We start from the raw sequence: 57,671 nt of genomic DNA on the forward strand, positions 1-57,671 counted from the left end.
AGTCACATAAGCTCAAACGCATGGACAATCAACTCACACGATTGCGATCAGTTAGAGTTTCAGGACTTGTCTATAGATGCCAAAGGCTTAGGCTATAGTGTATTTTGGCGAGGCACAGGTAGCAGCGTCTTCACCAATGTTGATCTCAATTCAGAATATGGGGCTTGGTACGATACTACATGCAGTGGGGCTCCCACCGACGGCCCCACTGGAGAGCATTATTTTTACAGTTCCAAGTTAAGCGGCGAGCTTATAGGCGTTTACGCCCAATGTGCAAGGATTTGGCTATATGGAAGCGAAATCCACGTTAAAAATGATGATACACCTAACGCAGGAGGACGCCTAAGGGGGGTACAAGTAGGCTTTCGTGGAGATGTGCGCCTATTTGGCTCCGCCATACGAGTAGATCACAGCACACCTGATTTTCCGGGTTACCCAGTATTTTACCCATCGTATGGTGTACAGGTAGGGATATCTGATAGCTCCAGCATTCCTGATGGTGGTGGTGCATTCCATATGCATGGTGGCATTATCAATGTGTCGGGAGGGAATCTGGATCGTACTATTTATGGAGTATCATCCGAATCAACCATATCCTTAGCCCACGTCATTGATACGGCTTTTGTAATGCATACTGGCCCCAATGGTACTGCAAACAGACTTGTCGGGAATGGCATGAAAATGTCTCCGTTTCTATGGCAACAAGGAATCACCCCGCCAGTCACAGGCAGCAATCAAGCTTTAATTTCCACACAAGGCGCCGACATGTTCATTGAAACTGACTGTGATGGCACTGGAGATTGTAGTAGTGGCATAGAAAATGAACCTCACTTGATGATTTACAGCACTCAATGCGCAAGTACCAATCCATGGTTCGATGTGGTCACTGGAGCCTGCCGAAAATAAATTATGTGGGGCAGGAAAAAATTTTAACCCTCACTCATAACCAAAACCAAAACCAAAACCAAAACCAAAACCAAAAAGAAAATATCAGGCACTACTATTTCCGTTAATAGTAGTGCCACAACCTCTTTACCAATACTTTATTTACAGCATACCTCTTAATAGTACTGCAATCGAGTTGACTTGCTTAGATTTATTACAGTACAACTTAATCAAACACCTAGTGCCTTATCTGCAGCCTTAGAGAATATTGGCAATTTTACGGGAACACTCATCAAGCAGCTTGGTGAGCTAAATGGGTTTGATGAAGAAGCAATCAACGATGTAAAGTTTGTCTTAGATGAACCTAAAGCCCTTTTGGGACAACAAACAGTTGAAGGGGCATTAAATTGGCCTCTACTTGTAGTAGCTCAAATCAAAACTGACAGACACCGGATAAAAACGGGTAACTGTCAGATTAAGTCTGAGCTACTACAAATTATGGTGTTAACACCAAGCGACTTTGTCGTATCTTAATTACCAAGCGATTCTGTCGTAATCGCTAATTACCAAGGGAAACTGTCGGTCTCTTTTTTACATGTTTGTTAGTGTTCTTTTTTTGAATACTAGAGGCATGTTGAGGATGATTGTGATGGATTCTAAAGCTCAACTCACCGTTGATATAATTGCTAAAGTCGTTGAAGGCAGAATAACAATTGCCAATGCAGCTAAATTACTCAGTAAGTCTCGACGCACCATTGAACGCTATGTAAAGCGATATCAACAAGTCGGCATTCAATTCGCGGTGCATGGTAACAGCGGCAAGTCACCGCCTAATAAAACACCCGCCTCGATTAAAAAAACGGTGCTAGCCTTAATCAAAGACAAATACTTTGATTTGAATTTGCTGCACCTTGCTGAACAGCTAGAGGTTAACGAACACATTGTAGTGAAGCGCGAGACGCTACGCGGTTGGGCACATAGTATCCATCATGTTAAACGAGCCAAACGCAGGCGCGGTAAGGCTCGTAAACGCAGAGAGCGTATGGAAGCGCCAGGTTTAATGATGCAAATGGACGGTAGCCCGCATCGTTGGTTTGGTGATAAAAAACACTGCTTAATTGCCATGATTGATGATGCCACCAGCGAAGTACATGCAGAGTTCTTCCCCTCTGAAACCACTGTTGGTTGCTTGAAGGTCATGCGAGATTGCATTGAAACGAAGGGCTTATTTAAAACACTTTACGTTGATAGAGCAGGTATCTTCGGCGGCCCTAAGCGTTGTAACTTCTCACAAATGCAGCGGGCCTGTGAGGAATTAGGTATTGAAATTATCTTCGCTAATTCACCGCAAGGAAAAGGGCGTATTGAACGTGCCTTCGATACCTTCCAAGACCGCCTTGTGCCTGAACTGAGGCTCAATAATATCAAGGACATGGCAAGTGCCAACGCGTACCTAAAACACGTGTTTATTCCGCAGTTCTGGCAATTAAAGATCCAAGTCAATACCAAACATACACAGTCGGAATTAACGCCACTGTCACCTCACGTTAACCTTGATGATATCTGCGTCATCAAAGATCATCGGAAAATACGCAATGATCACACCTTTAGCTATGGTAATAAATTTTATCTTATTGATTCACCGCTCAAACATTCAATCGCAAACCAAAAAATTGAAATCAGAAATACCAGCAAGAAAGGCTTTACTGCCCACTTCGCGGGCCGACAACTCAAGGTCTCAGAAGTCACTGAACCAAGCAAATTAGCTACCGAAGACTTAGCCATACAGAAAAAGTTAGAGGTATTAGCTTTAGTTGAAAAACTGGGTAACGTATCCGAAGCATCTCGTTTAAGTGGCGTCTCGCGGGATACTATTTACCGCCATTTAAAACTCGTTAAGCAAGGCGGTGCAGAAGCCTTAAAACGACAAGAAACGCCCAACCTGCGGCATAAAAACTGTGTGGATAAGGTAATCGAGGATGCCGTTGTGCAATTCTCAGTTGAGCATCCACACCTTGGTCAACAGAAAGTGGCACTTAAGCTCACAATTGCTCTGGGTGTTGATATCAGCCCCAATGGCGTTAGAGGTATATGGCTAAGGCAAAATATGAACACCACTGCGTTACGAGTAGAGAAAGCGCAAGCTTTGCAGAAAAGTGCATGAATCATAGCCAGTTTAGCAACTGGATGATATGCTCATTACGACAAAGTCGCTCGGTAATTAGACCGACAGTATCCCTTGGTAATCACACTACTACAAATTATGGACGCAATAGAAACACCACAAATACCGACTCATCAACTCTCTGTTTCCTAATCTTCAACGCCGCCCGCCTACCAGACTGACCTACATCAGCCATCATCGCGTAATGCTGAGACCGATAATACGTACCATCATCAATAGCAGTTTCTGATATCTTATAGACACTTCCTACCTTTGAACTGAACTGTTGGGCAATCACTTCGGCCTTCTTCCTAGCATCATCGATAGCTAACTTCATGGCCTCACGCTCTATCGCATTGCGATCATTAAACCTCAGCTGTACACCATCAAGCTCAGTAATCCCTGCATCGATCACCGCCTGTACCAACACCGAATATTGAGTTAGATCCCTTAGCACAAGAGTCACCGATCGACTAACCCTCTCTCCAAGGTACTTTCGCTCATCTTTCACCCACTTGTAAGATGGCTGAGCGTGGATCTTAGACGCGCCAATATCCTCAGGGGCCACTCCCGTGGCAACCGCAGCATCCAATACTTGTTGTGTAATTATATCGACATAGTCTTTTGATGACTTTAAGGTCTCCGACGTTTTATTTACGGATAGATTAATTTCAGCAAAATCGGGCATTCGCTCAACATAACCACTCCCTGAAATAATGATGTGCTCCTGCCCTGGTAAGCCTTGAGCCATTATTTTACTGGTTAATAATACCCCTACGATAACAGTGATTAACATTTTCATAATGATCTCCTACTCGGCATTAGCGAGTGTTATTTGATAGATACCTGCCTGGCGAGCCGCGTCTGATATTTGGGCGACGGCATAAGTCTTGGCCGCATTATTGGCATTGATGATTAAGGTTGCTTCCGGGTTTGCGGCTCGATGCCTTTCGAAGTAGGCACGCAGAGATCGATGGTCGATACGCCGATTATCCAGAAAAATCTGATTATCGGCTTTCAAGTTCACCACGATATTTTTTGGCTCCGTACTGGGTGGTAATGGGTTGAGGGACGGTCGTTCCAGACTGATACTCGCCTCGCGAATAAATGAGGCAGTCACGATGAAAAATATCAGCATAATGAACACCACATCGAGCATAGGTGTTAGATCAATCTCAGCAGATTTTTCAGCGACTGATCTTCGGGTTAATGCGCTCATAGTCATTCTCCAGATTTATTTTTCTAACTCATAGGTGATACGGGTGGTTTGATTTTTTTGCGCCATTGCGACACCGTCTTCCATGGCTGGTTTGTATTTCCATTTGGCTAGAGCTTTTACTGAAGATTTATCGAAAGCACCCTCTGGCTCTGAATAAAGCACTCGAATATTTTCTGTTTTTCCGGTAGGCGTAATATCAAACATCAGATCAACAAAACCCTCGACACCTTTCGTTTGCTGCCGACGAGGGTAAGTAGGGGCCACCTTGAAAATGGCCATTGCCGATCCTGATGAAAATCCACTACCAATTTCTTTTACTCCCGGGTCAAGGGTAGGCGCAATTGATATTTTTAAACCTTCTCCAGGGTCAAAGCTCTGTGTAAACTCAGGTATTTGTGGCTGCGGCTGAGGGTCTACCGGTTTTTCTACAATTGGATCAATTTGCTCGATAATGTCTCGTTCATCCGACATGACTACGTCAATAATTTTTATGTTCTCTTCAATAAGATCTGGCGGATCCATCGCTATCAACGAGCACATTAAAAAAAGCAACATCCCTGTCACTAACACCCCGAGACTGGCACTTGTACTTAAGCGTAAAACCTTGCTGTATATTTCGTTTAAAGTGGTTTCATTATTTAGCGTATAAGTTGCGTTCATAGTATTTCTCCTAACCGTTTTTTAAGTTGGACGACTTTTTTCAAGACAAGCGAAGCCGCTAGTAAAAAACCAGTTGTTAAAAAAATGAAAGTTTGTGTTTCTGTAACTAGGCCAGCGCTAGCTGGAGTTGAGAGGTGGCCCTTGCCCGGCTCGACTATCACCGGTTGAAGCACGCTTGGTGGGTTTATCTTGAATTAATTGGAAGCGGAACTCTTCCTTTAAGCCTTGCAAGCCCATCGCCTCACCACCCAACCGATAGGGCTCGTACTTATATCCATTTATCGCTTTAAGCACAGATCGATGAAACACCGTGGAGGATTCTGAATCCGCTATCCTTGAGTTGATAACATTCCCGTTCGCATCGATATCAAACTCAACGACGACTCTCCCTTCTATACCTCGACGCTGTGCGACTGAAGGATATTCAGGCTGCTGCTTTATCCTTACTCGAACCTTAGTGGCAGAGAATCCTGAAAATTCTAAATCACTGCTTGAAGACGCTGCCACTTGAGGAACAAAAATACTTGTGGGCACTAGGCCAATTTCAGCAGTGTCTTTAAATAACGGGCCGTTGGGTGGAGCTGCTGCTACCTGAGGACGCAATGGCTTATCAATATCCTCAGCAGGTCTCTTAGGGATAACTGGAAGCTTCTTCTCAGGAGCCATCACCACTGGGATTAACACCATTCCTGACAGCGGCCCACCTTGTGGCAAACTACCTATGGCTTGCACTGAGGCAAAGGGGAGAACAAAAAGACTGGCTCCCACCGCCAACCAGAATCTGGTCTTACGCTCTCCAGCTCTATCAACATAGGAATTAACAATATGACGCACACGCTGAGCTAACTCTGAGGGCTTACCTAAGGCTACCGTCGCTTGAAGTTTATTCACTCTGGCCTGACGAAGTAACAGAGCGGCATAATCTGCCGGAGTCACACCATCAGCTAAAACAAGATCATCACAAGCGCGCTCCGCCTCCAAAGACAGAGACCGCAGCGCCCTGGAAATGCCGGGTACAGGCCAGTACAACACTGCCACTAATTGCGCTAATAGTTGCGTCAACCAGTCAATCCGCTGAATATGGCCCAGCTCATGTCGAAGCACCATTTCCTTCTCAAGCTGTGACCAGTGCTCACAACCTTCAGGCAAAAGAATGACGGGGTATAAAGTCCCCCACGTAACAGGGCCATCGATGCCGGCGCTAATTTTTATTTTTAGTCGGCCGTCAGAATACCGTCCAGCTTGCTCATACCAAGCACTCCCTGCATTTTTGGCTTTTGCAGTAACCCAGCCTACCTTAATAACTTCAAGCGTTAGATAAACCATACGACAAACGGCCACTACTAAATACGCAATGACCAACCAATCCACAGTTGATACCGCGGGCGGAACTGCTGTGACGATCGCCGAACCTTGAGCTGCACTTTCGCCCGCACCCAAAACCTGAGGCCCCACATCAATACTTAGCAAACGCCAAGCTGGAAGAAAAATAGTTAATACGGGAAGAGCGGCAAGACTAGCTAAAGCAATCAACCAGACAGTATGCCTAATAGAGGCCGGACTGAATTCAAATGAATCTGAGAACACTTGGGCCAGCAACAAAATCAACAACGCCTTGATAAACAACAGCGCCAGGCCGTAAACAGTAATCCCTGTTACGGTCACTTCAGTGAATATCGACTCATGTATCATGACTCACCTCCGGGCAGTTTATGCTGCCTCTGTTATTTTCTTTTTCTGGCCTCTTCGATAAGCTTTTCCAACTTGGCGATCTCCGCCTCATCCAGCTTATCCGACTGCATCCCTATCAACGCGGTCACAGCGCTGATTGCAGAACCACCGAAAAATGTTTTCACCAAGCGCTGTAGTGCACTATTACGAACAGAGCCCAACTCTTGTGTAGGGAAATATATGTAGCGAGCACCGTCCTGTTTGTTGCCCACATGACCTTTCTCAAGCATCTTGGCTAATAGAGCTCGTACCGTTGAGTAACTCGGTGCATCGGGCATCTTGTCACGGATATCGTGCGCCGAACATTCCTTCGCTTCATAGAGAATGTCCATGATTTGGCGCTCGCGACGGCTTAGTTGTTTGTCTTGCTTGGAACCCATAATTGTTAACCTTTTAAGTCTGCCTGCTACTTTTTTAGCACTATGCTATAAATTTAGCACTCTGCGGGTTGAAGTCAATGGGCAGGTGCTACTTTTTTAGCACTTTGTGAATTTTTGGCAGGAATTAGCGAGGAATGAGGCCAAGACTAGCTTAATGAGAATTGTACCAGCTGGCTTTCTTAGTTAATTCTGAGAAGGAAGCTAATCACAAATCATGGAATTTAAGACCAAAAATCGACTGAAAGCCCGGAATCCGTCCGAAATTACAACTCGATCGACACAAGGTGGCCTTTTTAATTGGTGGGTTCGGCGGTGAGAACCTGTTGTTCGACAAATTATGCTAACAATTTGAACAAGGAGCAGAGCGACGCTGCCCCGAAGGGGTTAAAACAGCCTTTAGGCTGTTTTAATTAATCCTGTCGGGCACTTCATGCCCTAACGTAAAGCCCCAATCACCGCATTTACAAAACTTTCCGTATCCCAGCTTTTATCCAGAGTACGCCCCAACCTAACCACCACCATATTTTCAGAAGGTAAAATCAATACCTGCTGCGCATCATGGCCCGAAGCAAAGTACATATCTGTTGGTAATTTGGGAAATTGGCGCTGACTCGGGTCATCAGGTTTACCGGCATTGAGCCAGAACTGTGCTTTGTAATTCCCCATTGGACTATCAGCTAATGGCTCGCGGGTATAAGCCACCCACTGCGCGGGGATAATTTGCTCGCCTTCCCAATTGCCATTATTGAGATAGAGTAAGCCCCAACGCGCCCAATCTCGTGCGGTGGCATACATAAAACTGGAACCAATAATATCGCCAGAGGCATCGGGCTGGATTATTACTGAGTTCATTCCCAGCGGGATAAATAATTGCTGGTACATAAACTGATGAAACTGCGCGGGTGTGCCTACTTTACGGCGTAATAAATGCGCCAGAATATTGGAAGTACCGCTGGAATAACTCCATACCGTAGCCGGTGAATGGGCCAACGGCATCGCTGCAGCAAACGCCGAATTATCACCGGAGTTAAACAACATGGTGGTGGCATCTTTAGCAAAGTCATAGACTTCATTAAACGCCAAACCGCTGTGCATATTGAGTAGATTTTCAATACTGATCTCACTGCGCTGGTCTTGCCAATAAGGAAAGAGTTGCTGCTCCTTGATATTTAAAAGGTTCTGTTTTTGTAAAATACCGGCAAAAGTATTCAAAAGGCTTTTGGTCATCGACCAACCGAGAAGCAAAGAGCTCTCATCGAAACCATCGGCATAGCGCTCCGCTACTATTTCACCATTTTTTATCACTACGATAGCGCGAGTATTGCGCTGGCTAGTCGCTGACGGTTCGGTAAACGCTAGATCAAGGACTTGTTCCAACTCAGGTTTTTTTTCCGCCACAGCGAATGGTGTTGCAGATAAATCTACGGTCGGCAGCTGATAGTTCTTGTGCTCGGCATGCAACTGTTGTTCAGTCGTATCAATCACTAACGTGCAGCCTAAACCCGCACGAAAAATGGCTGTCTGACGGGCAATACCCAGCGGCAAACTTACCTCAACGCGCTGTTTATCGTCATTGATAACAATGTCCGTGTAAGCAAAGAATGGACTGGCGGCAACGGCATCAGCAATCACCTGCTGCTTATTCTGCCGCAGACTGACAAACCTATCGCCACAAGCATAGAGAGCAACGAAGCCGGATACCGCCGGCAAATGTTTATTGGCCAGCACTGTAATTGCCAATACCGCAGCAAGTACTACTGCTATAAATAGGCGTTTGGATAAGATCAATTTTCACTCACTTATAAATAAAAAAGCTACGGGAGTTAATACCCGCAGCCACACTAGCACAGCACTTCAAGCGTTAAAAATTAACCGTCAAGTCAACACCGTAGGTGCGTGGCATATTCGGTATTTCTGAAATAGTACCCAAGAACTCACTGGCTGAGCCATAAAGATACTCTTCATCCATTAAGTTGTTCCCCCATAACGACACACGCCACTGAGCACTCGCAGCCTCTAATGTAAGCCGCGCATTAAGCAATGCATGTGACTCTAAATAACCAAAAGGAATGGTACTGCTATCAACCAGTGTGTGGGTCTTTACATTATCTTCTGTCACATACACTTCGTCAGTATAGGCGTAATCAATATGACCCATAAAATTAAAACCCGCTATTTCAGTCATATAATCCAGCGCAATTGAACCTGAAAATTCCGGGGCACGAACCAACTGATTTCCCGCCAGATCTTCACCATTGGGACCACCACCTGGAAAGGAGTCGAACTCTGCATTCAAATAAGCCGCTGCCGCAGACAATGTCCAGTTATCACTAAGTAAAATAGTTGATTCCAGTTCAGCACCACTGGTCTCAACCTTTGCTGCGTTCTGTATAGAATAACTGGTTCCACTGGGCAAACCATCCGTACCCGTTAATTCCAGTAGCTGATTAACCTGGTAGTCATCATATTCATTGTAAAAAATGGCGGCGCTGAATTGAACACGATCCATTACTTCACCCTTAACACCTACCTCATAACTCGTGACTGTTTCCTAATCAAATTCAATGCTGTCATCAATAGTATCTTGTGAATTAAAATCAAGGTTGTAACCACCACTTTTATAACCCTGTGCTATCCGAGCATACAAAGTGATATCTTCATCGACAAAATAGTTTAGCGCCATACTTGGAGAGAAATCCGTATCACGACGATTATCTATTACTGCACCGGTACCTACAAAAAAGCTGGCGGCCCGCCCATCCAATGCCCAGTCCACAGTTTTCTCTTCAGTAGACCAACGAAATCCCAGTGTTAGCTGAGTTTGATCACTCAGCTTGTAACTGCCATTGGCAAACATCGCAAAGCTTTCTGTTTCGACGGTACCAGCACTGGTTACCCGCTCACCCGGCACCAGAATCGGAATAAACTGATCGGCTTCAGAGGCCAGCACGACATCCCGACTGGTTGCTGAATCTTGCTGAAAATAATACAAGCCTACGACGTAATTAAATCCATCAAACTCCGGAGAAATAAGTTGGAACTCCTGGGTAGTTTGCTCATAGTTATCGCCGTAATCGACATAACTATAATCATAAGGACCAAAGTCCAAATCGAAAGAGGTAAAAAAATCGGTTTCACGGTAAGACGAAATTGACTTCAAGCTGTAGTCATTAACCAAATCGAAATCCAATGTTAGAGCGCCGCCGGTCACTTCACGCTGCTCCTCTTGCCCACGGTTCATATTAATGGTGTGACGCCCCGGCGCCGTAATATCCTTATTTAAACCCAATACATCACTCGCTGGTTCACGACCCAACGAGGTCTGATCACTGTCCAAACCATCAACAGCTAAACGTGCAGTTATTGCGTCCGTAGCTTGCCATAGAATTTGAGCGCGGTAATTAGTCACGTTACGGTCACCAACATAAACACCGTTGTAAATATTTTTGGTCGGACCATCGCGCTCCATATCATTGGCGCTCAGACTAACAGCCAGATTATCATTGACTGGCACATTGATATTAGCCTTGAGCTGCTGCAGCTCATAATTGCCAGCACTGGCTGTGGCGCTGCCAAAAAATTCCTCAGTTGAGGGTGCTGCAGTAATCAGGTTAATAGCGCCAGCTACGGTATTTTTACCAAATAGCGTGCCTTGTGGGCCGCGCAATATTTCTATCTGCTGTAAATCACCCAGTTCCTGATTCAATGCTGGCGACTGCCCCAGGTAAACGCCATCCAGATAGACACCAACCCTGGTATCAAAACCAATATTGCGCGACTGCGCTCCGACCCCACGGATAGTTACCCGCGCATTCAGATCAGTGGTTTGCGAGATATTGACGTTGGGTACCAAATTAGTTAGATCACTGAGTCGTTTAGCGCCAGAATTCTCTATCGACTCGGCACTTAGCGCAGAAATCGAAATGGGCACATCAGTCAAATTCTGACTGCGCTTTTGCGCCGTCACTAGTATCTCTTCCAATTGCGCTGGTTTACTCGTAATTTGGGCCTGTGCACTAACAGCTAGACCAACACTGCACAGCAGCAGAAGTTGATAGTTTGATGATTTCACATTGCCTCCGGGATTAGTTACTTAAAGTGCGGCCATCATACGGAATTAAAAATCCGGCACTATAACCATATCAGCCATGTCAGATAACTTATTGACCCACCACATTTGCACTGGGAATATTAACCTCTGATTGGCATTAACATATTTCCTAAGCGGTAAACTAATAGCTAATCCAATCTCCTTTTCAACCTACAACAGCTTCGAAAACTCCATTATATAGGGATAAGTACCTACCCCCCTCCCCTTGCAGGCACCACTTATTTCCATCGTGATAAGTGCTATAGTTATGCCTATCAACACCGCAGCTCAACACTTCGACCCAGTAGCGATATTCCCCCTCAGGAATCCAATATGTTAAAAACGCTTTATCTCACTCTAAGCACCGCTTTATTGGTCATCGCCTGTAGCGATCAAGCGCCTCTGGATAGCGAAGCCATAGACCGGCGCATTAGTGTCGCACCGATCACTATCACGCCACGAGCCGTAGTTGGCCAAATTCACTCGTTAGGCGTGCTGGAATCGGCAGGATCAGTCACCGTCAATGTGGAGTTCTCCGCTCCGGTTACCAAAATATTAGTGGATGAAGGCCAACGGGTTAAAAAAGGACAAGCACTTTTAAGTTTCGACACCAGCAAGCTAGCCTTGCAACGTGAGCAAACGTTGCAAAACCTGGCTCAAGCCCAATCCCAACTGACCAATGAAACGTCAAATTTCGAACGACTTACGGTACTGGCCAAACAGCAATCAGTTTCGCAACAGCAACTGGACAACGCCGCCTACACGTTTCAATCGGCACAGGCCAATGTGAGCCAGTTGCAAGCCACTCTCAAACTGATCGAAAAAGATCTAACTAGCAGCAACGTTATCAGCCCCATTAATGCTGTGGTTAGTGAAAAGCTGGTTGAGGTCGGTGTGGTCACCTCACCGATGGAACCGTTATTAAAACTGGAAGCCGATAACAGCATGCGCTTTGTGTGTTTTGTGAGTGAGTCGGTAATGCCGTATTTACAGGTGGGATTGCGCGCCAAAGTTAGCACTGTCGCCGGCACCTTTGAATCTTCAATTTATTCCATTTCCGCCAAGGCAGATTCACAGACAGGTAATTTCGAAATCAAAGTACTACTCGAAAATGATACTGGCCGTCTGCGCCCGGGAATGACTGGCGATATCGTATTGACTACGTTACCAGTTGAAGAACAAATTGTAATCCCGGAGCAAGCGCTGGCCGCCTACAACGACCACCATGTGGTTTATCGCATTGAAGATGGCAAAGCGATTCGACAGCGCGTTGACGTGCGGCTCGGTTTCAACGACCAACTGTTTGTAAACAAGGGGCTAAAGTTTGGCCAGATGATTGCCACCGAACATGTCAATTTATTAACCGACGGTTCAGAGGTGGAGTGACATTATGGAATCTATGATTCGCTTTTGTATTGATCACTCCAAACTCGTCAACCTGGTAATGGTGGTTGTCAGTATCCTCGGCATTATCAGTTTCGAATCCGCCCGATTCGAACTTGTTCCCGTGGTGGAAATGGGCGTAGTAAAAATCACCACCAATAAACCGGGCGCAGGGCCAGAAGAAATTGAACTAGCGGTTACCATTGTGCTTGAGGAAGAACTGTTAAAAGTTAAAGGCGTTAAAAAAGTATACTCCCGCAGCATCGAGAATATGTCGCTCATCACCTTGCACATGGATCAAAACCTTAAAGATAAAAATAAAGCGCTGAATGAAATTCAACAAGCGGTCGACCGCGCACAAACACGACTACCACAGGATTTACTGGAAAAACCGGTCATTGAAGAATTGACTAATAGCAATAACGCTATTGTCGACGTCAATGTCAGCGGCAAAGTTTCGGAAGACATGCTGCGTAATATGGCGCGTATTCTAGAGAAAAAGCTGCGTACCTTACCGGGTATTGCTGGTGTCGACATCGTCGGCTACCGAAAACCCGAAGTCCATTTGCAAATCAACCCGAACAAGCAATTACAACTTGGTCTGTCCCTCGATGAAGTGCGACAAGCACTCGCTAACCGCAATGTGCGCGACAGCGGCGGCGCGGTAATGTCAGTCAGTGCAGAGAAAAAAGTATTGGCCGTGGGTCTATTGGAAGACCCTTTAGATGTTGGTGAAGTTGTTATTCGCAGCCGCGGGCCTGGAAATGAAGTACTGGTGCGAGATGTCGCCAAAGTATTACCGAGCTATGAAGCCTGGCGTACCCAAGTAGTCAGTAATGAGATGCTGGTCATAACCCTAAAGGTCAAGAAAAAACCTGACGCTGATTTGATTAAAACTACCAATTTAGTTCGCGCCTTTATTGAAAAGGAGCAACACGTCGCGCCGGCCAGTGTCACTATCGATATTTCACGGGAAAGCAGCCGCGTCACACTGGATATGTTAGATACTTTAACCTCCAATGCCATGCTTGGCCTGATTTCTGTTTTTGTTATTCTGACCTTGTTCTTTGGCCGCAATCTGGCGATGTGGGTAAGCCTCGGCCTGCCCTTTTCAGTACTCGCTTGCTTTTATTTTTTAACTTTTACGCCTACCACGATTAATACGCTCACCCTTTTAGCGATGGTATTAATGCTGGGCATGCTGGTGGATGACGCCATCGTAACGGCGGAATGTATTCAGCGCTTCCGGGAGCTGGGTGAAACACCCCGCGAAGCCGCTATCAAAGGTACGGTCGCAGTTGGCGCCCCGGTCATTGTATCGGCGTTCACCACGGTGTTGGCTTTTATTCCATTATTTTTTATTGGCGGAGCCGAGGGACAGTACGTGGCCGTATTCCCCTTGGTCGTGGTGTTAATGCTGGGCGCGTCGCTGTTTCAAAGTAAATTTATTTTGCCCAATCACCTTGCCCGATCCAAAATGAAAATCAAAAACACCCAGTGGATCATACGAAGCAGCCAATATTACGAACGTTTGTTACGCGCCATGCTTGAACACCGGGTGCGTTCGCTTAGCATACTGTCGCTGTGTTTTTGTTTCTGATGGTGATTAGTCTCGCCTTCCTGCGCATCGAGCTCCATCCTGAAACCGCAATGGATACTGTGCTGATTCAAACCGAACTACCCACCGGCACCCCGTTTGACGCTAATGTTGCACAGGTAAAACTCTTACAGCAGGCCATCCGTGATGACCTGGACCCTGGCGATATCAAAAATATCAGTACCGTTGTTGGCCACCATGACACCGATATGTTTGGGTCTTCTGACGGCTTAAATCAGGCTTGGGCAATGACTACCGTGCAGTTCAGTCATCGTGACGACATGACTACCTCACATAAAAAGGCCCTGCAAAAAGTTAAAGATATCGCGGCCAAACAAACCCAGTTTTCGTTAATTTATGCAGCAGCAGCCTCCGGTGCACCGGTATTGGGAGAAGCGGCAGAATTAGAAATCATGTCTGAAGACAGCCAGCGCTTTAAGGTGGCTGAAGACATGAAAGATTTCTGAAAAATCAACCAGGCGTACTGAGAGCATGGGATAGCCGCACCATGGGCAAGAGTGCGCTCGATCTGCAATTTGATTACGGCAAACTGGCGGCCTATGGGCTAAACGTCAAACAGGTGTCAGACGCCATTAAAGTCGCCATGGATGGTTTAATCATTGGCGAGCAACAAACCGCCGTTGAACGGATGTACTACCGGCTCAATATGCAGCATGAAGACGAACCTAGCATGAGTGAATTGATGGATCTCTTTATCATCAATCAACGGGGTGAACCTGTAGCTCTGCGTAGTGTTGCAGAGTTTGTTATGCGACCAGGTGATGCTGATATTAAACACTATGCTGGTCGCCGCACCGTTACTGTCTACGCAGAAATCGATCGCCAGCTTACTGATGTTTCCACCATCAATAACCGACTCAGTGAGTATGTGCGCGACTATCAACGCACACATACCATTCCTAGCGTGAGTTTTTTTCAGGGCGGTGAAATCGAGCAACAACAGCAATCCATGGGTGATATCACCATTGCCTTTGTTACCTGCTTATTGCTCAGCTTTATGGTATTGGTCGCGTTATTTAATTCTTACAGCCAGCCATTAATCGTGCTTGCTGTTCTGCCTTTTGGCATGGTCGGCGTATTTATGGCGTTTGCTATACAGGGTTTGCCGTTAAGCTTTCTCGCCATAGTTGGGGTGTTAGGTCTGGTTGGCGTGTTGCTGAATAACTCTGTGGTGATGGTACACACGCTCAACACGGGCAAACGAAAAATTGATGATGAGGCTATTGTGCGTCGAGCCGTTACTCGCTTCAGGCCTATCGTTATCACTTCATTAACTACCCTGGTTGGACTGGTGCCTGCTGCTTATGGTTTGGGGGGTGAAGACCCATTGGTAACACCAATGGTCATGGCGATGGTGTGGGGTGTAATGTTTGGCACCGTGGTATCACTGCTGATGCTACCGTGTATTTTTGCCATCAATCAGGATATCCGAGCAAAACTATTTAACACAGTGGATGACAATACAACCCAGTTACCGCAAGAAAATAGTTAGCCGCAGTTTATGTAAGCCAATTATAAATTATTCAGCCCATGACAGCGTAATAGGTATGCGATAGAGCTATGCTTAGCCCTCCTCCATTACAATTACAATCACTCATCGATTTTGTTGATCAACGACAAAATCTTTTAGTGATCACTGGCGCGGGCATCAGTGCCCAGTCTGGTATTCCTACCTATCGAGATGATAATGGCAGCTGGCAACATAGCCAACCTATCCAGCATCAAGACTTTATCGACAAGTTGGCACAGCGCCAACGTTATTGGTCGCGCAGCGCTATTGGCTGGCCAACCATTAGTAGTGCCAGACCTAATCCCGCCCATCATGCGCTGGTGGAGCTTGAACGTCGCGGTAAAATAAAACTGTTAGTCACTCAAAATGTAGACCGCTTACATCAGTACGCCGGCCACCAAAACGTTGTGGATTTGCATGGCCGCCTGGACCAAGCAATCTGTTTAGGCTGTGGTAGCACCGAATCAAGAGAACAGATACAGCAGCGCTTACTTGCTAACAACCCTTTTCTCAGTAAGCTAAAAGCCGAAATAAAACCGGATGGCGATGCCGAAGTCGCCGATACGGCAATAGAAAAAATTCAGTGCCCACTGTGCTTACACTGTAATGATACGCTGATGCCTGACGTGATTTTTTTTGGTGGTAGTGTGCCAAAACAGCGGGTAGAAAAAATCCTGAGTGCCTTAGCCTCAGCAGATGGTGTTTTAATCGTGGGATCTTCGCTGATGGTTCGATCAAGTTACCGGTTTTGCGTTACAGCCGCAGAGCTTAATATTCCTATTACTGCTATCAATAAAGGGAAAACCAGAGCTGATGATATTTTAAGTTTAAAAGTAGAAGCGGATTGTAGCGAAACGCTGCAACAATTAATTAGCTGACGGATTTACGATTTTTTTTGTCTTCATACATAGCTTTATCCGCCTTTTCTATCAAACCTTCAATATTCCAATAATCCATACTTTCACTGACGACCAGACCGCAAGAAAATTCAAGGGTATAGTCTTGCATACTGGCAGTGGTAATAGAGCTTAATCGCTCGGTAAACCGGTTAATAATTTGCTTTGATTTAACCAGGTCGGAATTAACAATCAGCACCACAAATTCATCACCACCGAGTCGGGCATATATATCGGCATCTCTAAAACTTTCTGACATTTGATTGGCGAACATTTGCAATAAGCGATCGCCCTCTGCATGCCCATACTTATCATTAATAGCTTTAAAATTATCTAAATCAAAATATCCAAGCGTTGCAGCCAAGCCCTGGCGATTACACAATTCTAATCCATGAATAGCCAAATTCAGAAAACCGCGCCGATTAGCAATACCGGTAAGTTCATCTTTAGTCGCCAGCAAGATGGCAGCAAGCTCACTCTCAACCATACACGCCAAATCTTTTAGACTTAATAAATCCTCGTCTGACATTTGCTTAGGCTGGGTATCAATAATACAAAGAGTTCCCAGCTTTTCGCCATTAGGAGCTGTAAGTGGTGAACCGGCATAAAATCGAATATCAGGAGGTCCGGTCACCAGAGGGTTATCTGCGAAGCGCTCATCTTCCAGTGTATTAGGGATATAAAAAATGTCATCGCCTAAAATGGCGTGACCACAGAAAGATATGTCTCGCGGTGTTTCTGAAGCATCCAGGCCTACACAGGATTTAAACCATTGCCGATTCTCATCAACCAAGCTGACCAGCGCTATAGGTACGTCAAATAGCCTTTTAGCCATCCGGGTAATTCGATCAAAACGCTCTTCATGATCAGTATCAAGGATATTCAGCGAACGCAAAGTCGCTAAGCGCTGATATTCTGTCGTTGGAATTTTCGGTGCTTGCATAAGCCAATTTCACCCCTATCTGCTACCGGCCATGAGTATATCAACCGGCATCAACCTAATAAGCGATCCAGGCTATCTTACCTAAGTGCAATTAAGAGTACGTCCATTGCTTGGCGGGAGCAGTGCCTTGCTGGTATTCAATGCACTGTACATCAAACCAAATAGGTAATAAACATTTAACGTAAAACGCCCGCACCGTGGTTGGCTCCACTACCAGATCATCATATTCTTTAATTTGAATATCCGGGTTCTCAGCCTGCAACGCTTTAGCCTTGGCAAGTAAAGCATCTACTTCGGCGCGAGTTTCAAACAACAAACCTAAATGATCGTAACCGGGTGAATGTAGTGGGTCGGGGCTTTCCGCACAAAGAATAAATTGGCTCACTTCAGCATCCAGCATTAACAATAATGCTTTCTGCCCTACTATTTCTACTTCTATTGTATCCCAACCAAATAACTCTTTATAAAAATCGCCAATTGCCTTTTTGTTTTCTGCTGTCAAAAAACCTTCCGGAAAAGTTAACTCCATATGATTGATACGCATATTCGCCATAGTCTTAATACCTACAAGATAATTAATGTCATCGGGAGAATATTAACCTGTTAATAAGCAGCAATGAATTACTGTCAGGTAATGTATAAGCGGTAATAAAAATAAATCTTCAATCCTGAAGCGAGAGCGGCTTGCCGTCTGCGCCCACATTGACAAAGCTGATATTAGTCGCAAATAGCGGCTGATCGTGTCCGGCCAGCTTTTCGCCTATGACCTCAACGTGGTATTGCAGTGACGTGTTGCCCCGACGTAGACAGCTGATATCAAAACGAAGAATCTCACCCGGTAATACCGGATGCTGAAAGTTCACCTGATCCAATGACACGGTGACCAAGCGATTGCCAGGAAATTCAAGACTGGCAGTAATATAGGCATATTCATCGACCCACTTGAGCAAGTTTCCGCCAAAAAGAAACCCTTGGTCATTAAGGTATTCGGGAAGAACTATGGTGCGATGCTGCATGCGCTATCCTATTATTAGAGGGTCACTGACGAAAGCTGACCAATAGAGTAATGGATTAGCCATTGATTTAACAATCCCGCTCAAACAATCCGCACATTTTATTACATCACTGCGATCAATAACCGTTATCTACCCACAGACTTTCAGTTACTTTCATTCCGCTATAAACTGCGCCCATTGCAGACCACTCGATGCAGGTAATATGCCCATGCCGTCACCACGACAGTATCGGCATATTTCTTTAAGCGAGTAAGTATCATGAAAATAGTCATTGTAGGAGGCGGTGCTGGAGGCCTTGAATTAGCCAGCAAACTCGGAAAAAAACTCGGTAAAAAGGCTAAAGCAGAGGTTGTGCTAATTGACCGCAAGCCTACCCATATCTGGAAGCCACTGTTACATGAAGTGGCTGCCGGTTCTCTGGATGCGGCGGTAGATGCTGTCAGTTATCGGGCTCATGCTTATCAACACGGTTTCAGTTTTAAATTAGGCACGCTGCAAGGCGTAGACCGTCAACGGCAATGCATCCAGCTCGCCGCCGTCACCGATAACAGCGACCTCACCAGCGAAGAAGTATTACCTGCCCGGGAAGAGTCTTATGATTATCTGGTGTTGGCGATTGGCAGTATCAGTAATGATTTTGCTACGCCTGGTGTTGCCGAACACTGTCGATTTCTTGATGCACCTGAACAGGCTATTCGCTTTCACGACAAATTGGTTAGCCGTTTTATTCGACTCAACCGCAAACTTGCCGAGGGCGAAGATCAACGCCTGCATATCGCTATTGTCGGTGGCGGAGCGACCGGTGTAGAGCTTTCTGCCGAATTGTTAAAAGCCCGTGAATGGTTTGCCACTTATGGTTTAAACAAATTACAGAGCCACCATCTCACCATTTCATTAATTGAAGCCGGGCCACGATTACTGCCCGCCTTGCGACCGGAAATTTCCGAATCAGTACTCACCGAACTCAATAAACGCGGCGTTGATATAAAACTCAATACCCAAGTCGCGCGCGCTGAAACAGGAGCGCTGATCACCAATGATGAGCAGCGTATTGATGCCGACCTAATGGTGTGGGCAGCAGGTGTAAAAGCACCTGAATTTTTACAGCAAATTGATGGCCTGAGCTGTAACCGTGCCGGACAATTATTAGTCGAACCCACTTTGCAAGTACAAGGCGACAAAAATATCTTTGCCATAGGCGACTGCGCTGGTTTCTTACTTGCCACCGACACCCTTGACGATGGTAGCGAGCGCCAGCGCTGGGTACCGCCACGTGCGCAATCAGCACATCAAATGGCCAGCACCGCCGCCACCAACCTGCTAGCACTCTACGCAGACAAACCACTGATCAGCTATCGCTATCGCGACTATGGATCACTGGTTTCACTGAGCGGGTACACCGCCTTCGGTACACTGATGGGCGGACTTACCGGCGGTAGTTTGAAAGTAAAAGGACGTATTGCCAGGCTCACCTATGTATCGCTATACCGTATGCACCAGTTCGCTATCCATGGCTGGCTACGGGTCATACTACTAACCCTAACGGATAACATTAACCGCTTTTTACGGCCGAGATTAAAAGTACATTAATAATTTTTTGCCACATAAAAAAGGGGCGGTAAACACCGCCCCCTTTTCCGCTCAATAAATATATTGGTGTAAACTCGCAATGAATTTAATGGGTGACACTTTTTACGTCCACCACAATACCGTTCAATTGTGACATCCCTGAAATAGGCTCCATACTGACTAAACCATCACGCGCCAGCACATTCACATTAACGCCTTGTGTTTTACTTGCCACCTTTAGCGCATCCACCTGCTGATGCCCCCAGCCGTGACACAGCGATAGCGAACCCGGCATCATATCGTCGGTTACCTCCAGAGCCACTTGAATAGTACCCTGTTCATTAAACACTTCGACTAACTGACCATCCTGCAAGCCACGTAAATTAGCATCGTGCACACTCATATTCAGATGATTTCTATTATTTTTACCTTTAACAAAAGTTGGATGATTGTGCGTCCAACTGTTGTGACTATAACGCTCTCGCTTACTAATTAATTTTAATTTACCAGCAATACTTATTTCTTTGTCAAAATCCATTTCCAAATCACCCAACTGTTGGCAAAAATCCGTAGGCGCCAGCTGTATTTTTCCATCTGGAGTGGCAACACGATGGCCAATAAAACTCCCCGCCTCGATAGCAGGTCGTGCCACACCATTAACGCCACGTCGCAGCTTAGCTAAGCTACCAAAACCCGAGAAACGATTAATCAACCCTAGTATAAACACCGTGTGACCAGGTAATTTATCACCCACTAGCGGTAATTTTTTAAATGCGCGCCCCAATGCAAACAAGCCCTGCAATATCCGCGATCCGCCCATTGCCACACCCGCATAACGGCACAGTTCAAGATAAATCCATGTTTCTTCTTTGGCATTTCCTTTTAACGGTAATATTGGGTCGGTATATTGATGATAAGGTATCGGAGTTGTACCCATTAAGCTATTAAATGTAAATGGAATATCTGCTCGTTCTAACCAGTGGCTCCCGGGTAACAGATAATCTGCATATAAAGCGGTTTCACTTTCTTGCACATCAATCGCGACCAATAATTCCAATTGCTTGAACGCCTTAGTTAACCTTGCGGTATTGGCACAGGTGAGCAATGGATTACCCGCCGTTACCAATAGGGCTTTTAATTGCCCTTCACCAGCGGTCAGAATATCATCCGCTAACACCCCGCCGGCACAGTATCCATTACCAAAGGGATATCACCGAGCCTAAATTTTTGTAACGGCTTCGCTGGGTCAAAGCGGTTAAATTTACTGACATCAAAAATACCCGTTCCCACTAAAGTACCACCGCGCTTATCCAGATTACCACTGACCGCATTGATCACTTCTTGTAACCAAAATGCCAAGCTGCCATGACTGCCCTGATTAACACCGGTAGAACTATAAATTGAGGCCCCATCAGCAGCAATATATTGTGTAACCCACTCTCGCAAGGTGTTGGCCGCTATATGGGTCACTTGTTCAACCCGCTCGGGAGACCAATCTTTTACTGCTTGTTTAATGGTTATCCAGCCAAGCATTTGGCTTTCAACTCTACCTTCATCAACACCCTGCTGCACAATCAATTCGTGCAAAAACCCCAGCATGAAAAACACATCTGTATCCGGGCGAATAAAAAAGTGCTCCCCTACTTGTTTCGCCGTTTCTGTCTTGCGCGGATTTAACCAGACAACTCTGCCACCACGCGCTACCAAAGCCTTAAATCGTTTGCTCGAATGCGGCAAACTAATAAAAGACATTTTTGAAATAACGGGGTTGGAGCCAATAGCGATAATAAACTGGCTGTTATCCACATCAGGAAAAGGCTGAATTTGCGCAGAACCATACATGCGTTCAGCTACTACAAATTTATTATTACAATCCTGCGAACCGGTATGATAGAGCTTGTGAGAATCGAAGGACTTTATAAAAGCATGGGACAATACCGGCGGTAAAAAACTCATACTGATCGGGTTACCCATATACATCCCGATCGCATCGCCGCCTTCGCTGGCCTTGAGTTGTTTTAATTGAGTGCCAATTTCGCTTAGGGCTTGCTCCCAGCTGATCGCCACTAATTTCCCATCCACTCGTTTCATCGGTTCGGTGATGCGGTCAGGTGAATCTCTGAAATCCTGAGCCTTCAATCCTTTTAAACACGCATAGCCCTTACTAGCCACATGTGATTCATTCGGGCTAACGGTAACCAAGCTGCCCTCATTATCAAATTCCACCGCCAATCCACAGGCGGCCTCACAGATCCGACAAAAGGTATGCTGAACAGGCATGAACACCTCCAATAAATAGACGGCAGATATTATTATGAATGGACATACTAACAAGGAAAATGTGCGAATAACGAAGTGTGAAGCTTTATTAATAATGACTTACTTTAAAGTACCGCTAGAAAGGTGAACGCCCGGGACGGGCAACGGTTTATTTAGCCATTGTGAATGGCAACCATTTATTGCCCCATATACTGATTGATAAGCTCAGCTAACTTTTCACCTAAATGGGTTTCGAATTCATCCAGGTTTTTCCCTACCAGCGACAAATACTTATCAGCCTGGGCATGATTCATTCGCTTACCTACAACATCAAATTGCATTTCCGGTAAGGATTTATCGTCTCTTGGCACAATATTCCAAACGATATAATCAGCGTCCAGCGACTGAAACTGCTGTTGCGCAAAGCTACAAAAATCTACAATTTTGTTTTTACCATCCGGGCCAAGACAGCCAGGTTCAACCCGGTAGGTAACGACTAATTTTTTGTCAGCGGGTAGCGACAGCGGTTGAGTCATATCAATAACTCCCTATTATTCTGGTTTCGTTACCGGGTTCATTTTCACCGCTTGCTGGCCAAACAGGCCAATCGGGCGACAATTTTTTATTGTTACCTTGCCCTGCAATAGATTGCCCTTGGAGTATTCATTGAAATGACAAACATTGGTCTTTGGGTCATAGTTTTCCACCCATAAATTATCTTCTTTCCAAGTGGCAGTAATATGATATTGACCTTCAGGCACAGTAATCGACATTAAGCCGCCGTAGTGCTTCACAAACACCTGCTCAAAATGAAAGTAGTAAGCCACCAAACCAACCAGTAACGCGCCTGTGGCCCCAACCATTCCAAACTTCCACTTATCATTACGGCCAAACACAACCAATAAGCCCATCGCGATGGCAATGACCAAAAACCAATATAAATAGGTAATCACAACTTCTCTCCTTTTGAATTTTTTTCAACTGTTGTATATGTCGCCACTGTAGAGTATAGCCTTGTCGCCAATGAATAAAGCTTTCATAAAAAATCAATAAACTACTTCATTCAACTAACAGCATGTCCGCTTTATTTACTCAAGCTCAAACTTAAACGATTAAAGACAATTATTGAATTATTATTTACATGATGCTGGCTGGAGGGGGCTTTTTCCGGACTTAATGCCCTGACATACCTGAAACAGAAGGGCCTCTGGAAAAACCCATGAGAAATATCCATTAAGACTTGCCCCCCACAGACGCAGAAGGCGACAAGACTGATAACTATGGCAAACGGCTTACTTGGCTTCTGCCCGCCCCATAAACTTACGCTCTTCGACATTCACTTTGATTCTGTCACCGGTAGATATATGTTCAGGAACCTGGACCGTCAAACCCGTCGACAATTTAGCAGGCTTGGTTCTGGAGGTTGCCGAGCCGCCTTTGATCGATGGATCCGTTTCAGTGATTTCCAGCTCAACACTGGTCGGTAGATCAAGCGCCACCGGCACCTCATCAAGCAACACCACTAACACCCCTTCCGTTGTCTCATTAATAAACAGGATTTCGTCAGCAATTGACTCCTGGTTTAAGTTATAGGGCGTGTAATCCTCGGTATCCATAAACACGTATTGATCGCCATCGATGTAGGAAAACATGACTGGCTTGCGGACTAAATCTGCCATGTTCAACATGTCCGAGTCTTTAAACGTCTCATCAATTTTATGGCCGCTAACCACATCATACATACGCATACGGTAGAGACTACCACCGGCGCGCCCCTGCGGAACTGAGCGCTCGATATCTTTTACGATATAAGCCTTACCGTTATAGTCGATAGCAGCATTTTTTTTGATTTCACTGGCTTTGGGCATTTTCTAGTCCTAACAGAAAGTTAAAGAGATTTATAAAACGTTCGGATTCTAATCGATTGGTCATTGTGCCGCTACGGGCAAGTGCCGAGTTGTGGATTATTTTTGGCGGCGCTTAATGCCCCGATTCTTGCGCTGCTGGCGTTCAATGTTTTCACGCTCTTTCGGTTGCACCTTTGCTGGTTTTTCAGCAGTCATCCCGACCATTGCGTAGAGTTCCTGGACTTCTTTAAAGGGCATTTCATCCCACTGACCTTGTCGAAGCCTGGCCGGTAGAAAAATTTTGCCAAACCGCACCCGCTTCAAGCGACTAACCTGGATCTCTTGTGACTCCCATAAACGCCGTACTTCCCGGTTGCGACCTTCCATTAGCGCCACATAGTACCAGTGGTTAGCACCTTCACCGCCACCATCAACGACATCAGTAAATTTTGCCACGCCATCTTCAAGCAGTACCCCATCAGTCAAACGCTTGATAAGAGCGTCATCCACTTGGCCCAACACCCGACATAAATACTCACGGTCAATGGCTGATGACGGGTGCATTAAAGCGTTAGCCAAAGCGCCATCGGTGGTAAACAGCATCAGCCCTGTAGTATTAAAATCCAATCGGCCTACGGCAATCCAACGACCAGTTTTTACTTTTGGCAAGCTCTCAAACACAGTGCGACGACCTTCAGGATCACTACGCGAACAAATTTCGGCTTCTGGCTTGTTATAAATTAATACTCGACCGGCAACATCCTGTTCAGCAATGGTGACAAACTTTCCGTCCATCGAAATTTTGTCGCGATCAGTGGCGCGATCACCCAGCCTGGCTACCACACCATTAACTTTAACGCGGCCTTCAGCGATCACTTTTTCCATTTCACGGCGCGAGCCCATGCCAGCTTGAGCCAACAATTTTTGCAGTTTATCGCCAGCGGGAGATTGTTCAGTCATAGGAATTATCTTTCAGTGAAATGGAAATAGTGAGTGGATCATACACCGGATCAACAGCGACAGCGCAAGCGCTATAACCGCGGGTGTTTATTTAGTCTAAAGCATAAAAACTAGCGCAAGCTGTCTTCTGCTTCTGCTTCTGCTTCTGCTTCTGCTTCTGCTTCTGCTTCTGCTTCTGCTTCTGCTTCTGCTTCTGCTTCTGCTTCTGCTTCTGCTTCTGCTTCTGCTTCTGCTTCTAGTGAGCTTACTGGCTCGGCTTCAGTATCGCCGCTCAGATCATCCGTTAATTCTTCAGCAGGGTCGGCGTCTTCAGCAACGATATCATCGTCATGCGGCACCTTAACAACGCCCGCCTCAGCCATGTCAGCTTCAAGCTCCAGTAATTTGGGATCCGGAGTATCTGCGCCTTCCAGCGCCAGCTCTTCATTCATGCTATCCAGGTCACGAATTTCTGCCAGAGTCGGTAAATCTTCAAGGTTTTTAAGATTGAAATAATCAAGGAAACGCCGGGTAGTTGCATACATTGCAGGACGGCCGGGTACATCTTTATGCCCGACCACTCGCACCCACTCGCGTTCCAGCAGCGTTTTAATAATGTTGGAGCTCACAGCAACGCCACGAATATCTTCGATATCACCACGGGTAATAGGTTGCCGATAAGCGATCAACGCCAGCGTTTCCAATAGCGCGCGCGAATATTTTTGCGGCTTTTCTTCCCACAAACGACCGACCCAATGCGATACGGTTTGGATCACTTGAAAACGATAGCCACTCGAGACTTGCTTCAATTCAAAGCCGCGTGCCTCACAAGCCTGCGCTATATCTTCCAGCGCGGCGACGATGACATCGTTTTTGGGCCGCTCTTCTTCCTCAAACAAGTCACCCAGTTGCGCAACAGTCAGCGGTTTAGCCGAGGCCATTAACGCGCCTTCAAGGATTTGTGCTAATAATTCGTTATCGATACTCATGATGATCTGGCTTTTACGTGGATGGGGCCGAAAGGTTCGCTCTGAACAATTTCTACCAGTGATTCTTTAATTAATTCCATAACCGCTAAGAAGGTAACCACCACGCCCAAACGGCCTTCTTCAACCGTAAATAATGAGACAAAGGGAGTGAACTGATTACTGGACAGCATCGTCAATACTTGCGACATGCGCTCACGGGTGGAGAGTTTTTCCTTATGGACATGATGGCTTTCAAACATATCCGCGCGGCGTAACACATCGCTCAACGCCAATAACAACTCTTTCATCTCTACTACTGGATCAGGACGGTCTTTTTTAATATCCGGCGGCGCGGCGCTGGCTTCAAACACTTCCCGACCCAATCGTGGTAATTCGTCAATATCCTCTGCCGCTTTTTTGAAGCGCTCGTATTCCTGTAAGCGACGAATCAATTGTGCCCGCGGATCTTCCTCGTCATCTTCAGCATCTGACGAGCGCGGTAGTAACATCCGTGATTTTATTTCTGCCAGCATCGCCGCCATCAGCAAGTACTCTGCAGCCAATTCAAACTGCACGGCATCCATCATGCTCACGTACTGCATATATTGATGCGTAATATTGGCGACGTTGATTTCTAAAATATCGATATTCTGACGCTTGATCAGATACAGCAACAAATCCAGCGGGCCTTCAAAAGCCTCGAGGAAAACCTCAAGCGCATCGGGAGGGATATATAAATCTTGTGGAATCTGGGTCAGGGCCTGACCCTGAACGACGGCGAAAGGCATTTCGCCCTGCCCCGAGCTGCTGTTGCGCAACTCTCTCAAACCGGGAGATTTAACTATGGCCGCTGTCTGCTCTGCGCTAGCCGGCACAGCATCTGAGGTGGCATCGGAGCCAGTAACGGCTGCAGCAGCCACCATTGGCTCTGACTCAACCTCCGGCTGTGCCTGCAACTCTGTGACTTGATCTGATGCCAAAACTAACTCGTCTTCCACGGAATTATTATTATCTCACTGGGTAGAAATTGGTGTTTGTTACACGGATTGTCCGGCTGGGATTGCTCAGCTGAACTTTCGGCGCATTATACCGATAACATTCCAGTGAGCACAGAGGCAGAGCACGATTAGTTTGCTATTGCGGCGACAAAACCGGCTTCATTCCACCTCGAATAGACTGACATCCCCCAAGCCGCGACGGATGATCACCGGCGTGTCTTCAGAGAGGTCAATAATCGAGGTGGGATCCATACCGCAATAGCCGCCATCTATCACTAAATCGAGGTCCCGCTCCAGTGTTTGACGGATATCGTAGGGGTCGATCAGCACGTAATCATCACCGGGCAGGATCATAGTCGCGCTCATAATGGGTTCATTAAGCCCCGCCAATAGCGCCAGCGCAATATTGTTATCAGGCACTCGCAAGCCAATGGTACGGCGCTTGGGATGCATCAATCGCTTGGGCACCTCACTGGTAGCCTTGAGAATGAAAGTATAGGCTCCCGGCGTATGATTTTTAATCAATCGATAGGCAGTATTATCCACTCGGGCATAGGTCCCCAGCTCGGATAAATCCCGGCACATCAGGGTGAAATTGTGTTTATCATCCAATTTGCGTATGCGGCGGATCGTCTCCACGCCTTTCTTGTTACCGACCTGACAGCCCAGCGCATACCCTGAATCTGTGGGGTACACCACCACCCCTCCCCGCTGAATGATATCCACCGCTTGGGCGATTAAACGCTGCTGGGGATTATCAGGGTGAATTTGAAAAAATTGGCTCATAAGACGACCTTGGGACTAGCAAAAATGGTGGATGGCAGGGCTGGGTTAAATAATGCCCAGACCGGCTGGCAGTGCGCTGGCAAACGTCCCATTTGACCCAGTTCGCCCCAGCCAGCGCCCGGTCGATGAAAGTCGCTGCCAATGGATCCCGCTAATTGAAACTGCTCACACAGCTTAGCTAAATACTGGGTTCTATCCGCAGCCTGCTTGCCACTAATCACCTCAAGAGCCTGTCCGCCAGCAGCCTTGAAATCTGTTACCAGCGCTCGCAACTTGGTGGCGGTCATCTTGTAATGCAGTGGATGCGCTAATACAGCAATACCGCCAGCAGCTATTATCCAACCGATGACCTCCGCCATAAGCGGCCAGGTTTGTTTAACGTCGCCGGTTTTGCCAGCACCAAGATAGCGCTTAAAGGCCTCTGATTCTGAACTTACATGGCCTTTTTCCAACAAGAATCTGGCAAAATGCGGCCGTCCAATCTGGCTATCGCCGGCTAACGCAGCAGCATACTCATAGCCTCCGCCAAACCCCAGCTTAGCCAAGCGCTCACTAATAATATGGGCACGCTCCAATCTAGCCTGCTGCAGTTGCTTTACGCCAGCCAATAATACAGGGTTGTCGAGGTCGATATTCAAACCCACAACATGAATGGTGCGCCGACTCCAGGTACACGACAGCTCAGTACCCGTGACTATATGCATGCCTTCCTCTGCATGGAGGGCAGACTGGCCGGCTAAATCCCTATAGGCTGCGAGGGTGTCATGATCAGTAATCGACAGTAGCTCAACCCCTTGTTGCCGGGCACGTTGCACTAACTCCAGCGCGGTTAAGCTGCCATCTGAGGCGGTGCTATGACTATGAAAATCTACAATCAAAAGAGAATTTACCAGCTATAAAAAGCACTATTAGACACTAAACAGCCCTATTCGCTAAGCTGTTATTTACGGTCGACGATTATACACCGCAATGCCAAAAGCTTTTGCTTATTTATTCACTTGTTCTTATTAATCCAGTGCCGCAAAATAGCGCCACAATGTATCGTCTTTAAGCGTCAGCGAATATCGCGCTAAAGTGGAAAACCGGAGTAGTAACCGCAGTGAGTGAGCCCCAAAACAAAGTGACACCAGTAACAGAAGCCAGCCCCACCCCACCAACAAAAGCGAATAACCAAACGCAAAAACCCGGCAGCATGCTCGCCAATCTCGCGTTCAATATCATTATTCCTACCCTGATTCTCACTAAGCTCAGCTCTGAGGACTATTTAGGGCCGGTTTACAGCATTGTGGTAGCACTCAGTTTCCCGATCATTTATGGCTTAAAAGATTATTTGCAAACCAGAAAACTCAATTTCTTCTCAGCGCTGGGTATCCTTAGCGTCGTGCTAACAGGCGGTATTAGCCTACTGCAACTCGACCCACAATATATCGCCATCAAGGAAGCGGCTATTCCAGCCTGCTTTGGCATCGCCACACTGATCTCCATCCGCACGCGCTACCCGCTAGTGAAAACGTTCTTATACAACGATCAGATTCTTCAAATCCAGAAAGTAAAAGCCGCACTACAACATTATAATAATGAAGAGCAGTTCGAACACAAACTGGCCAATGCCTCAATGATGGTCGCCGGTTCATTTTTTCTGTCATCGGTATTGAACTATATCCTGGCAAAAGTGATCTTAGTCAGCGAGCCCGGTACCGTAGCCTTTAGTGAAGAGCTGGGAAAAATGACAGCATTGAGCTTTCCAGTGATTGCCTTACCCAGCACAATTGTATTAATGGGCGCACTCTATTATTTACTGCATCACATTCAAAAATTAACCCATCTCAAAGCCGAAGACATATTTAATGAAGTGTGATGGAAAAACACAGCAACACAATCACCAACAAAATCTGAAACTACGACTATAATTGACGCTAACTATTTGCCCACTTTAATAGACAGGACTTGCTCGTGAAAAAAATCATGCTATTGCTGGTGACATTACTAGCCAGCGGTGAACTATTTAGCCAAACAGATAACTCCAATAAGCAGCAGGACATTCGCTATATACGCGATCAATTATTAGTGCCGCTGCGCAGTGGCCAAAGCAATCAACACCGTATAGTCCATAAAGGCTTGCTCAGCGGCACCCCGGTCACCGTACTAGAAATCAGCGAAGATCAAACGTACAGCCTGGTTCGCACTCGCAAAGGAACGGAAGGCTGGATCCAAACCCAATACCTCAATAAGGATCCTGCTGCTCGCGACTTATTGGAAGTAGCCAATAAAAAACTGGAAAAATTACAACAACAAAACACAGCACTTGATCAAAAACTCAAAGACCTTAGGAGCGAACACAAGCAAGCTGAACAGCAACTATCTTCAGTCAACGAAGATTACAGCCAGACAGAACAGGAGCTGGAAGAGATCAAAGCAATTTCAGCAAAAGCTATTCAGCTAAATAGTGATAACCAACGCTTGTTAAACGACAATCAATTATTAAAAAATGAAATCGAAGTGCTGCGTACCGACAACCAAAGACTTAGTGATAATCAAGATAGTGACGCGTTTTTAAATGGTGCCTTCGCAGTACTTATCGGTGTCATGATCGCCTTGCTTGTACCGAGACTTTCTCCCAAAAAACGTACTGACTGGGCATAACACGCAACTAACACCATAGAGATTATTATGATTAGAACATTCTCATCATTTTTACTGCTGTCGATTTTTTTATTTTCTTCGTCAGTTTTTGCTGAATCCAGCAGCAATAACCCTATTGTTATTATGAAAACTAGCAAAGGTGATATCACACTGGAACTGTATCCTCAACAAGCGCCTATCACCGTAGCTAACTTTCTGGATTACGCGCAATCAGGTTTTTATAACGACACCATTTTTCACCGTGTCATCAAACGCTTTATGATTCAGGGCGGTGGTTTTACCAGAGACTTGAACAGGAAAGAAACCAAAGCGGAAATCATTAATGAATCCGGTAACGGCTTGCACAATGATCGCTGGACTATCGCCATGGCAAGAACCAATGATCCCGACAGCGCTAGCTCGCAGTTTTTTATTAATACAAAAATGAACTCATCACTGGATGCTCGTGGACAAAATGCTGGCTATGCCGTCTTTGGTATGGTTATTGATGGCCAGCATGTGGTCAAAGCGATAGAAAAAACGCCTACCGCAAAAATAGGCATGTATTCGGATGTGCCGGTAGAGCCGGTAATTATTCAAAGTGTCACTGTTAAAAAATAATTGTTGCGAGCACTAATTAGATGAGCACTTCCGGAACAACCGACCTCAGTGTCAATCTGAATAAAATCGCCTTGATTCGCAACTCCCGGGATACCGACTACCCCAGTATCACCGAACATGCACAAATCTGTATTGATGCTGGCGCCGATGGCATTACTGTTCACCCACGCCCCGACCAGCGCCATATTCGCGCTGATGACTGTTTTGATTTGGCGAAAATGCTCAACGTAGAATTTAATATTGAGGGCAACCCTTTCGCGCCTGCCATGGCTAGTAACCGCCGTGGTGTTAGCGACTACCCTGGTTTTATTGAATTAGTAAAAGAGATAAAACCGGCGCAATGCACGCTAGTGCCGGACAATAATGAGCAGCTTACCTCTGATCACGGCTTCGATCTCACTCAAAGCGGCGAGCAGTTAGCTCCCCTTATTGAACAATTACATGCCCTGGGTATTCGGGTCAGTTTATTTATGGACCCTGATCCACAACAAATCAAGCTGGCCAAAGCGGTGGGCGCTGATCGCATTGAGCTCTACACCGGCCCCTATGCCGATGCCTTTGCCACTGGCACCGACCTTGATACCGTGTTTCAACAGTTTTATCACGCTGCTGAGGTCGCGGCCGATTGCGGTTTAGGATTAAATGCGGGCCATGATTTGAATCTGCACAACCTGCCCAGATTCGCCACTGTCCCCCAATTACTGGAAGTCTCCATTGGTCATGCGATGATTGTTGACGCTATTGAAATAGGTTTAGCCAACGCCGTACAAGCTTATCAGCGCTGCCTGGGCAAGTAAGCTCCCGCTGTCATCGCCACCACATCTATTCAGGCACCACTACATCTAGTGGAATAACCGGCAATTTAGCGCTAAAACCACTACTGCCTTTCGCTTTCATCGCACCAACTCCGCTCGCATTATTCAAAGCAATCCACAATCAATTCATGTGGTATGGCTTTTGCTATCACTTTATTTCTGACAAAAAATCGTCATCCCTCGACGACTTTGCTCAGGCAATGTGTGCCAAATAATTAACAATAAAAGAACCGAGGAAACAGCAATGAAGGAATCTTCTACTCTATACAGCACCATTCGTGGTTTGTGTAAAACTACCGCCGGGCTTGCGCTTGGTACTTTGGTCAGTAGCGCCAACGCCGTCGAAATTTACCAGTCATTTTATTTCGATCGCGCAGTCTCTGCCGACAGTGACAACAGCAGTTACTCTACCTCATTTGATATCAACCACAGCCTTAGCACCATGCTTGGTGAGGTAAGCGCTTATAGTAGCGGCCAATACCTCGTCAGCTCTGGCTCGTTCTCGGTATCTTATTCGAGAGAATTGATAGACGTTGATCATGACGACTACACACTGAGTTATAGCGACAGTGAAAGAGTAGTAAATGCCGGTCCGCGAACCGGGAATTATGAAGGCACCGATTATGCCTATGTGGTGGAATATGCGCGTTCTGAGAATTATTCCGATCAAACCGGGACTAATAATCAAGCTGCCGATATTAACTTTGCCGGGGAGTCCGCAGTCACTCAATTTTGGGGGTATTATGGCGAACCTGAAACAGTGACCACACTGGAGTCCAGTACATTCCCTATAGGCACGAGCGGCCTGCTTGAAGAACACTATCTGGATCGTCATTACATGAGCGCGGGTGCGCAAGGCTCGCAATACTTCGATATCAGCCATGCGTTATTGCTAGCCAATGATGGCATTTTAGATTTTGATTTCACTGCGACAGTCGGGAATTTATCTATTACTCAGCTATCGCTAAATATCGCTTTCAGTGAAAACCCAAACTGGGTGATGACACCACCAACGACAGAAGTCCCTTTACCCGCCGCTGCATATTTATTTAGCACAGCATTATTAAGTCTGTCATTACTCAGAAAAAAATAACCACTACGCTGAGCAGCTTGTTGATTAATGACTAATTAACAAGCTGCTAGTTAAACCCAAGCGACAATATTGGCTCTCTTTGAAAATAAATATTCTCGTTCGAATTGAATGGCGTTGCAATCACTGATTAAACTCACAACCCATGGGAGCCCTTATTAACCATCTTAAATCGATATCTATTTGCGTTTAACACCAACCAAGCCAACTAACGCTGAGACAAACATCCAGGCAGCCGCTGGAACAGGTACGGTAGTAACCTCTGTAAAACTCACTGAATATGTATCAATAATCTCACCGGGACCTGGTATTCCGAGACCATAATCATAACTAACCGTAAGATATTGGCTTGAAATATTAGGATTAAAAATATTGCTAACCTCTTCATCTCCTGAAGTGCAGTAACCGTTGTTGCATTCAGTGGTAATGGATGATGACTCGATAATAATATCATAATCAAAATTAATACTAGTGGTAGTGTTTAGCTCCCAGTAACCTGTAGGTACGTAGAATTGAGTAAAAGACTCTGCAAAGAGGTTTGTTAAAATTACCCCCTTGGTGGTTACCGACTCTTCAAGATAAAAATTATTGCCTTCATAGTCCTCATCATATAAGACATTCACATAGGATTCAGATGTACCGAAATTACCGGAATAGGTAAAATTAAACGAGTTGTATTCCTGACTATCGAAGCCAGGCTCCAAAGATGGATTATAAAACTTTCTGTTTTCAACGTTTAAATTTAGACTATATGTGTTTTCGTTGATAATTAGCTGGCCTGATATTGGCCCATCGCTTGCCAGTGATGTTACACCTGCCGATGCAGCATAATCATAAGTATCGGTGCTAATTAAATTGGTAGACAAATTGTAGACTGTCGCTGCGTGACTGGCATATGAAAATAGTAAACCGGATAAAACTAAAATATTTTTTAACATGATGCATATCCCTATTTCTGGGAGAATCTTATTATTAATGTAATGTTTAATTTTTGTACTAACTATTATCCCGCCCTAAAGCAATAAATCAATAACGATTCCGCAAAAAAGTGTTTATAAAAACTACACAAAATAAATTTCCCTATGGATCTATCAACCAAAGGAAGCTAACCCCAATAATCCAGTAAAAATTTTCACTAGGGGTAACTTCTGCCGAAACATCTATTTCACCTACATGTAAACTAAATGACCACTCTCAATTCAAAAACGTTAATGTGTCTAACGCTTTCACGACATTTCTCTTCGGCAGTTCCGTGCCAAGAGCAGAAGTTAGCGTCTTAAAAAACTGGAGATTTGATCATCAACCTTTACTCTGAAACCAAATAATGAGTGAATCCATATTTCTGTAGAGGAATAGAGTAAATAAGGCCATGTAAATACACCGCCTTACATTGAAATGGTTAACTTAGTCTACGTAATCTATAAGAAGAGTTGGTCGATCTGAGAGTGCTTCTAAATCCTTTCGCACGGTAAAAAAGATACTATGTAAACTCAAAGAGCTGGCTATCGAAATAGATGAGAACCAATCATAGCAATTGATTATTTAGTCGAAGGAAAAACCGGTGCCCGCTCCATATTAGTCGGGATGTGTATTCCGTCCTCCATACTTAACAGGTAAGGCTGCTCAAACACTTGTTGCCAATGCTCGGTAATCATTTGCTGCGCCTGCTACAGGCTCAAGATTTTAACGTACACGCCGACTCGAAAAACCTTCTGTGCGAAACAACATCGGCGGAGCAACATCACTGCCCTGCTTATACAGCATAAATATAGTGTGTAACCGCGAATGAATTTCCTGTAATTATATTAATGATGCCTTGCAAAGCTAATAACTGACTAACGGCCTGCAGTTTTTATTGAATGTCGGTTAAATGCATCATCGAAGGCTCTAAGCCTGAAATGACGCTGCCATCCATATCAATGTAATAGCTCTCGACTAAATCCACACTAACAGAACTCTCAATCTGCTCTTTCGTAGCCGCTGCAGGGAAATACTGCATTCTCACAGATAAATCTGCCAACCTAGAAGATTTATTTGTCGCGCTAGCCGACGACTTAAAACCTGCAGGGTTTAAGAGTACAACGCGAACTTGGCCTGTACCGTCGCCATTCTCTACCACGTTATAGCTTAATTGAACATAAGGGTTATGGTTACTGGGCACAACGGTCGGCAGTAAACCGTTAGTGAAAAGCGAATCATCAGAATAGGTGATGACAAAATAAGCCCCCGCCACTGAGCTAATACCGGTTAAGTCATTTGGAGAAATATCAAACACATTAAATGACTGCTGATACATACCAAACTGCCGATTGTAGTCCACATCATAGGCTGACGTGCCAGCAACAATTTCAATCGGTATCGCTGCTAAACTGCCTTCTGTCAGCAACTTCGTGTCGGTTAATTTTGCTGAACTAATGTTAATCGTGGCACCGCCAATAGCAAGCGGAAGTGGCGTCGTATCATGAGTACCGTCATAGGTTAAAGGAACCGTGACATTCCATGCACCATCATATAACTCAATAGCCATGGGGTTTAATAAACCATCAATCACTGCAGCATTCAACGCACTGTCATAGGCTGGATAAGCCTTAAACATAGTGCTACCGGACAAGTTGTAAGTTTGTGAATTTGCATCAGTAATAGTAATCAATAAATCGTCAACCGATAATATCGGTGCTGACTGGGCATTACGGTGAATACCGCCCAAGCCCAACACAACAATGTCACCGGAGCGAGCATAACCGGGCACACTTTTATTCTGCACGCAGCCACCGAGCAACATGGCGGATACGCACAGTACAGTTAACCATATCTTGCTATGTGGTTTCATCGCTTTAACCCTTTAAATCGTTTGATAGTAGTCTATTTCAGTTTTCCCTTGAAAGATACAAGTAGCATTATAACAGTGCCTTATGCTTAACAATTGTTCTGTATCATCTGCCAAGGTCCAAAGCCGCTTAGATCCTAACACTATAGGAAGTAATGCTCCTAAGTAGCCGTCGGCTCCGGCTGTTTCGTGCCTTTTTGCGATATTAGCAGAAACAAAAAAGGCCTCAATACAAAAGCCTTGAACGCTAACTTTCTAGGTTTATTTTTTACGCTTGATTCCAGTCAGCCCAATTAACGCTGAGCCGAATAACCATACAGCTGCAGGAACTGGGACTTGAGAAACACTGACCAGAGTGGCGGAACCCTGATATCTAATTCCATCTCCACCCAATAGAGGCTCATTATAGATATCTCCATAACAAAAACCCAACATAATTGAACACTCATCAAGCGTTTCAGTAACCTCATGACGAAATGTAAACGCGCCATCAATATTTTCCTGAGCCTGTAATAGCGCTAAAAAATGATTTGCTGTGGAAATATCAGTAGACACTGGCAGAGAAGGTGCGGCAAAGTTGAGACTCATTACATTGTCGAGGTTATATTGCTGATACATCTGTTCACCCTCTGAGATATAAACATCGCTTTGGGTATTGGTCCTATATGTTGATTTAAATCCTAGAGAATTTAGCGACGACCCAAAAGCACTACTATCAGCCAGATATACACCCCCCGTTCGAGTTGGCGTAACACCTTGCTGCTGACCGATGTTATTAGCCGCATCAATACTGGCACCGCTCATTGAATTAATAACTACAGAACCCTCATTAACTGAGTCAATAAAATTCACATAAGCGGGTGGAACTTCGGTTGACACAGAGTACAAACTTTCATCATATACCACGGTAAATTGAAAGGCTGTGTTATTCGTAGCCGTCCATTGCAGGCCACCCGTATAATTAGCCCTAGAAACTTCGGCCGACACATTAAAGACTAACGTAGTTAAGCCCAAAGCATTGATGCTGAAAGTCGATAATATAACTGACAATGCCAAGACGGTTTTTTTATTAAACAGACTCATTGTGGCCTCTTGCTTTTTATTACTATTATTATCAGACGGCACACTTACCATCCTTGAGAAACTGAATCCGTAACACTTCCCAGAATAATCACATAGAGTTTCACCTCAAGCAAGCTGCAATAGGGTTAATATTAACGAGGGGCTGGCATGGTGGTGTAGGCCGGCTATGGATCAATACTAACGATTTACCTTACATGTAAACTAATCCTCAAGATCGGCAGCTATACCCTCAGCAACAGACACTCTTCAACCTAATGATTTTTCTTAGCTGCTTCCGACAGATCCAGATTTAGCTTCAGGCATAAAAAGCTCCGAAGCAATCACGGCTTAGGTTCTCAAAAATGCCAGTTAGCGACGTTGGTACGAGGTCGGATAGAAATAATACTTGCCATGACTCAGTGCGGGGTCGGACCCACTTTTGTGCTGTTTACAAAAGTGGCTCTGACCCCACATTGTGCCGCGATAAGATCGGCCCTATCCGATTTTCTGCCAGCGGGAATGCGCACGTAGTTGCTCGAGTCAGCTTTGGGGAAGGTAGCGCCCTGATGCGCAATAAAAAGTAACATTCGCTTTTGCGCCAGCAGAGGGGCCCCTTTTTTATGTCACTCCCGTGCAGGCGTATTGCTGTCCGGAATAAAGCTGAAACACCCCAGATAAGTTGAAGTCATCCGCGACTCCGATCGGGGATCCAGATCTGCAAGGTGCAAAATTGCTAGTTTCCACCGGGGATTTATTCAAAGTTCCTTACTCAGCGCTTCGTAACACTAGATTCCCGATCGGAGCCGGATATGACGAATAAAAAATTGAGTCTCTACTTTATCTCGACACGTTTTGTGCTACTAGTGCGGCTGAAACTCTAAAGCTGCTAATTTATCCCGGACAGTAGTGCGCGCAGGCGGGAATCTAGTTACTTTTAAATATGCTAACGTAATTAAAAAATGCAGACTGGAATCGAAGCGTTTTTGAAAATTAATCTGGAGTTATAGGCTTTTACTTTATAGCTCTGGATTCCCGGGACGGGCTAAAGGATAACAGCTGTGGATCAACTACCTGCTAGAATCATATAATCTGCAACTTTCGCTTCCGTAATAATATGAGACCTTAGCAGCCATGCGCTGTTAAAGCTGCGGCCTTTAACCAGGAATTTTTATAGAGCCCAGTAGTTTTTCAATATCACTGCGTCGAATAGGCTTGGTTAAATAATCATTCATTCCGGCGCTCATTGCACGCCCTCTTGCATCATCCATAGCATGAGCTGTAAGCGCGACAATAAGAGGTTGATTTAGCTGGGGGTAATTGCTGCGCAAATACTCAGTAGCCTGGTAGCCATCAACAATAGGCATATCACAATCCATTAGGATGAGATCATATTGCCCACCCTTCTTAGCGAACAGGTCCAGGACTTCTTGACCATTAGTACAGCTATCGGCATTAATGCCATATAATTTCAATAACGCCAAAATGACCTTCCGATTAACGTCATTGTCATCAGCAGCAATCACGCGCAGATGACCGAAATCGGCTCTTTCCTTATTTACCACGGATTCATCGTCTGCTGTATCATTATCAGTATGTACTAAAGGGAGCTCTATACGTATAGTTGTGCCTTCCCCAACAATGCTACTGACTTTAATTTCACCTTTCATTTGCTGAACGAGCTTTTTAACAATAGATAATCCTAGACCCGTCCCCTGTGCTTTTGGATTTTTCACTTTTGCGTCTATTTGTTTAAATGGTTCAAACATCTCCTTGAGTAAATTTGATTCCACCCCTGACCCCGTATCCTTTACCTCAAAATACCATTGGTTCTGGGAGTGCAAGCCAAAACTTACCGTTATTTTTCCTACCTCAGTAAACTTGATGGCATTACCCAGTAGATTAATTAAAATCTGCCTCACTCGATGGTTATCGAATCTAAGTATGGGATAAAAACCCGGGGCGTAATCAAGTGCAAGCTCAACCTGATGCGGGAGAGTTTTTCTGAGTAAGGCAAGTGTACTTGAAAATAGCTCGATGACATTAACATCGCTTTCGATCAGTAATAGTTCACTCGAATTTAATTTAGAGAACTCAAGCACGTCATTAATAATCGTCAAAAGAAGGTTGCCGGAAGTATCTATAGTATTTAGATATTCTTCTTGTTGATCGCTTAAAATCGTTTCTCGCAACAGCTCTACCATCCCGAGAACACCATTCATGGGCGTACGAATTTCATGACTGATCGTCGCCAGCAATTCGCTCTTAGCTTGGTCAGCCGACCTGGCTTCTCGCTCTCGCCTCTCAGCACGGATTTTATTCTGGTTGGCAATGGCTTGTGCAATCTGATCTGCCAATTCTCCGGCATAAGAAATATCTTCTGGTGACCACTGCCTCTGACGTCCAGTCTGCTCATTACAAATCACACCAACAATTTTTCCAGCAACCCTGATGGCGGCATCGAGCATTGATTTCACGTTATTAGCAGGAAGATAGGTGGGAGCAAATTCTGACGTTCTTGGATCGGTATACACATCATCAGCATCAATAGCTCGCCCCTCTACTAACGCTTTAAAATAGACAGGGAAATCTTTTTGAAACAACTTTCCCTCAGTAGTGAATCGAGCGCCCTCAGTCTCGTATAAGCACACCAGATCTATAGCGGTTTGTTCTTGTTCAAACAGCCAAACGCTTGCGCGCTCTACGCTTAAAACCCTGGCGGCTTCAATGCATACCTGACGGGAAAAGGTATCAACATCACCTTGTACCAAGCTTTCAGCACTGGCGAGCCTAATAAGCGTTTTTTGAAATTCACGTAAATTTTCTAATCTTATCAGTGCGGAGGATAATTCTTCGTTGGTCTTTTCTAGTCGGTTTTGAGTGCTGAGCAATTCTAACTCGGTTTTTTTTTGCTCGGTTATATCCGTTGCCACAAGTCCGAGTGCGATTATATGCCCAACGCATTTTTAATTGGAAATTTAACACTGAGAAAATGATGTAATTTATCATCAACTATGGCCTTTTCTTCGAAGTTGAATGACTCCCCGGTTTCAAATACCCGCTTGTCCGCAGCTACAAAATCATCAGCAATATGGTGAGGGAACAACTCATAATCACCTTTGCCCAACATACTGGCTTCCGACAAATTAAAGAGACGGTAATATTCCTTATTTGCCATTAAGTAATTACCGTTAACATCTTTAATGGCCAGCACTGCTCTGGCGTTATCCGCCATTGCACGAATAATATCCGTCTTGTACTTTTCAAATTCAACCTGACTATCAATCGAGTTATCGTTATCCACTATGGAACCCGCTTCTTGGTGATTGCCTGTATAGTATTGATTGTAGCAGTATCAAGCTTTATGTGACTGCCCGGTTGGGTGGATGTCCTGGGCCAAGTGCGTCCAGGGCTAAGTGCGGCCTTAGCAGTCCAATTCTAAAATTAAAGCTGGAGGCTATTTTGGATAAAAAGCAGTATAGAAAGATATACTATCCAGCATGTCCGTTATAGTTCGAATTTACACATTGATGGCAGAAATGCTGCTAAACCCGTTCGGACGGGAAATAAGAAACCATTTATACGGAAAGGGGTGGCTATCGAAATAAACGGGAACCCATGATAGCAATTGATTATTTAGTCGAAGGAAAAACCGGTGCCCGCTCCATATTAGCTGGGATGTGTATTCCGTCCTCCATACTTAACGGGTAAGGCTGCTGAAAGACTTGCTGCCAATGCTCGGCAATGATTTGCTGCGCCTGCTGTAGACTCAAGACTTCCAACGTACACGCCGCCTCGATAAAACCCTCTGTGCGGAACAACATAGCCGGAGCCACATCACTGCCCTGCTGATACGTCATAAATATAGTGCGTAACCGCGAATGAATTTCCTGTAACAGCACTTGATTATCCATTTACCCTGCCTTGAAAAAACTGCTGACGCTATCAAAGATCTTGTGCCAAACGAAACCCCAGCGTCACACTTTTATCCAGATTTTCACCATAAGCACGATAGAAAGACTGCGCCTCAGTTGCTCCGTAAAACCATGAACCGCCACGCTGACTATGTTCATCGCAATTACTCGAACCCCAGTGGCGTCCATCGGCTGGTGCGTTCTTGTAGTTGCGTGACCAACAATCCCCCAGCCATTCCCAAACATTGCCATGCATATCGTACAAACCGAAAGCATTAGCCTTGTAACTTCCAACTGGCGCGGTGGTTTCAAAGCCATCGCTGCAATGTTTATAACGCCAACCAATATCGGTATTTTGATCTGCAATGTTCGCGTATTCGCACAGGACATGCGCATCACTACCAAAACTAAAAGCTTTATCACTGCCGGCCCTGGCAGCGTATTCCCACTCAGCTTCACTCGGCAACCGCAATGCCAACCCTGTTTGCGCTGCCACCCACTGGGCAAAATCGACGGCGTCATACCAAGTGACATCAATAACTGGACGGTTACCACGACCCCATCGGTCTGACGGCAGCTCCGCACCGGTCATGCGCGCATACAAATCATACTGCTCAAAAGTGACTTCATATCGACTCATAGCAAAGGCGCGGAGTGTAACTGTGCGCACTGGCTGCAGCTCACTATCGTCTTCCAGATTGTCGATATCCCCCATCTGAAATTCACCCGCAGGCAGAATCACCATATTGGCAACCAACCGCCGAAGAATTTGGCGGTCAGCTTCACTAACGCTGCTCATATCCATGCGCTGGTAAGGGTTAGGCTCGTTATTTGGAGTAGCACACGCGCTCAACATCACGCCAAATAGAACCAGCCAAAGGGGTCGTAGAGTCTTGATTTCAATCATTATTACGCCTATTTGACCGCTTGCACCAAGACCCAGGGCGCTACTACCACCGCCCACACATTCGCCTGCTGCTGATGCCAAAGTTCGGCTTGACGATCATCGGCTTTAACAATACCACCACTTTCCAATAACTGGGTCACAGCAGCGCTATTATCAGTACTAAAGAGCTCGGCGACCACTATTAAATCCAACTCTGCGCTAACGACTACCACCGAGCCAGCAGCATAGAATCGCTGCAATTCTTCCCAGCTGATTTTAGCGGTTTCACGATTTAATTTGGTTCTTATATCTTCATTTTCAGCAGGGGCATTCGCGTTCACAACAATCAGCCTCAATAAGTGTAAGGTCAACAAACTGCGCGATTCTAACACGGCTGCCCCACCGGCCCAACGATTAGCACTGCCAATATGAGCAACTGAGTTGTATACAATATCTGAGGAAGACCCGATTTAAGGTGTCTTGGTTAAACAAAGGGGGGAATAGTAAATTTTCGGCTAGCAACCTCGGGAAAAAACAGACCGGTTTTAATTTAAGCATCTTATGCTGGCACATCTAACATTGATGCAAAGCTGTGGCAAAGCAAATTTTTTTATTCACAAGTTTTATATTTAAAGCCTCATGCCCACATCATCATGAAGGTACTGACCTGCATAAATACCCCCTTCATTAACGTGGCGAAGATACAACAATAATTCCATTTCGGCTTCTTCACGGCTTTGATAGGGGCCTCGTTGCAAGTGCTCACGAGTAGAAAAAAACCATTTTTCACATATGCAATAAAAGCGCTGTGCGCGAAAAAAATGACTACTTGTTTCGCCTGCTCTGTACTCCATAACTACCTCCAAGTACGAATACTGACAGCTCAAAGTGTAGGGTAAATCACTATTAAAAGTCACTGTGCTGCTATATTTATTTGATCTATAAACCACCCAAAAGCAAATTAAAATAATCTTCATAAGTGCTTGCTATACCAGCCAACAAAGCGCAGAGCGCCCTTTTATTGACCACGACTATATAAAGTTTGTTTAAGATTGTAGCGACACGGATTAGGCCCCAGTACAATCATTCCAATCAAAACCTCAACAATGACATAATCGCCAACAAACCCAGTATCAAATTTTATTCATTTTAAATCACCGCAGGCATCAACAATGAAAGCAAACTGTTTACAGTTCCCCGAATACGGCAGACCCACCGACGTACTGACTTTTAGCGAGCACACATTACCGGAACCAGGCCCCGGTCAGGCCGTGGTAAAAATACTTGCCATTGGTATGAACCGCTCGGAATTAAATTACACCATGGGTAAATATGTGCCTGCCCGCGCCTTCCCTAGCTGTGTTGGCCAGGAAGCCGTAGGCGAAATTATTGCCTTGGGCGCACCAACAAAAGAAGGCCCACAAGCCAATCCAGCCACACCTTTAGAAGTAGGTGCTAAAGTCGCGTTATTACCTGGCCGCGTCGACATGCAGAGCATGGGAACTTACCGGGATGTTGGTATCTATGACCAGGCAGCTCTCGCGCCCATCCCTGACGACTTTAACAATGAAGAAGCTGCTGCCTACTGGATGGGTATTCTAACGATGGGGGGCTGTTTGGAGCTTGCCGGACTCAACCCCGATAATGCAGCTGGCAAGAAAATCCTGATTACTGCTGCCACTAGCAGCATGGGCGTAATCGGCCTGAAACTCGCCAAGGCCTGGGGTGCGACTACAATTGCCACCAGCCGCAGTGCCGATAAAGCCGCACAATTGGCCGATCTGGCTGACCACGTTGTAATCTGTGACGATAGCGACAGCTTGATTGCCGGCGTCAACGCTGCCACCAAAAATCAAGGTGTAGATCTATCGCTTGATCCGGTAGGCGCAGCCTTTTACCCGGGTTTAATTACTGTCGCCGCTCAAGGCGGGCAAATAATCAGCTATGAAATGCTCACTGGTCGCGATGCCACTATCTCAATCCCGACAGTTATGATTAAAGATTTAGCATTGCGAGGCTTTGCTCTGTTCCGGGTTTATCAACAACCGGGCTTGTTAGAAACGCTGATCGAGCAAGGAATGAAATACAGTAAGCAAGTGCGCCCTATTGTTTCAGATACCTTTGCCTTATCTGATGCGGCCAGCGCCCTGGAAACACTGGAGACCTCTAACCATATCGGTAAGTTGGTATTGTTGCCGGCATAATTATCAGGAAACACATTAAAATAAAAATGTAAGAGAAGCCTATGTCCACTTCCACGATGCAAGACAAAGTCGTTGTTATTACCGGTGCCAACAGTGGCATCGGTTTATATACCGCTATCGGAGTTGCCAAACTTGGCGCCAAAGTCATTATTACCGCTCGCGATGAAGAAAAAGGGCGAAAAGCGTTAGTAGACATCAAACAGCTAGCCGGCGTCGATGCCGAACTTTTACTGCTGGATCTGGCCTCCTTTGCCTCCATCAAACAATGTGCGGCTGACTTTTTAGCCAAACATAGCAAGCTAGATGTGCTGATCAATAACGCGGGCTTAAGTTTATCGGAGCGTCAGGAAACTGAAGATGGTTATGAATATGTATTGCAGGTCAATCATATTGGGCCATTTTTACTGACCCGCTTATTGCTCGACTCACTCAAAGCCGCAGCGCCGTCACGCATAGTTAATTTAAGTTCTGCCGGACATTTCGGTGCCCGCAAAGGCATGACCTGGAATGATCTACAGCGTACGAAAAGCTATGGTGGCCAAGCGTATTGCGAGGCCAAACTGGGTACTATTTATTTTTCCAAAGAATTGAGCAAGCGCTATCAGCAAGATGGCATTACCGCTTATGCCGTAAACCCACGATTTGTTAATACCAATTTTGGTAAAGACGGCGACGCGAGTGGCTTTCTAAAATTTTTCTTTTGGTTAGGAAAATATTGGATGATGAAACCGGAGGATGGCGCACTCACCAGCATTTGGGCGGCCAGCAGTGATGATGCTCTGCAATATAATGGTTGTTATGTGCAGGACTGTACAGTAAAAGCACCCCAACCGATCGCTGAAGACGCTGAAGCAGCACAGCGCTTTTGGGAACTCAGCGAAGAGTGGATTGCCAAGGCAGTATAATCACCACTCTTCTAGCAGGTCTAGCAGGCAGTTACTCGCTCGAACTTACAATACCTAAACTTTGTAACAGCTCAACATCAGCAAAACCATCAGCCTGTAAATTTTTACTTTGTTGAAAGTTGCGAATGGCAGCTCGAGTCAACGAGCCCAGCTGACCATCAACCTCACCGGGATCAAAGCCCAGACCTTTGAGCTCAGCCTGCAGTAGGCTTATTTGCTCTTTAGTGAGTGGCGGGATTAACAGTGGCGGTTGCGACAACTTGCCAGCCCCATTTATCCGGTCGGCTAAATGGCCGACCGACAATGCGTAAAACTGCGAACGATTCCACTTCATGATGACATGAAAATTTTGATAGATTAAAAACTTGGGACCCTCTGCACCCGCTGGAATCAACAATTCAGCATCGATATCAAGATCGGCGAGCGCCTTACCATCGGCCTGCTCTACGCCCAACTGCTGCCATTCGCCCAAAGTCTGAAAGCTCCCTACCCCGGCTCGGTGATAAGGAAAGTGTGAAGGCAGCTGCACTTCTCTGCCCCAACGCAAGCTAGGCTGCCAACCTAATTGTTGCAGATAGTACGCTGCCGATGTCAGCGCATCGTCGGTACTGCGCCAGAGATCGACCCTACCATCACCATCACCATCAATACCAAACTTCATATACGCGGACGGTAAAAACTGTGTTTGACCAATAGCTCCAGCCCAGGAACCTTGCATCGCTTTTGCGTTGATTTTATGTTTGGCCATTAACTCCAGAGCCAAAAATAATTCTTCAGTAAAGAACTGGCTGCGCCGCTCATCACAGGCCAGCGTCGCCAACGTATCCAATATCGGCATCTTACCAATATGCCGACCAAAGTTAGTTTCCAGCCCCCAAAAAGACACCAGGTATTGCGCGGGAACACCATAACGCTTGGCAAGGTCGTTTAGGAGTAATTCATGCTCAACCATTAGTTCACGCCCGCGCCGTACATGATAGTCTGTTACACGGCGGGTAAAATAGTCAGCAAAGGTTTGCACAAATTCAGGCTGACTACGATCGTATTGAATAGTGCGCTCTAGCGGCTTTACCGCGCCCAAATCCGCAATTAAATTATCCGCCAAACCACGTTGCTTAGCTTCAATTTGTAAACGATCGAGACACTGGGAAAAAGACTCTGCTATTCCTTTCATAGAGAACAGTGACAATATTAACCAGGTTATTAGAATGTAACGTTGGCGATAAATATTATTCAGCACAATAAAAACCTAGGTAACAGCGTTGCGGGTGACGCCTGAAACCCTATTCTACAACCGCCTATCAATTAGGCAAATCCTGATAGTAAATAACGAGCAAAAAAAAGCCCCGTATGCTCGAGGCTTGTTCCAATTTCACTCTAGATGCTATTAAGCAACCTGATCAATATTCAAACCATGATTTTGTGGCTGGCCGTTTTCATCCACACAAACAAAAACAATTCGATCAATCCCAATAATCGTTTGCTTGCTTTCTTTGTTGCGAACCTCACAACAAACCGTTATTGAACTATTACCTACCGCAACCACGCCAAGCCCGAACTCAACAACATCACCCAATTCACCTGGGGCGGAAAAATTTATCTCCGACATAAACTTGGTGACGATGCGCTTACTGCTTAGCTGACAAGCAGCATAAATAGCGGCCTCTTCATCTATCCATTCGAGCAAACGACCACCAAATAAACGGTCTGCCGGGTTGAGATCTTCATGCTTAACTAAACGGCGACTAAAAAACTTCATTACTACTACTCCTATGAGAACCTATGTCGCATAGAGCAAGTATCACGCCAGCATTACAAATCGTTAATCTACAAGGGACCCTCAACGCGGACCGTAATTTTTTGCCCCAAAATAGAGCAAAAACAGCTTATTCAAATGCTTGAACGGCTAAAACCAGTGCTTACGGCAGACCTTGTTTTCAAAATGATCGCGCTGGACCTGGGCTATAATTATCTAAAATAAACCAAATCAGAGGTATAGGCAGCTCTTTATCAAAAGCTGCCGCCACCTACAAATACTGCTAATAATTCACAAGTATTCAGTTTGTTGCCCTTTTCTAGCACTTAATACATCCGGGACCCGCCGGCTCTTTCTGACTTGTATTTTCAGGCTTTTTATATTTTAGATCTTTAGCTGTTAACTGGCCGTTTAAATTGGCTCGCTGCGGTTTATTAGCGGGTTCTTTTTGATTTAGCTTGCTTGTTGATGGGCTTTTCAACGCTTCTCGACTTAACGTCGCATTTTCACCAGCTATGCCAGCACAAGGCAAAATCAGGCAGGATACAGTGAGAATTATAGATGTGATTTTATGTGTCTTCATTTTCGGCCTCCAGTAATTGTTAATGTCGACAGTATTCTGTCGCAGATTAGCAGAGAACGGTTCAATATTTTCCATTTATATTGCGTCTGGTGAACGTCGTTATTATTGGCTTCCTAAGAAAGCTACAGCTTGGGCTACTCGACTCGAGAGCCGTTACAAGCCGCTAAAATGCATCACCACGTCGTACTAAAACCCAATAGCTCAGTCAACCTCCCCCAATAGCTTGCCTACACGCTGATACCAGCTCTGCAACGTCACACATTCTGCGGGAATAGTTTCTTTAACCCATCCGGCAAAATCACAGACAACAAACACATCAATATCCGCAAAACTAAGCTGCTCACCCACAATAAATTCGCGTCCTTGCAGATGTTTTTCCATCGTGGCAAAAAAACCATATAACCGTTTTCTGCCACGCTCTATCAACGCCGGAATTTGCTCTATATTGATCGAACCGGGCAAAGCTCTATCTTTAAAAAAGTCGCCCTGATTACGTAACATTTCAGCGATGGGAAATAAACCATCAGTAAACACCCGATGATCCCATCCAAGCACTTGTGCTTGTTCCAATGCACTGGTGCCAAACAATGGCTTTTCTGGATACTTTTGATCGAGGTAAAAACCGATACTCACGGCATCAATCAAGGTTTCACCATCACCCAATACTAACGTGGGAACAGTACAAAAAGGATTGATTGCCTTAAAACGGTCAGTTAATTGTTCAGCTTCACCGAGGTTAACATTTTCGGTCTCGAGGGTTATACCTTTGTATTGCAGGAATAACTTCACACGCCGAGGGTTAGGCGCCACCTCATAGGTATACAATTTCATTGCTTGCTCCCCACTGACTTATGGACTCGAGTTAGTCCTGGTATCCGGTAATATGTTTAGCGGCCTGATAACCCATCGTCATGGCCGGTCCCAACGTAGACCCTGGGCCAGGGTAAGTAGGTAAAATAGCAGCGGAACAATTACCCACAGCATAGAGCCCGGCTATCACATCACCTTGCTCGTTGATTACGCTGCCATCAGGGTTAGTCACCAAGCCGCCCTGAGTACCAAAGTCACCCGCCTCAACTTTCATCGCATAAAAAGGCGCTTCATCAATAGCGGCTAGACAAGGATTAGGGGTAACCGTAGCATCACCATAGTAACGATCATACTCAACATCACCACGTTGAAACTCGGTGTCTTTTCCGGTTTTGGCATAGCCATTCATATTGGCAACGGTCTGCGCTAAATTTTCAGGGTCAATACCGATTTGAAGCGCTAACTCTCGAATGGTGTTTGCCTTGCCGACAAATTTTTGCTCATACCATTTTTTGGGAATACTCCAATCGGGTTTAGTATCTTTGGTCATTAACGGGCCGGCAATATAACTGCGACGGAAACGGGCATCGAAAATATGGTACATCGGTGCGCAAGAGTTAGTTTGCTCATCATGCACTTCAAATAATTTTTTCTGATACGCCATGTAGTTTTGTGATTCATTGGCAATACGCTTGCCCTGCAGGTTTACCATACAAGAACCCGGTAAAGATTTTTCCATAATCGACAAGCGCGGTGCCGGTTCATCAGGCGTCACAATGGTAGTACACCACCAGGCTCCATCCATTAACCGAGTCGCGGCATTTAGTTTCAAGCCTTCAATGAGGCCATCACCGGTATTAGTTCTAACGCCGGCACTCCATTCTTTATTGGTAGGCTTAGGTAAATACTTTTCTCTTAGCTCCTGATTGTGTTCAAAACCACCAGAGCCAAGGATCACTGCTTTGCGAGCCTGAACCCTAACCGTAGTACCGTGTTTATCAACAACGGCACCTATCACCTTGCCACTGTCATCGGTAATGAGTTCTTTCATCGCTGAATTTAACCAAAGCGGCATGTCGCGATCCATCATCGATAAGCGCAAACGCGCAATACCTGCGCTGCCCGTGCACAAGCGACGGGCAACGCGCGACTTTAGCATCCAGGGAACATCCAGCATCCAACTCAATATCATTTTAAACGTGGTACCGAACCAGCCGGGGGTTCTGGCCGTCAGCATTTGTGCCTCAACCTGAGTAAAGTGAATCACCCCGAATAAACGCATCATATGGTGGGACAGTGTTAAATTATCATACTCACCTTTTAATAAAGCGGAGTCTACCGGCTCTGGCTCCATCGACCGATGGCCAGGTTTACCTCCAGCAACATCAGTGTAATAGTCAGGATAATGCGCCAGAGTGACATAACGCATTTGGGTGCGTTCGTGCATAAAGTCAACCATCTTTGGCGCATTCTGCAGATAGGTATCTATCATTTCTTCCGGCACATCACCGGCCGGAATGGTATTTTTTAAGTATTGCTTCGCGTCTTCATAACTATCGTTGGCGCCCGCGGCTTTGGCATAGCGGTTATTGGGTATCCACACACCACCGCCGGAGACTGCACTGGTACCACCATATTTATCAGCCTTCTCAATAACCAACACATCTTTAGCGCCCATCTCATAGCAGCACAGCGCCGATGTCAATGCACCGTTACCTGATCCTACTACCAACACATCTACACTGTAATCCCAGCCATTTGCTGCTGTCATTCTCTTCACTCACTTTTTATACGTTAGGTAATGTTGCTAGAGAAAACTGTCGCAAAAAATGATACAGCTATCTCAAAAAAGATAATATCTTATTTTCAACCAAATGGGTCGCTTCGCGATGAACAAAATGCCCCGCATTCGGAATACTCAGAAGCTCAAACTGGCTGGTAAATGCTTTTTCGATGCCAACAAATTGACCCGGATCGATACTGCCATCGGCGTCACCGCTAATCCATAACGCAGGAACACTGGTTTGCTGAGACATCAGCGCCCTATCCCGGGCAGTGGAACCTCTAATCATCGCACGGTAATACGCCAGCGCAGCCTTCAAACCGCCAGCAAAAGCCAGGGCTTTTTTAACGGGTTGTAACTGAAACTCTGCTTCACTCCAATTAGGACACCAGCTTTTATACAAACGATCGATAAAGGCATAATCGTTTTTGGCTACTAAATATTCAGGCAGTTTGGGTAATTGGAATAACATCACATACCAGGATTTTCGCAATTGCTGCCAACTGAAAGTCGAATGATGTAAATGCGGCACCGCCATCACTACGATTTTATCGATCACTGCAGGGTTTAAATTAGCTGCAGTATAAGCTGTGAAGCCGCCCCAATCATGGCCAATCAGGGTCGCCGTTTCCTCACCTAAAGCCGCAATCAATTCCACAATATCCCGCGCAACAGTCGGTATTGAATAATCATCATCGATTGCCAACCCACTAGGGTAATAACCACGAAGAAATACAGATACCACTCGATAACCCTGCGCCGAAAAGGTATCCATCAGGTGCGTAAAACTATACGCCGTATCAGGAAAACCATGTAAACAAATCAATAACGGCCCCTTGCCTTGCTCTAAATAAGCTAAGCGCACACCGTTAACTGTTATAAAATTTATATCCAAAATAACTCTTTCGCACAGTAATTTTTTTTCGTCACTGAAATAATGACGGCAGTCGATCATAGCAAAACGCATAACCTGGCTTCAGCTTACCATTCGGTAATTTATTGCTGGCCGGCAAAAACATTGCATTATCCCCACCAAATACTACAATGTAACACGATGGATCAATAGCGCTACGACAGCCCCGCATAGTTTTGCATTGTTAGTAACAATTAAAAATAATTATGGATAAATCGGCATCCTCTTTTCTGTATCTCAGCAAGGGTCGCGTGTTATTAGTAGGAAATGCGCTAGACAGTGGAGAACACCGTCATCACGCTTTGCAGATTACTTTATCTATGGAAGGCCGCCCCCTATTGATCAAGCACCCCGGTGGTTTAACAGAAACCCAGTGCGCATTAATCAGACCCAATCATTTGCACCAAATTGACAACATCGACAGTTGGCGTTTATTAATTCTAATTGATGCCAATACGGATACTGCTAAAAAAATCACCTCTCGTTACCTGAAAAACTCACCCATCGCGACCCCCAGCCAAAGAGATATCAACTTCTGCAAGAAGCGATTAAAACATTTGGCGCATAAAGAAAAACCGATCACTCAGGTTTCAAAAGCCATGGACGACGTTCTAGCACGCTTAGCGGGTACTAACACCAAAACATCCACCATGGACCCCAGAATAGCGACTGCCATTAAGCTGATCCAGCAGGCGGAAAACCGCGACATCAGTGCCGATGAGTTAGCTGCAAAAATATGTTTATCACGCGATCGCCTGTCCCATTTATTTACCCAGGAAGTAGGCATACCGATAAAGCGCTACATTCTTTGGTACCGCTTATCACAAACCGGTTATAAAATTTTTGCTAACCAATCGCTGGCGGAGGCTGCAGCGGAATCGGGATTTTCCGATGCCGCGCATTTTAGCCGCGCTTTCCGCAGCATGTTTGGGATGACACCGTCGCATATTATGCGACGCAGCCAATCGGTGAAATTAATTGCAGATATTGACTACTAAGGTGTTAGCCAGCGATTCAAATCAGCGATGACTTTATCCATATTTTCAGTCACGTGAACCGTGTTGATACCCAAGTTAGCTGCAGCCTTTACGTTAGCCTCGTAGTCATCCAAAAAGAGTGTGTGCTCGGGGTCAATGTCACCGAGACGAGATAGTGCTATTTTAAAAATTTCCGAATTTGGTTTACGCACGCCCTCCATACAAGAGTCCACTACCAAGTCAAATAGTTCATCAACCGGCAACAGTGAACGCCAACCATCAGAAAACTCTTTAACATTATTGGTAATGATCGCAGTCGCATAACCGTCCGCCTTTAGCTGCGCTACTCGCTCTACCAATACATGACGTAAACCGCCATCCCTCGGCATCTTTGAAAACAGCTGGTAAATATCCAAGGCAATACCGTGATCACGCTCACCCTGTTGCATAATCAACGTTCTAGCTTGTTCCAGAGATATTTCTCCACGCTCCAGGCGATGCCATGGGTGATCGCCATCTATCGCGTAAGAACCAAATATAATCTCATTGACCTGGCCCGGCTTGGCGCCCAATTCCGCACCCATTGCCTCAAAGGCGGTAAAGGGTGAGGCGGTAAATACCCCACCAAAATCAAACATAACAGTTCTAATAGCCACAACTTTCCCCTACTTCACATCGTATCGATCAAATTGACTAAAAAAACCGTACTCAAATAAACCATAGCCCACCTCATCGCTGCCGACGATTTCAAATTTGGCGGCGTTATCGACCAAACCAAACATCCGTTCTTTGTCTGACTTCATATCCAGTGAAAAACTTTCCACAACTTCTGGGCCTTTATACATGCCGTGTTTCCAATCGGCTTCCAATCCATAACCCGTACCAACCATGACCCAGACATGAGTCAACGGCGTAACATTTACCTCAAAAGCACCGCCCGGTGCTTCCGGGAAACGAATCACTGACCGATCAATAAACGTGACATAAGGGCTTTTCACTACCAAGTGATGATCGTGTTCTGGTCGCCCCAACCACTCGGGTTCACGATTGGGGTCTTGCCACACTTTCACCGCTTCTTCCAATTGCCGGTGGCCATTATTATGTTCATGACAGATATACAAAATAGAAAAATCATCAAATTGCATCGGTGCGTAATTCCACATACCTTCCATCACCGGTACTGAGGCCTGAATCCCCTGTGGCTCATGCTCACCAACAGGGCGAATTCCCCAGGAGCGATCGCGACTGCCTTTCCAGCGGTCCGGTGTCACTTGGTAGGTTTTCTCACCGACCCGTAAGGTGCCACTCCAGCAACCGGTTTGGGCGAAACGGAGACTATCGAATAACACCCGGCCATGGCGACGAATATATTGACGCGGCTCTTCAAACGCCGGCATTGCGCCTTCCCATACGATATCCATCGCAATCGGGTGTTCGGCACTGTCTTCTACGACAAAACGGATTTTTTTCAAGCCTTCTATGACTTCTATGCGCAACGGACCGACCGACGTATCCATTCGGTCATCACCTAACTCCCGGGATGCACGGACCACATGGTGATCATCTCCTTGTCGCACAACTACAAAAGCATCTTGTACCCCCAGCGACGGATATTGCCCCATCCCCATCACCATAAATAATTCATCGCTGCTGGAATGCAGATTAAAATAATAGCGATCGTAAAAATTGCGATCAGAGGTGCCAACATGACGAATTGTTTCAGCAATTTGATGTAAGGGGTAATCATCCATTTGCGACAACATGGGATATTCTCCTGATACTATGAATTATTTTTGATTGATGTTAATCATATCCGGCAGCCTTGGTAGGGTATAGTTACCATTGATTAAGACATTAATCGCCAATATCTAACTAGCAGCCGGTACAAAAGGAAAATAACAATGGACTCATTAAAGCGTTGTAGCTGGTGCGGCGACGACCCGATCTATCAGCAATACCATGATCAGGAATGGGGCGTGCCAGTGACTGATGATAAACAGTTATTTGAGTTTCTGATTCTTGAGGGTGCACAGGCGGGTTTATCATGGATTACCATTTTAAAAAAACGTGAGGGTTATCGAAAAGCTTTTGCTAATTTTGATGTCAAAAAGGTCGCGCGATTTAGTGATGCCAAGCTGGAAAAACTCTTACTGGATCCATCTATCGTTCGAAACCGTTTAAAAGTCTTTGCGGCCCGCACTAATGCCCAGGCCTTTATCAAAGTGCAGCAAGAGTTTGGTAGTTTTTCCGACTATATCTGGGGCTTTGTTGATGGCAAACCGATTCAAAATCGCTGGCAATCCATGGCACAGGTACCCGCGACCAGCCCGGAATCTGACCGCTTAAGTAAAGACTTGAAAAAGCGCGGTTTTAAATTTGTCGGCTCCACCATTATCTATGCCCACATGCAGGCAACGGGCATGGTAAACGATCACATCAAAAGCTGTTTCCGTTATCCACAGTTAAAATGAACCGGCTAATTTTCAAGCGGCTTAGGTGAAAATAGGGATATTTTGCAAGTACAGAACTTCCGGAATGTAAAAAGTACCAACTTTTGTGGTGGCCACAGCACCACTTAGGAAGTAAGATTCACTTGCCGTCGTGGTGTTAGAAAAGTTTAAGGTTTTAAGAGGCGCTAAGCGCCTCTTTTTTTCGCCTGCAGAAAAGTGACCCTCTCTAAGAGCCCCGTCTTTACTGGCTATACAGTAATGCAGCCAAGGCCTTGCGCTGATCCGAATTCAGCGGATATACCGGCATTGGTGGCGTTGGTGTGACAAAGAAATCAGCCAACTCATCCAGCGTATAGCGTTGAGCCAACCCCTGCAGCGGCTTGATAGTACGCATTGCGGTAGCGCGCTCCGGGTCATGGCAATTAGCACAGCGGTATTGTAAATAAATTTCCTGTCCCTGCTGACGCAATGCAGCTAACTCTGCGTCACTATAGCGCGCCAACATTTGTTGCGGATCGACCGCAACCACCGTCTCGGCAACAGGCGTTGCCAACGCCGCCGGTTCGGTCCCAGCCCCTGCTAACGCAACCCTGTACACCGTCCCGGAATAATCATCGGAGATATAAATATCACCGTTGCTGGCCTCTACAACATCCGCGGGCCGACCAATCACATCAGTCTCGCCCTTAAAACCAGTGAGAAAATCCTCCTCGACAATGCTGCCGTCTTGCTGCCAGTGCAGGGCAACCACTTTATAACCATCGCGCTCGCTGCGATTCCATGAACCGTGCAATGCCACCAATGCCGTACGTTGAAAATCCGGACGCGAGCTGTGCTTCAAAAAGGTAATGCCTAAAGGGGCGTTATGCGCACGAAAATCATGAGCGGGCGAAATCGCTGTGTCTAACAAGGCATCTTTGCCCGGGCCCAAATCCGGATCCAACTGACCATCACCATTGATATAAGGCCACCCATAAAACCCGCCAATCTCAATTTTGTTCAACTCACAGGGAGGAAAATCATCACCCAATAAATCGCGGCCATTATCTGTTGCATACAGCGCGCCGTCCCAGGGTGCCCAATCCAGCCCAACACTATTACGCAAGCCTGTGGCAATTATTTGCACGTCGCTGCCGTCCGTCTTCATCCGCATCATCGTTGCACGCTGCTCATCCTCTTCTTCACAGACGTTGCAACTTGAACCCGATGTTAGATACAGCCAGCCATCAGGGCCAATACCTATCGATTTAGTCCAGTGATTGCCGCTATCACTAAACCCTTCGGCGATACGCATATATTCGCCGCTAACCGTTCCAGTCTGCTGATCGAAAGCAATTTTACCGACCGCAGTAGATTCCGCTACGTACAACCAATTATCGGTTAATGCCAGACCATGAGGCTTAACCAAGTCCTTAAGCAGGACTGTCTCACCATCGGGCCGTCCATCCTGATTGGCGTCGCGCTTAAGCAATACAATGTCGCCGGAGCGGGGCCGACTAATAATCAAATCCCCTTGCTGACTTATCTGCATAAAGCGAATTTTGCCCAAATCACCGGCATAAATGCTCAATTGAAAACCCGCTGGCACGTTAAAACGCTGCTCAACTTCACTGGCTTGAGGGCTGGCAACACCGTAGCCCACAATCGCATTTAGCAACATTTTCGCACTGGTGGCAGCTGCATCTGAACCAAACTGGATAAACATAAAGGGCGCGGCAGCCACCAAAACAATAAGCAGCAGTAACACCATCAACACGCGTTTAAAAAAAGTTTTCATAGAATATGGCTTCGTCATTGAACAATTTATCTATTGTAACTGGATACACGCTGGTAGCCAGCCCTCGTAATGCTTATGTTAGAATAACGGCAGACGTCTGTTAAATTTAAACGAGAATGATACATGCCCGAGCTGTCCCCCACCCTTGAACTCACTTTTGATTTAATCCGCCGCCAATCAGTCACCCCGGAAGATGCCGGCTGCCAGGCACTTATGATCAAAAGACTCGAAGCGATTGGCTTTACCATTCATCCGCTGCGCTTTGATGATGTGGATAATTTTTGGGCGGTACGCGGCGACAGTGGGCCACTCTTATGTTTTGCCGGTCACACTGATGTGGTGCCAACCGGACCGGTGGCACAATGGCAATATCATCCTTACGAACCCTGCATCGTTGATGGCATGCTCTATGGTCGCGGCGCCGCTGATATGAAAGGTAGCCTTGCTGCCATGGTTACCGCCTGCGAACGCTTTGTGGCAGCACACCCCGATCATCAAGGCCGCATTGCTTACCTGATCACCAGTGATGAGGAAGGTATTGCTATCAATGGCACCGTCAAGGTAATGGACTGGCTGCAATCCCAAAATGAAAAAATTGATTGGTGCATTGTTGGCGAACCCTCCTCTACCCAACACGTCGGTGACACCATCAAAAACGGCAGGCGCGGCTCTTTAGGCGCGGTCTTGAAAGTAAAAGGCATTCAAGGCCATGTTGCCTACCCACATTTAGCTTCTAACCCGATTCACTCAGTCGCACCGGCACTAGCAGAACTGGCCGCCGAGCAGTGGGATAATGGCAACGATTTTTTCCCTGCCACCTCATTTCAAATTTCCAATATCAATGGTGGCACCGGTGCCACCAATGTGATTCCCGGTGAGCTGGAAGTGATCTTCAACTTTCGCTTTTCAACAGAGTTAACAGAGCAACAACTACGTCAACGCACCGAAGCGATTCTGGAAAAGCATAAGGTCAATTATGAACTAACATGGAACCTCAGCGGCCAACCGTTCCTTACCTCTGAAGGAAGTTTAATTGATGCCACCGTCAAGGCTATTCATACAGTAGCAGGCATTGATACGGAATTATCGACTGCAGGAGGTACTTCCGACGGACGCTTTATTGCGCCCACTGGTAGCCAACTAGTCGAACTGGGGCCAGTCAATGCCACTATCCACAAAGTCGACGAGTGTATCACTGCTAAAGACCTTGATACCTTATCAACTATGTATGAAGGCATTTTAAAAAACCTGCTAACCTGATCAGCGCATGCAAGTTATTTGCCCGCTATGTCAGTCCCCCATGCAAACCAGCGACCATCGCTGGTTTTGCTGCAATAACCACAGTTTCGATATTGCCAAACAAGGCTATTGCAACCTGTTAGCTGTACAACACAAAAAATCTCGAGAGCCAGGCGACAGTGCTGACATGGTGGCCGCCCGCCATCGTTTTTTATCCGGCGGTTATTATCAGGGTATCAGCCAACATGTAAATCAACTGGTCAGCAGCGTAATCACTGCCGAGCAATCGCCACATATATTGGATGCAGGTTGTGGTGAAGGTTATTACACCGATGAACTGCGCAAACAGCTTGCAGCTGATGGTATTGCCAGCGATGTGATGGGTATCGATATCGCCAAGCCCGCAGTACTGCAAGCAGCAAAACGCAATAAAAACATTCGCTGGTTTGTCGCAAATAGCAGCCGCATGCCAGTGGCTGATGACAGTGCCGAAATACTGCTCAGTTTATTTTCGCCAATACCAGCGCTGGAATTTTACCGCTGCCTAAAACCCCAAGGGGCATTAATCCTCGCCACTAC

At 45.8% G+C, this 57,671-nt stretch carries 57 protein-coding genes and 1 pseudogene (2 of these 58 running past the window's edge); 20 read left to right on the forward strand and 38 right to left on the reverse strand.

All coding sequences use genetic code 11. From position 1 onward, the window contains the following. The 3 genes from UNITIG_RS22285 to UNITIG_RS22295 all read left to right on the forward strand — a co-directional run. Window positions 1-906: the 3' portion of a hypothetical protein gene (locus UNITIG_RS22285; RefSeq protein ID WP_101760525.1), read on the forward strand. It extends 87 nt beyond the left edge of the window; only the last 906 of its 993 coding nucleotides appear in the window; its start codon lies beyond the left edge, outside the window; it ends in the stop codon at window positions 904-906. 180 nt (window positions 907-1,086) lie between these two features. Continuing rightward, window positions 1,087-1,419, forward strand: coding sequence for a hypothetical protein (locus UNITIG_RS22290; protein ID WP_101760526.1), 333 nt, complete (start codon window positions 1,087-1,089; stop codon window positions 1,417-1,419). A 106-nt stretch (window positions 1,420-1,525) separates the two neighbouring features. Next, complete coding sequence (locus tag UNITIG_RS22295; protein WP_101760527.1) at window positions 1,526-3,049, forward strand: ISNCY family transposase; 1,524 nt, start codon at window positions 1,526-1,528, stop codon at window positions 3,047-3,049. A gap of 97 nt (window positions 3,050-3,146) precedes the next feature. Here UNITIG_RS22295 and UNITIG_RS22300 read toward each other — a convergent pair whose 3' ends face one another. The 7 genes and pseudogenes from UNITIG_RS22300 to UNITIG_RS24795 form a co-directional block, all read right to left on the reverse strand. Then, window positions 3,147-3,851: an SIMPL domain-containing protein gene (locus UNITIG_RS22300; protein WP_101760528.1), complete on the reverse strand. Its 705-nt coding sequence runs from the start codon at window positions 3,849-3,851 to the stop codon at window positions 3,147-3,149. 9 nt (window positions 3,852-3,860) lie between these two features. Next, window positions 3,861-4,268, reverse strand: coding sequence for a biopolymer transporter ExbD (locus tag UNITIG_RS22305; RefSeq protein ID WP_101760529.1), 408 nt, complete (start codon window positions 4,266-4,268; stop codon window positions 3,861-3,863). 15 nt (window positions 4,269-4,283) lie between these two features. Further along, on the reverse strand, window positions 4,284-4,928 hold the full coding sequence (locus tag UNITIG_RS22310) for an energy transducer TonB (protein WP_101760530.1): 645 nt from the start codon (window positions 4,926-4,928) through the stop codon (window positions 4,284-4,286). Window positions 4,929-5,045: 117 nt separating this feature from the next. Then, complete coding sequence (locus UNITIG_RS22315; RefSeq protein ID WP_101760531.1) at window positions 5,046-6,620, reverse strand: M56 family metallopeptidase; 1,575 nt, start codon at window positions 6,618-6,620, stop codon at window positions 5,046-5,048. 32 nt (window positions 6,621-6,652) lie between these two features. Then, window positions 6,653-7,039, reverse strand: a complete 387-nt coding sequence (locus UNITIG_RS22320) for a BlaI/MecI/CopY family transcriptional regulator (RefSeq protein WP_101760532.1) — start codon at window positions 7,037-7,039, stop codon at window positions 6,653-6,655. Window positions 7,040-7,474: 435 nt separating this feature from the next. Next, a complete protein-coding gene (locus UNITIG_RS22325; protein ID WP_101760533.1) occupies window positions 7,475-8,827 on the reverse strand; it encodes a serine hydrolase in 1,353 nt (450 codons plus the stop codon). 73 nt (window positions 8,828-8,900) lie between these two features. Beyond that, a pseudogene (locus UNITIG_RS24795) lies at window positions 8,901-11,111 on the reverse strand (TonB-dependent receptor). A gap of 351 nt (window positions 11,112-11,462) precedes the next feature. On the opposite strand from UNITIG_RS24795, the gene UNITIG_RS22340 reads away from it, so the two are divergent. The 5 genes from UNITIG_RS22340 to UNITIG_RS22360 all read left to right on the forward strand — a co-directional run bounded on the left by UNITIG_RS22340 (window position 11,463) and on the right by UNITIG_RS22360 (window position 16,518). Then, window positions 11,463-12,515, forward strand: a complete 1,053-nt coding sequence (locus tag UNITIG_RS22340; protein ID WP_101760536.1) for an efflux RND transporter periplasmic adaptor subunit — start codon at window positions 11,463-11,465, stop codon at window positions 12,513-12,515. Between the two features lie 4 nt (window positions 12,516-12,519). Beyond that, a complete protein-coding gene (locus UNITIG_RS22345) occupies window positions 12,520-14,112 on the forward strand; it encodes an efflux RND transporter permease subunit (RefSeq protein ID WP_101760537.1) in 1,593 nt (530 codons plus the stop codon). Then, the gene (locus tag UNITIG_RS22350) at window positions 14,097-14,576 is read left to right on the forward strand and encodes a hypothetical protein (RefSeq protein WP_101760538.1); all 480 of its coding nucleotides are present in this window, start codon (window positions 14,097-14,099) and stop codon (window positions 14,574-14,576) included. The genes UNITIG_RS22345 and UNITIG_RS22350 overlap by 16 nt, the downstream gene beginning before the upstream one ends. A gap of 41 nt (window positions 14,577-14,617) precedes the next feature. Beyond that, window positions 14,618-15,622, forward strand: coding sequence for an efflux RND transporter permease subunit (locus tag UNITIG_RS22355; RefSeq protein WP_235015579.1), 1,005 nt, complete (start codon window positions 14,618-14,620; stop codon window positions 15,620-15,622). Window positions 15,623-15,690: 68 nt separating this feature from the next. Next, window positions 15,691-16,518, forward strand: a complete 828-nt coding sequence (locus UNITIG_RS22360) for an NAD-dependent protein deacetylase (protein ID WP_101760540.1) — start codon at window positions 15,691-15,693, stop codon at window positions 16,516-16,518. Here the strand turns inward: UNITIG_RS22360 and UNITIG_RS22365 are convergent. The 3 genes from UNITIG_RS22365 to UNITIG_RS22375 form a co-directional block, all read right to left on the reverse strand. Beyond that, entirely contained in the window at window positions 16,511-17,479 is a 969-nt protein-coding gene (locus UNITIG_RS22365) for a sensor domain-containing diguanylate cyclase (RefSeq protein WP_101760541.1), read from the reverse strand. The two genes, UNITIG_RS22360 and UNITIG_RS22365, sit on opposite strands and share 8 nt — an antisense overlap. Window positions 17,480-17,570: 91 nt before the next feature. After that, window positions 17,571-18,032, reverse strand: coding sequence for a VOC family protein (locus UNITIG_RS22370; RefSeq protein WP_101760542.1), 462 nt, complete (start codon window positions 18,030-18,032; stop codon window positions 17,571-17,573). Between the two features lie 109 nt (window positions 18,033-18,141). Next, the gene (locus UNITIG_RS22375; RefSeq protein ID WP_101760543.1) at window positions 18,142-18,495 is read right to left on the reverse strand and encodes an acyl-CoA thioesterase; all 354 of its coding nucleotides are present in this window, start codon (window positions 18,493-18,495) and stop codon (window positions 18,142-18,144) included. 258 nt (window positions 18,496-18,753) lie between these two features. On the opposite strand from UNITIG_RS22375, the gene UNITIG_RS22380 reads away from it, so the two are divergent. Beyond that, window positions 18,754-20,085 carry an NAD(P)/FAD-dependent oxidoreductase gene (locus UNITIG_RS22380; RefSeq protein ID WP_101760544.1) on the forward strand — a complete coding sequence of 444 codons (1,332 nt, stop codon included), beginning with the start codon at window positions 18,754-18,756 and terminating at the stop codon, window positions 20,083-20,085. An 85-nt stretch (window positions 20,086-20,170) separates the two neighbouring features. Here UNITIG_RS22380 and UNITIG_RS22385 read toward each other — a convergent pair whose 3' ends face one another. From UNITIG_RS22385 to UNITIG_RS22430, 10 genes are all read right to left on the reverse strand, one after another. Next, a complete protein-coding gene (locus UNITIG_RS22385; protein ID WP_101760545.1) occupies window positions 20,171-21,241 on the reverse strand; it encodes a molybdopterin dinucleotide binding domain-containing protein in 1,071 nt (356 codons plus the stop codon). After that, on the reverse strand, window positions 21,235-22,344 hold the full coding sequence (locus tag UNITIG_RS22390; protein WP_101760546.1) for a molybdopterin-dependent oxidoreductase: 1,110 nt from the start codon (window positions 22,342-22,344) through the stop codon (window positions 21,235-21,237). Before UNITIG_RS22390 ends, UNITIG_RS22385 begins: the two co-directional genes overlap by 7 nt. Before the next feature lie 176 nt (window positions 22,345-22,520). Beyond that, complete coding sequence (locus UNITIG_RS22395; protein WP_101760547.1) at window positions 22,521-22,859, reverse strand: hypothetical protein; 339 nt, start codon at window positions 22,857-22,859, stop codon at window positions 22,521-22,523. Between the two features lie 15 nt (window positions 22,860-22,874). After that, window positions 22,875-23,276 carry a hypothetical protein gene (locus tag UNITIG_RS22400; protein ID WP_101760548.1) on the reverse strand — a complete coding sequence of 134 codons (402 nt, stop codon included), beginning with the start codon at window positions 23,274-23,276 and terminating at the stop codon, window positions 22,875-22,877. A gap of 339 nt (window positions 23,277-23,615) precedes the next feature. Beyond that, window positions 23,616-24,191: an elongation factor P-like protein YeiP gene (gene yeiP / locus UNITIG_RS22405; protein ID WP_101760549.1), complete on the reverse strand. Its 576-nt coding sequence runs from the start codon at window positions 24,189-24,191 to the stop codon at window positions 23,616-23,618. Between the two features lie 96 nt (window positions 24,192-24,287). Next, window positions 24,288-25,130, reverse strand: coding sequence for a 23S rRNA pseudouridine(2605) synthase RluB (gene rluB, locus UNITIG_RS22410; RefSeq protein ID WP_101760550.1), 843 nt, complete (start codon window positions 25,128-25,130; stop codon window positions 24,288-24,290). 110 nt (window positions 25,131-25,240) lie between these two features. After that, window positions 25,241-26,098 carry an SMC-Scp complex subunit ScpB gene (gene scpB / locus UNITIG_RS22415; protein ID WP_101760551.1) on the reverse strand — a complete coding sequence of 286 codons (858 nt, stop codon included), beginning with the start codon at window positions 26,096-26,098 and terminating at the stop codon, window positions 25,241-25,243. Beyond that, complete coding sequence (locus UNITIG_RS22420; RefSeq protein ID WP_235015580.1) at window positions 26,095-27,057, reverse strand: ScpA family protein; 963 nt, start codon at window positions 27,055-27,057, stop codon at window positions 26,095-26,097. The genes scpB and UNITIG_RS22420 overlap by 4 nt, the downstream gene beginning before the upstream one ends. A gap of 177 nt (window positions 27,058-27,234) precedes the next feature. Next, complete coding sequence (locus UNITIG_RS22425; protein WP_101760552.1) at window positions 27,235-27,861, reverse strand: L-threonylcarbamoyladenylate synthase; 627 nt, start codon at window positions 27,859-27,861, stop codon at window positions 27,235-27,237. Then, window positions 27,858-28,739 carry a PHP domain-containing protein gene (locus UNITIG_RS22430; protein WP_101760553.1) on the reverse strand — a complete coding sequence of 294 codons (882 nt, stop codon included), beginning with the start codon at window positions 28,737-28,739 and terminating at the stop codon, window positions 27,858-27,860. Before UNITIG_RS22430 ends, UNITIG_RS22425 begins: the two co-directional genes overlap by 4 nt. Window positions 28,740-29,053: 314 nt before the next feature. On the opposite strand from UNITIG_RS22430, the gene UNITIG_RS22435 reads away from it, so the two are divergent. The 5 genes from UNITIG_RS22435 (at window position 29,054) to UNITIG_RS22455 (ending at window position 33,012) form a co-directional block, all read left to right on the forward strand. Beyond that, the gene (locus UNITIG_RS22435) at window positions 29,054-29,719 is read left to right on the forward strand and encodes a VC0807 family protein (protein ID WP_101760621.1); all 666 of its coding nucleotides are present in this window, start codon (window positions 29,054-29,056) and stop codon (window positions 29,717-29,719) included. Between the two features lie 95 nt (window positions 29,720-29,814). After that, window positions 29,815-30,504: a TIGR04211 family SH3 domain-containing protein gene (locus UNITIG_RS22440; protein ID WP_235015581.1), complete on the forward strand. Its 690-nt coding sequence runs from the start codon at window positions 29,815-29,817 to the stop codon at window positions 30,502-30,504. Between the two features lie 27 nt (window positions 30,505-30,531). Further along, entirely contained in the window at window positions 30,532-31,104 is a 573-nt protein-coding gene (locus tag UNITIG_RS22445; RefSeq protein ID WP_101760554.1) for a peptidylprolyl isomerase, read from the forward strand. A gap of 20 nt (window positions 31,105-31,124) precedes the next feature. Further along, complete coding sequence (locus UNITIG_RS22450; RefSeq protein ID WP_101760555.1) at window positions 31,125-31,901, forward strand: pyridoxine 5'-phosphate synthase; 777 nt, start codon at window positions 31,125-31,127, stop codon at window positions 31,899-31,901. 262 nt (window positions 31,902-32,163) lie between these two features. Beyond that, the gene (locus UNITIG_RS22455; protein ID WP_101760556.1) at window positions 32,164-33,012 is read left to right on the forward strand and encodes a hypothetical protein; all 849 of its coding nucleotides are present in this window, start codon (window positions 32,164-32,166) and stop codon (window positions 33,010-33,012) included. 176 nt (window positions 33,013-33,188) lie between these two features. Here the strand turns inward: UNITIG_RS22455 and UNITIG_RS22460 are convergent, their stop codons facing one another. The 9 genes from UNITIG_RS22460 to UNITIG_RS22990 all read right to left on the reverse strand — a co-directional run bounded on the left by UNITIG_RS22460 (window position 33,189) and on the right by UNITIG_RS22990 (window position 42,549). After that, window positions 33,189-33,947: a VPLPA-CTERM sorting domain-containing protein gene (locus UNITIG_RS22460; protein ID WP_101760557.1), complete on the reverse strand. Its 759-nt coding sequence runs from the start codon at window positions 33,945-33,947 to the stop codon at window positions 33,189-33,191. 914 nt (window positions 33,948-34,861) lie between these two features. Next, a complete protein-coding gene (locus tag UNITIG_RS22465) occupies window positions 34,862-35,839 on the reverse strand; it encodes a hypothetical protein (RefSeq protein ID WP_145999265.1) in 978 nt (325 codons plus the stop codon). Between the two features lie 258 nt (window positions 35,840-36,097). Continuing rightward, window positions 36,098-36,919: a VPLPA-CTERM sorting domain-containing protein gene (locus UNITIG_RS22470; protein WP_145999266.1), complete on the reverse strand. Its 822-nt coding sequence runs from the start codon at window positions 36,917-36,919 to the stop codon at window positions 36,098-36,100. Window positions 36,920-38,052: 1,133 nt separating this feature from the next. Beyond that, entirely contained in the window at window positions 38,053-39,828 is a 1,776-nt protein-coding gene (locus UNITIG_RS22475) for a GAF domain-containing hybrid sensor histidine kinase/response regulator (protein ID WP_101760560.1), read from the reverse strand. Window positions 39,829-39,842: 14 nt separating this feature from the next. Next, window positions 39,843-40,199 carry a PAS domain-containing protein gene (locus tag UNITIG_RS22480; RefSeq protein ID WP_101760561.1) on the reverse strand — a complete coding sequence of 119 codons (357 nt, stop codon included), beginning with the start codon at window positions 40,197-40,199 and terminating at the stop codon, window positions 39,843-39,845. A gap of 328 nt (window positions 40,200-40,527) precedes the next feature. Beyond that, window positions 40,528-40,809, reverse strand: coding sequence for a hypothetical protein (locus UNITIG_RS22485; protein WP_101760562.1), 282 nt, complete (start codon window positions 40,807-40,809; stop codon window positions 40,528-40,530). 31 nt (window positions 40,810-40,840) lie between these two features. Next, complete coding sequence (locus UNITIG_RS22490) at window positions 40,841-41,716, reverse strand: SUMF1/EgtB/PvdO family nonheme iron enzyme (protein ID WP_101760563.1); 876 nt, start codon at window positions 41,714-41,716, stop codon at window positions 40,841-40,843. Window positions 41,717-41,724: 8 nt separating this feature from the next. Beyond that, window positions 41,725-42,036, reverse strand: coding sequence for a DUF2288 domain-containing protein (locus UNITIG_RS22495; protein WP_235015582.1), 312 nt, complete (start codon window positions 42,034-42,036; stop codon window positions 41,725-41,727). Between the two features lie 288 nt (window positions 42,037-42,324). Beyond that, a complete protein-coding gene (locus UNITIG_RS22990) occupies window positions 42,325-42,549 on the reverse strand; it encodes a DUF6316 family protein (RefSeq protein WP_145999267.1) in 225 nt (74 codons plus the stop codon). Window positions 42,550-42,867: 318 nt separating this feature from the next. Between UNITIG_RS22990 and UNITIG_RS22505 the strand changes: the two genes are divergently transcribed. Both UNITIG_RS22505 and UNITIG_RS22510 read left to right on the forward strand, forming a co-directional pair. Next, a complete protein-coding gene (locus tag UNITIG_RS22505; RefSeq protein WP_101760565.1) occupies window positions 42,868-43,899 on the forward strand; it encodes a zinc-binding dehydrogenase in 1,032 nt (343 codons plus the stop codon). Between the two features lie 41 nt (window positions 43,900-43,940). Next, window positions 43,941-44,804 carry an SDR family NAD(P)-dependent oxidoreductase gene (locus UNITIG_RS22510; protein WP_101760566.1) on the forward strand — a complete coding sequence of 288 codons (864 nt, stop codon included), beginning with the start codon at window positions 43,941-43,943 and terminating at the stop codon, window positions 44,802-44,804. Window positions 44,805-44,835: 31 nt separating this feature from the next. On the opposite strand, the gene UNITIG_RS22515 is transcribed toward UNITIG_RS22510, so the two are convergent. From UNITIG_RS22515 to UNITIG_RS22540, 6 genes are all read right to left on the reverse strand, one after another. Further along, complete coding sequence (locus UNITIG_RS22515) at window positions 44,836-46,044, reverse strand: lytic murein transglycosylase (RefSeq protein WP_235015583.1); 1,209 nt, start codon at window positions 46,042-46,044, stop codon at window positions 44,836-44,838. A gap of 147 nt (window positions 46,045-46,191) precedes the next feature. Then, window positions 46,192-46,563, reverse strand: a complete 372-nt coding sequence (locus UNITIG_RS22520; RefSeq protein ID WP_101760567.1) for an acyl-CoA thioesterase — start codon at window positions 46,561-46,563, stop codon at window positions 46,192-46,194. Between the two features lie 316 nt (window positions 46,564-46,879). Then, entirely contained in the window at window positions 46,880-47,143 is a 264-nt protein-coding gene (locus UNITIG_RS22525) for a hypothetical protein (RefSeq protein ID WP_145999268.1), read from the reverse strand. A gap of 201 nt (window positions 47,144-47,344) precedes the next feature. Continuing rightward, on the reverse strand, window positions 47,345-47,974 hold the full coding sequence (locus tag UNITIG_RS22530) for a glutathione S-transferase family protein (RefSeq protein WP_101760569.1): 630 nt from the start codon (window positions 47,972-47,974) through the stop codon (window positions 47,345-47,347). Between the two features lie 31 nt (window positions 47,975-48,005). After that, window positions 48,006-49,724 (reverse strand): FAD-binding protein, encoded by a 1,719-nt coding sequence (locus UNITIG_RS22535; RefSeq protein ID WP_101760570.1) that lies wholly within the window; start codon window positions 49,722-49,724, stop codon window positions 48,006-48,008. A 67-nt stretch (window positions 49,725-49,791) separates the two neighbouring features. After that, on the reverse strand, window positions 49,792-50,631 hold the full coding sequence (locus UNITIG_RS22540; protein WP_159931258.1) for an alpha/beta fold hydrolase: 840 nt from the start codon (window positions 50,629-50,631) through the stop codon (window positions 49,792-49,794). 224 nt (window positions 50,632-50,855) lie between these two features. On the opposite strand from UNITIG_RS22540, the gene UNITIG_RS22545 reads away from it, so the two are divergent. Further along, entirely contained in the window at window positions 50,856-51,647 is a 792-nt protein-coding gene (locus tag UNITIG_RS22545; protein WP_101760572.1) for an AraC family transcriptional regulator, read from the forward strand. Here the strand turns inward: UNITIG_RS22545 and UNITIG_RS22550 are convergent. Next, window positions 51,644-52,282 carry an HAD family phosphatase gene (locus UNITIG_RS22550; protein WP_101760573.1) on the reverse strand — a complete coding sequence of 213 codons (639 nt, stop codon included), beginning with the start codon at window positions 52,280-52,282 and terminating at the stop codon, window positions 51,644-51,646. The genes UNITIG_RS22545 and UNITIG_RS22550 overlap by 4 nt on opposite strands. A 9-nt stretch (window positions 52,283-52,291) precedes the next feature. Then, window positions 52,292-53,389 (reverse strand): hypothetical protein, encoded by a 1,098-nt coding sequence (locus UNITIG_RS22555; RefSeq protein WP_101760574.1) that lies wholly within the window; start codon window positions 53,387-53,389, stop codon window positions 52,292-52,294. 138 nt (window positions 53,390-53,527) lie between these two features. On the opposite strand from UNITIG_RS22555, the gene UNITIG_RS22560 reads away from it, so the two are divergent. After that, the gene (locus UNITIG_RS22560) at window positions 53,528-54,097 is read left to right on the forward strand and encodes a DNA-3-methyladenine glycosylase I (RefSeq protein WP_101760575.1); all 570 of its coding nucleotides are present in this window, start codon (window positions 53,528-53,530) and stop codon (window positions 54,095-54,097) included. A gap of 220 nt (window positions 54,098-54,317) precedes the next feature. On the opposite strand, the gene UNITIG_RS22565 is transcribed toward UNITIG_RS22560, so the two are convergent. Next, window positions 54,318-55,853 carry a PQQ-dependent sugar dehydrogenase gene (locus tag UNITIG_RS22565; RefSeq protein WP_101760576.1) on the reverse strand — a complete coding sequence of 512 codons (1,536 nt, stop codon included), beginning with the start codon at window positions 55,851-55,853 and terminating at the stop codon, window positions 54,318-54,320. A 132-nt stretch (window positions 55,854-55,985) separates the two neighbouring features. On the opposite strand from UNITIG_RS22565, the gene dapE reads away from it, so the two are divergent. Both dapE and UNITIG_RS22575 read left to right on the forward strand, forming a co-directional pair. After that, on the forward strand, window positions 55,986-57,113 hold the full coding sequence (dapE, locus tag UNITIG_RS22570) for a succinyl-diaminopimelate desuccinylase (protein WP_101760625.1): 1,128 nt from the start codon (window positions 55,986-55,988) through the stop codon (window positions 57,111-57,113). Between the two features lie 7 nt (window positions 57,114-57,120). Further along, window positions 57,121-57,671 carry the 5' portion of a putative RNA methyltransferase gene (locus tag UNITIG_RS22575; protein WP_101760577.1) on the forward strand. It continues 283 nt past the right edge of the window, so only the first 551 of its 834 coding nucleotides appear in the window; it begins with the start codon at window positions 57,121-57,123; its stop codon lies beyond the right edge, outside the window.

Source organism: Oceanicoccus sp. KOV_DT_Chl, assembly GCF_900120175.1.
In the GTDB taxonomy this organism is placed as follows: domain Bacteria; phylum Pseudomonadota; class Gammaproteobacteria; order Pseudomonadales; family Dasaniaceae; genus Oceanicoccus.

Excerpts from the sequence above, each read along its gene's own strand:
- UNITIG_RS22380 (WP_101760544.1), top strand. The coding sequence starts at position 18,754 with ATGAAAATAGTCATTGTAGGAGGCGGTGCTGGAGGCCTTGAATTAGCC.
- UNITIG_RS22310 (WP_101760530.1), bottom strand. The coding sequence starts at position 4,928 with ATGAACGCAACTTATACGCTAAATAATGAAACCACTTTAAACGAAATA.
- UNITIG_RS22345 (WP_101760537.1), top strand. The coding sequence starts at position 12,520 with ATGGAATCTATGATTCGCTTTTGTATTGATCACTCCAAACTCGTCAAC.
- UNITIG_RS22300 (WP_101760528.1), bottom strand. The coding sequence starts at position 3,851 with ATGAAAATGTTAATCACTGTTATCGTAGGGGTATTATTAACCAGTAAA.
- UNITIG_RS22375 (WP_101760543.1), bottom strand. The coding sequence starts at position 18,495 with ATGCAGCATCGCACCATAGTTCTTCCCGAATACCTTAATGACCAAGGG.
- UNITIG_RS22520 (WP_101760567.1), bottom strand. The coding sequence starts at position 46,563 with ATGAAGTTTTTTAGTCGCCGTTTAGTTAAGCATGAAGATCTCAACCCG.
- UNITIG_RS22365 (WP_101760541.1), bottom strand. The coding sequence starts at position 17,479 with ATGCAAGCACCGAAAATTCCAACGACAGAATATCAGCGCTTAGCGACT.
- UNITIG_RS22490 (WP_101760563.1), bottom strand. The coding sequence starts at position 41,716 with ATGATTGAAATCAAGACTCTACGACCCCTTTGGCTGGTTCTATTTGGC.
- UNITIG_RS22990 (WP_145999267.1), bottom strand. The coding sequence starts at position 42,549 with ATGGAGTACAGAGCAGGCGAAACAAGTAGTCATTTTTTTCGCGCACAG.
- UNITIG_RS22565 (WP_101760576.1), bottom strand. The coding sequence starts at position 55,853 with ATGAAAACTTTTTTTAAACGCGTGTTGATGGTGTTACTGCTGCTTATT.
- UNITIG_RS22295 (WP_101760527.1), top strand. The coding sequence starts at position 1,526 with ATGATTGTGATGGATTCTAAAGCTCAACTCACCGTTGATATAATTGCT.
- UNITIG_RS22525 (WP_145999268.1), bottom strand. The coding sequence starts at position 47,143 with ATGAAGACACATAAAATCACATCTATAATTCTCACTGTATCCTGCCTG.
- UNITIG_RS22530 (WP_101760569.1), bottom strand. The coding sequence starts at position 47,974 with ATGAAATTGTATACCTATGAGGTGGCGCCTAACCCTCGGCGTGTGAAG.
- rluB (WP_101760550.1), bottom strand. The coding sequence starts at position 25,130 with ATGACTGAACAATCTCCCGCTGGCGATAAACTGCAAAAATTGTTGGCT.
- UNITIG_RS22445 (WP_101760554.1), top strand. The coding sequence starts at position 30,532 with ATGATTAGAACATTCTCATCATTTTTACTGCTGTCGATTTTTTTATTT.
- scpB (WP_101760551.1), bottom strand. The coding sequence starts at position 26,098 with ATGAGTATCGATAACGAATTATTAGCACAAATCCTTGAAGGCGCGTTA.
- UNITIG_RS22370 (WP_101760542.1), bottom strand. The coding sequence starts at position 18,032 with ATGGCGAATATGCGTATCAATCATATGGAGTTAACTTTTCCGGAAGGT.
- UNITIG_RS22315 (WP_101760531.1), bottom strand. The coding sequence starts at position 6,620 with ATGATACATGAGTCGATATTCACTGAAGTGACCGTAACAGGGATTACT.
- UNITIG_RS22355 (WP_235015579.1), top strand. The coding sequence starts at position 14,618 with ATGGGCAAGAGTGCGCTCGATCTGCAATTTGATTACGGCAAACTGGCG.
- UNITIG_RS22360 (WP_101760540.1), top strand. The coding sequence starts at position 15,691 with ATGCTTAGCCCTCCTCCATTACAATTACAATCACTCATCGATTTTGTT.
- UNITIG_RS22435 (WP_101760621.1), top strand. The coding sequence starts at position 29,054 with ATGCTCGCCAATCTCGCGTTCAATATCATTATTCCTACCCTGATTCTC.
- UNITIG_RS22485 (WP_101760562.1), bottom strand. The coding sequence starts at position 40,809 with ATGGATAATCAAGTGCTGTTACAGGAAATTCATTCGCGGTTACGCACT.
- UNITIG_RS22320 (WP_101760532.1), bottom strand. The coding sequence starts at position 7,039 with ATGGGTTCCAAGCAAGACAAACAACTAAGCCGTCGCGAGCGCCAAATC.
- UNITIG_RS22545 (WP_101760572.1), top strand. The coding sequence starts at position 50,856 with ATGGATAAATCGGCATCCTCTTTTCTGTATCTCAGCAAGGGTCGCGTG.
- UNITIG_RS22460 (WP_101760557.1), bottom strand. The coding sequence starts at position 33,947 with ATGTTAAAAAATATTTTAGTTTTATCCGGTTTACTATTTTCATATGCC.
- UNITIG_RS22555 (WP_101760574.1), bottom strand. The coding sequence starts at position 53,389 with ATGTTGTCGCAAATGGATGATTACCCCTTACATCAAATTGCTGAAACA.
- UNITIG_RS22465 (WP_145999265.1), bottom strand. The coding sequence starts at position 35,839 with ATGAAACCACATAGCAAGATATGGTTAACTGTACTGTGCGTATCCGCC.
- UNITIG_RS22395 (WP_101760547.1), bottom strand. The coding sequence starts at position 22,859 with ATGACTCAACCGCTGTCGCTACCCGCTGACAAAAAATTAGTCGTTACC.
- UNITIG_RS22470 (WP_145999266.1), bottom strand. The coding sequence starts at position 36,919 with ATGAGTCTGTTTAATAAAAAAACCGTCTTGGCATTGTCAGTTATATTA.
- UNITIG_RS22510 (WP_101760566.1), top strand. The coding sequence starts at position 43,941 with ATGTCCACTTCCACGATGCAAGACAAAGTCGTTGTTATTACCGGTGCC.
- UNITIG_RS22340 (WP_101760536.1), top strand. The coding sequence starts at position 11,463 with ATGTTAAAAACGCTTTATCTCACTCTAAGCACCGCTTTATTGGTCATC.
- UNITIG_RS22535 (WP_101760570.1), bottom strand. The coding sequence starts at position 49,724 with ATGACAGCAGCAAATGGCTGGGATTACAGTGTAGATGTGTTGGTAGTA.
- UNITIG_RS22390 (WP_101760546.1), bottom strand. The coding sequence starts at position 22,344 with ATGCCTGTTCAGCATACCTTTTGTCGGATCTGTGAGGCCGCCTGTGGA.
- UNITIG_RS22455 (WP_101760556.1), top strand. The coding sequence starts at position 32,164 with ATGAAGGAATCTTCTACTCTATACAGCACCATTCGTGGTTTGTGTAAA.
- UNITIG_RS22425 (WP_101760552.1), bottom strand. The coding sequence starts at position 27,861 with ATGAGCCAATTTTTTCAAATTCACCCTGATAATCCCCAGCAGCGTTTA.
- UNITIG_RS22505 (WP_101760565.1), top strand. The coding sequence starts at position 42,868 with ATGAAAGCAAACTGTTTACAGTTCCCCGAATACGGCAGACCCACCGAC.
- UNITIG_RS22305 (WP_101760529.1), bottom strand. The coding sequence starts at position 4,268 with ATGAGCGCATTAACCCGAAGATCAGTCGCTGAAAAATCTGCTGAGATT.
- UNITIG_RS22560 (WP_101760575.1), top strand. The coding sequence starts at position 53,528 with ATGGACTCATTAAAGCGTTGTAGCTGGTGCGGCGACGACCCGATCTAT.
- yeiP (WP_101760549.1), bottom strand. The coding sequence starts at position 24,191 with ATGCCCAAAGCCAGTGAAATCAAAAAAAATGCTGCTATCGACTATAAC.
- UNITIG_RS22450 (WP_101760555.1), top strand. The coding sequence starts at position 31,125 with ATGAGCACTTCCGGAACAACCGACCTCAGTGTCAATCTGAATAAAATC.